This is a genomic window from Synechococcus sp. MEDNS5 (assembly GCF_014279875.1).
In the GTDB taxonomy this organism is placed as follows: domain Bacteria; phylum Cyanobacteriota; class Cyanobacteriia; order PCC-6307; family Cyanobiaceae; genus Synechococcus_C.
Genome location: NZ_CP047952.1, coordinates 676,471 through 734,141, shown reverse-complemented (window position 1 = coordinate 734,141; position 57,671 = coordinate 676,471). Strand labels below are relative to the sequence as shown.

Genomic DNA, 57,671 nt, shown 5'->3' with positions numbered 1-57,671 from the left:
CCGGACAGCTTTCCTCTGCAGGCCGATCAGCGCCGCGAACTGGTCATGATCATCACCAAAGATGACATGAAGCAGAGACTGAAAGAACTCGCTCTGGAGGGGCAGCGTGACGACTGTCTCGCGTTGATGCGCGAACTTGGAGACTGGCAAGGGAGTTCCAGCCCAACTGAAGTGCTTTTCGCCCCCCATCTCTGGAGAACAGAGCGCTAATCGTTGATGCGACTGATCCCCACCGTTCTGGCGACCACGCTGATGCTGGCTCCTTTGCCTGCAAGGTCCTTGGAAATCAATGGCCAGACAAGCTTTGTCGCAGTGCCGACCAAGGCCCGACTGGTGAATTACCGGTGGTATGCCTTTGAAGGGCGCGCGGTTTACTACGTGGTTCTCGACTTTCCAGAAGGAGCCGACGCTGCACTTGGCGGCATCAGCCTCGAACAGATCAGGGGGGTTCAGCCCGCCTTCCTTTACGGGGCTGTCCCGGTGAAAGCATTTATCGGCACTCCGCGCCGAGAAAGCCGAGCCATTCCAACGGTTGCTGAGTTCAGCAATCAGTCACGCACCGTCAACGTCCAATTCAAAGAACCTGTCGCCCCAGGAAACACGGTGACAGTCGCCTTCAAGGCTGGAACCAATCCACCTGCAGACCTTTACACCTTCACACTGGCAGCGATTCCTTTCGGGCCGAGTCCCATTCCACAAGTTGTTGGGGTCGTACAGATGGATATCCTCAACGTCAACTGAGCCAATCCCCCGCATAAGGTGGGTTTGCAGAATTAGGGGGTTTCCTGCAACTTCCTCAATACGACTCCATACCTGATCACGACAGCGACCACGATCTTTTCGAGGTGAGGGTCAACGATCTTCAGCCCACGCAGATGTGTATTGGGCTCTCTGAAGTGTGGAGCAGACAGCAGGATTTCCACACCCAAAGCCCGAAAGACCAACGTCGCTATCTCCGCGGGAAACCAGTACCACTGGTTCGCAACCGTCTGGGGCAGCTCTGGATGGTGGATCGTCACCACAGGCTGAGGGCTCTTCTCGAACTTGACCCGTCCGTCGCCTGCTTCGGCTATGTGATTGCCGAAATTGAAGGCGAATCAAGGGAGTCGGCGCTCGAGGCGCTTCAGAAGCGCGGCTGGCTCTATCTGTTTGACGCTCGGGGAAATGGGCCCAAGCCGGCCATGGAACTTCCCCAGAGCCTCCTCGGTCTTCAGGACGATCCCTACCGGAGCCTGGTGTGGAAACTGAAGAAAGAAGGCGTGATCAAACCACAGCCCCTGATCCCGTATCACGAGTTCCGCTGGGGACGTTGGCTGCGCACCAGACCTCTGCCTCCCTTCAGCTCCGCCCGTTTGGGGCCAGCGTTGCCGGCAGCGCGATGCCTGGCCCGCTCAGAAGCAGCGAGCCATCTCGCCGGTTGGAAAGGACACGCCAATTAACGCTTCCGGCGGGAATCAATCTGTAGAAGATCCTTCACTTTCTGCACCTGACTGGCCAGTTGCGGGTCACTGGACAATTTCTTCTCAATCTGTTCGATGGCATACATCACCGTGGTGTGATCTTTTCCTCCGAAGGTGTCACCGATTCGAGGAAGGCTGAGGCCTGTCCCTTGTCGCATCAGAAACATTCCTACCTGCCGGGCCTGACTGACAGCCCGTCGGCGGCTGCTGCTACGCATGTCATCAACACTGACTCCGAACACCTCGGAGACCTTGTCGATGACCTGTTGCGGAGTCACCTCCACACCTTGTCCGCTGGGATCAAGCATTGGGGCAACCGATTCAACAGTCATCGGCATGCCCGTGATGGACGCGAAAGCGACAGCCCTTGTGAGGGCACCTTCCAGCTCCCGGATGTTGGAGGTGAAACGACCGGAGATGTACTGAATGAGGTCTCTGGGCAGTGCCACGCGCTCCTGTTCAGCTTTCTTCTGCAGAATGGCCATCCGCGTTTCCAAATCCGGTGCCTGGATATCGGCAATCAGACCCATGGAAAACCTGGAGATCAAACGCTCCTGAAGCCTGGGAATTTGACTCGGAGGACGGTCACTGGCAATCACGATCTGACGACCCGCTTCATGAAGAGCGTTGAAGGTGTGAAAGAACTCTTCCTGGGTGTATTCCTTGCCCTCGATGAACTGAATATCATCCACCAAGATCAGATCAGCAGCCCGATACCGATCACGGAAAGCCTGCATTCCGTCTCGTCGGATCGCAACGATCAGATCATTTGTAAAGGTTTCGGTGGAGACATAAAAAACCTTCGCTTCAGGATCGATTTCGAGCCTGTAATGGCCGATGGCTTGCATCAGATGGGTCTTCCCAAGGCCAACACCGCCGCAGATGAACAGTGGATTGAATTCGCGTCCGGGTGCTTCAGCCACGGCCAGAGCCGCTGCATGAGCCATCCGGCTGTTTGGCCCCACAACGAATCGGTTGAACACGTAGCGCAGGTTCAAGCCGGGAAGACGGCGTGGTGCCTTGGCAGCCGTGGTCACCGTCTCGGCCGAGGGCGGCGACGATGCAGACTCTGCGGTCGTTGCAGGCCTCGGGGCGGTGGAGCTGTCCGCCCGGGGCTCAACGTCCCGGGCCTCCACCATCACCAAAACCGGACGACCGACGATCTCACCGGCGACATCAGCGATCGTGCCGGCGTAATTCTTTCGAAGCCAGTTGCTCGCAAAGCTGTTGGGCGCCAACAGGGTGAGCGTTCCGTCCTTGAAAGTGCTGCACTGAGCAGGCCTGATCCAGGTCTCGAACGTGGGTTTGCTGAGGTTGCTCTGAAGGGTCTGCTGAACCTTGCTCCAAAGTTCACTTCCCGTCAGCTCCACACCCCTCCGGCCTTGCGGAGCTGAATCTACGCACTCTGCGTCGAGCGATCCGTCTTTAATGAGGCACTGAGCACAACATCCCCCTCTCATGGCTTCCGCCATCAAGCGTCCCCGACAGCGAATCTTGACCGCGCTGAGCCTTGGCCTCCTGAGCGCGAGTATCAGCAGTTGCGATGGGTCCTGGCGGCAGCGCATCGGCCTTGAGAAGAAACCTGTTGCCGAGCCCCTCCCGGAGGTGAGTGATGGGCCCCGATCAGCGCCGCTGAAGCCCGGAGACAACGTGATCGTGGAAGCGGTGGACCGTGTGGGACCTGCCGTGGTCCGCATCGACACCCTCAAACGGGTGGCAAGCCCGCTCGGCAATCTGTTCGGAGGCCGAGCACCCATCCAGAAGCAGGCTGGACAAGGTTCCGGTTTTATCACCCGATCCGATGGGTTGATCTTCACCAACGCCCACGTGGTGGAAGGCGCTGATCAGGTGTCGGTCACCCTTCCCGATGGACGCAGTTTCAGTGGTCGGGTTCTCGGCGGGGATCCGCTGACGGATGTCGCCGTGGTGCGCGTTGTGGCCGACAAGCTCCCAGTGGCTCCTTTGGGAAATTCCAATGATCTCAAACCTGGGGAGTGGGCGATTGCCATCGGCAACCCCCTTGGACTGAACAACACGGTCACGGCAGGAATCATCAGTGCCGTGGACCGGACCAATGCGGTCGGGGAAGGACAGCGGGTCCCCTACATCCAGACCGATGCAGCCGTGAATCCCGGCAACAGCGGTGGTCCGCTGATCAATGCCTCAGGCCAGGTGATCGGCATCAACACGGCCATCCGGCAGGCACCAGGTGCTGGCTTGAGCTTCGCGATCCCGATCAATCTCGCCAAGAGAATCGCTCAGCAGATCATCAGCACCGGCCAGGCGTCCCATCCCTTCATCGGCGTGAGGCTTCAGAGTCTCACGCCTCAGCTTGCCAAGGAGATCAATTCCACCATCGATCTCTGCAAAGTGCCTGAGCTCAACGGTGTGCTTGTGATCGAAGTGGTGGAGAACAGCCCCGCAGCAAAAGCGGGGATCAAACCTTGCGACCTGATCCGCGACGTGAACGGTACTGAAGTTCAGGACCCCTCCCAGGTCCAGCTGGCTGTTGACCGTGGTCGCGTCGGAGAGGAGATGCCAATCGTGGTGGAGCGAGACGGAGAACGCCTCACGCTCAATGTGATGCCCGAAGAACTACCCCGACAGCAATGAGCCTGGAGGGTGAAGCCGCTGGTCTGCCCGTTCTGGTCGTGATGACCCGCTGGCCTGCCAGCGGGCGCTGCAAGCGGCGCCTTGCCGCAACCCTTGGGGGTGGCTCCGCCGCAAGGATTCAGGCCCGTTTGATCAGTCATACGGTGGCCGTGGCCGCAAGCCTCGCCAAAGCAGGGGTTCTCGAGGCTCGAATCGCTGTGAGCGGAGCAGGCCAGAAAGCCAGTCGGCGTTGGCTTACCTCGCAGCAAGGCGTCTCCATCAATGCCCAGAGTCGCGGTGGCCTGGGCAATCGTCTCTGTCATGAAGTGCTCAGGGCTCGAGCTCACCGCCCCTCCACCCCGGTGATCCTGATCGGCACCGATTTGCCCGATCTGCATCAGCAGGACCTTCTGATCGCCATCGACAAACTGAAACGTTCACCCTTGGTGCTTGGACCGTCGCATGATGGGGGTTACTGGCTTCTGGGGCTAGCTGCAGAGGAGCAGGACCCTCACTGGGCCTTTCACTCCATCCCCTGGGGAACGGATGCTGTCTGCAGGCTGACCGTTGAGAAGGCACGGCATCGGGGGATCACACCGGAGCTACTGAGCTGGCGCAACGACATCGATACGATCAGCGACCTTCAGGGTTGGCTGGCATGACCCAGGCGATCCCGTCCCTGAGTGTGGTGATTCCTTGCCTGAATGAGAGCAAAAGACTGCCGTTGTTGCTGGCGGATCTCCAGCAAGGACCAAACAATCACGAACTGGTGATCGCTGATGGGGGCAGCATCGATGGCAGTCTTGCGATCGCTCGGCTCAGCGGAGCCCACGTGATCACCGTGGAACCGGCCGGCAGAGGACATCAGCTTGCTGCAGGCGCCCGCCAGGCATCCGGGACATGGTTGCTGTTTCTCCATGCTGACAGTCGGCTGCCGAAGACTTGGGCCGAACGCATCCGCTCTGTTCTGCTCTCACCGCAGGCAGCGGCATCCGCCTGGTACTTCGATCTCCAGATCCATCCGGGAACCCCGATGAGGCAACTTCTGGCCAAGGCTGTCGCCCTTCGCAGCCGCTGGCTGCAAAGGCCTTACGGAGACCAGGGGCTTCTCCTTCATCAGACCCTCTACGCGCGCTCTGGTGGGTTCGCCGATGTCCCCTTGATGGAAGACCTCGACCTGGTGGAACGACTGAGCAAGATCACAAGCTTGCGCCCTCTGCACACCGCCTTGATCACCGACGGCCGTCGCTGGGACCGTTCTGGTGTGCTCCAGCGCAGCTTGCAGAACTTCAAACTCAAACGGAGATGGAAACAAGGTGTTTCCCTGGAAACGCTGGCCCGCGACTACTACGGGTCTTAGTTGGCGTACCAAAAGCCACAACGATGACCGCCGGGCTCCAGGTCCCACCCCAGCCGTTGGTAGAACGGCAACACACCTGGATCCGCAAACAGAGTGGCGCGCTCGGTGCCCATCGTGCGCAAGCAATCGAGGATGTAATCCATGAGCTGCTTACCAAGGCCTGCCCCCTGATAGAGGGGATGCACGGCCACATCCCAGATGGTGGCCTCAAGAACCCCATCACCAGTGCAGCGGGCAAATCCAATCAATCGGGGAATCCGCGCGTCATGACGCCACAGACCAACCCGCAGAAGGCTGTGATCAAGGGCCTTGCGAACCCTGCGCACCGGCCGACGGCTCCAACCCACCGCCTCCAGAAGCTGCTCCAGCTCCACCAGATCGAAAGTCCGGTGCTGACTGAATACCAGCGTGAGCTGCTCGTTGGGAGATATGCACAGCTTGGCCTGTTCGCCATACATGGCCTGCAGAGTTTCTGGCGTGAGTGAGGAACCGCTGATCACCTGCAAGTGCTGCTTTGGTGTGATCTTGACGCACCGGAGGCCGAGAAGACGGCAGGCTGGTCTCGCCTTTGACGCTCTGATGAACGACGCTCCCCTGCTCATCGCCGTGCATGGCTGGATGCTGAGCCGACAGGTCTGGGAACCATTTGTGCAGACCTGGGAACAGCGGGGCATCCCTGTCAGCTTGTGGTGTCCGGACCTGCCTGGATTCGGAGACCGCATCCGCTCCAAGGCCCTTCTGCCCACGCTGGCGGCCTACGGACGTTGGTTGGCCGCTCAGGCTCTGGAGCGAGCGGCAGGTCGACCCTTCATCCTCATGGGTCATTCCCTGGGAGGGAGCGTGGTGCTGCATGCGGAAGCCGCACTGCGCAGGGACGCCGAGCCAGGCTTGCGTGGCCTCGTTTGCGTGGCTGCGGGGGGAGGGATTTATCAGCCCAAACCGTTCCGGCAACTGCGCTCGATCGGTCGACGCCTGATTGACCTACGACCGGACGTTCTGAAGAGGCTTCCTCCTCCTTTGGGACGATTGGGTCCGGTGCGGGCCGAGAGTCGCGCTGCCCGTGGGCTGCTTGTGAACAGCACCAGCAGGGGAGCTGTTCGCCAACTGCCTGGAATGGTGGCACGGCTTTCAGTGAACAGCCTCTGGATCAGTGGAGAGCGTGATCAGGTAATGGAGCCGGGCTATGTCCGCCACCTGGCCGGGTACAGCCCAGCTCACGACTACCGCGAAATCGCGAACTGCGGGCATCTGCCGATGCAGGAGCAACCAGAGGAGTTGTGCGCTGTGATCGAAACTTGGTTGGTCGCTCAGAGCCTGGCCAGACCACGTTCCTGAAGATCGGCCAGTTCGGCATACAACCCCCCTTGGGCTCGAAGCTGGAGATGGCTTCCCTGCTCGATCAGGCGACCGCGGCGTAACACCAGAATTCGGTCTGCCGCCTCCACAGTGGCCAGACGGTGCGCGATCACCACAGCCGTTCGTCGTTCCAAAAGCCGATCCAGATCACGTTGCAGGGTGGCTTCGGTGGAAGGGTCGAGAAACGCAGTGGCTTCATCCATCACCAACACGGTGGGATTGCGGATGGCGACCCGTGCAACTGCCAACAGCTGCCTCTCTCCTGAACTGAGATTTCCACCCCTTTCACGCAGTTCTGTGTCGAGTCCATCCGGCAGGCGATTGAGAAGGCCAGTGAGTCCGAGATCCCTGCAGATCTCCTCCAGCTTCTGATCGTCGATGTTCTGATCAAGCCGCAGATTGTCGGCGATGCTGCCACTGAAGAGGAATGTGTCCTGCAGAACCACACCGAGCTGATGACGCAAATCGGAGATGGAGAGGCTCCGGATGTCTTGGCCATCCAGCAGGATCCTCCCCTGCTGAGGTTCATAAAGACGGCAGAGCAAACGGATCACGGTGGTCTTTCCAGAACCGGTCGGACCGACCAACGCCACATGCTCCCCGGGTGCAATGCGGAAACTGAGGTCTTCAAGGATCGGTTCGTCAGGTCGATAAGCGAAATGCACGTTGTCGAAAACCACTTCCCCCCGCGGCGCCTGGATGAGTTGAAGTGGTTTGGTGGTGGTTGATTGCTGAACGCCATCCGCAGCGATGGGTTGCTTCTGGATCTCGAGAGGCTCCTCGAGCAACTCACCGATGCGCTCCACAGCCGTCAGCCCACCCTGGATCTGCGTGAAACGTTCAGCCATCTGGCGAAGGGGATCGAACAGACGCTGTGAGTAGAGGATGAATGTGGTGAGCGTGCCCAGCCCCATCGCCCCAGCTGTGACCATCCATCCACCCAGCGCGAGAACGATCGCGACGGCACCGAGCGACACCCATTCCAGGAAGGCAGAAATGCTGCTGTCGTAAAAGATCGTTCCATTCACAGCCCTTCGGTACGCCAGGCCAGTGGTTTCAAAACGGGCACCATTGAAGGCTTCCCGCCTGAACATCTGCACCACTTCCAGCCCCTGAAGATTTTCCTGAAACTCAGCGTTGAGCTGGGAGAGTTCTTCTCGCACTCTGTAATTCGCCTTTCGGAAGCGACGCTGAAGCCAGAGGATGAAAAGAATGACCGGAACTTGCGTGACGAGGAGAAGCAATCCGAGTCGCCACTCAATCAACAGCATGGAGATGGCGATCACCGTGAGTGACACCAAGTCTCCGAGCACACCCACAGCACCACTGCCGAACACTTCAGCCAGAGCATCGACATCACTTGTCAGCCTGGTGAGAAGATTTCCAACCGGCATGCGGTCATGGAAGCGGAGCGATAGCTCCATGGCATGAGCAAACAAATCACGCCGGATCCGCGCCGTCAGACGCTGCCCCACAGTTTGAATATTGAACGATTGATACCCCTGCAGAGCGAGGCGCAGCAAAACCGACACCAACAGCGTGCCGATGATCAGGCGGATCGCCATCGTGCTGTCCAGAGCTTGAAGAGCCGGAAGAACCGACTCATTCGTGGCACCAGCCACAGTGCGAAGCACTGAAATCGCCTGACCCACGAGGAGAGGCTGGATGGCTCCAGCCAAAGCCAATGGCACCAACAACATCAGTGTGAGCAGGAGCCGGCCACGGTCGCGTCCGAGATAACGGCCCAGCCGGCGGATTCGTTGCAGATCCGATCCCGCCATCAGCTCACACCCACCGCATCTTGCGGAGAGCGCTGCATGATGTCGATGATGCCCTGAAGCTCTCCCTGGTCCAGTCGCAGAGCAAGCGGATGACCGACAAGCCGAGCGGTCGTGTGAAAAAGATCCTCGATGGCCACCAGACCGTTGTCACGCAATGTGCGCCCTGTGGCCACGAGGTCAACGATGGCTTCAGCAATGCCAGTGATCGGGCCTAATTCCACTGAACCCGTGAGATGAACAAGCTCAACGGGAAGATCAATGGAATCAAAGTACTGACGCGCGCATCGGGTGAACTTGCTGGCCACCCTGCAATGCGGAGGGAGATCCGTGGCTCTGGTGTAACCGCTGGTGTCCTTGACAGCCACAGACATCCTGCAGCCTCCGAAGCCCAGATCCACGAGATGAGCCACAGGCATTTGGTGTTCACGCAGCACGTCGTAGCCCACAATTCCAAGCTGGGCTTGCCCGTAAGCCACATAAACAGGCACATCACCATTACGCACGAGCAAAGCTCGGGCCCGTCCGCAGGTGGAGGAAACCATCAACTGACGGTTGTCGGAATCAAGAACCGCGGAAAAGTCCAGACCGGCCATTCGGAATCGTTCAACCGAATCCCGCAAAAGCGCGCCCTTGGCCAGTGCAACGGTGATCATGGACGTGAGCGACATCTCGGACTTTAACGATGAGCATGACGCCGGAGAGGGAAGCCATTCAGCCTCTACCTGTCCTGCAGGACAACATCATCTGGATCTGGTCACGGGGGTCCGAGGCTGTGGTCGTGGATCCCGCCGTTGCCGCGCCAGTGATTCAGACCCTGCAGGAGCAGCAGCTGACACTGATCGCTGTACTTCAGACCCATCACCACGCTGATCACATCGGCGGCACCCCCGGCCTGCTTCAGCATTGGCCAGACGCTGCTGTGATCGCCTCAGAACAGGACAGACGCCGAATTCCCTTCCAGACGCAACCTGTCTCTGCCGGCGCACAAATCCAGTTACTGGGAGTGCCCGTGGACGTCATCGATGTGCGGGCCCATACCAGCGCCCATCTCGCCTTTTTCCTGCCGGACGGCTGTTCGACCACCGAACAAACCCCTGCGCTCTTCTGCGGCGACACCATGTTTAGTGGAGGATGCGGCCGCCTGTTTGAGGGCTCTCCCAACGAGATGCACAGGGCCTTGCAGAAATTCGCCGCACTCCCTGATTCCACGCGTGTGTACTGCGCCCATGAATACACCGAGGGCAATCTCCGCTGGGCGCACGCACTCAAGCCGGATGACCAGGCGATCACGGCGCGACTCAGGGAGGTTGTTGCGCTCAGGAGTCAGAAGCAGCTCACTGTCCCGAGCACAATCGCTGAGGAACGTCGGTCCAACCTTTTCCTCCAAGCGCAATCAGCGACAGAACTCGGTCGTTTGCGGCGGCTCAAAGACGATTGGAAAGGCTTCTGAGAGTCTTGCGTTGCGGATGCAGCAGCACGCTGACACCCGGTTGAAGCTGCAGCTGACAGCGCAATCCCCGACCGTAATCTTCGCTGAGAGGTCTCAGAAGGCGAAGCTGACGCTCTCCGCTCTGCACTCTGTAGAGCCAGGCATGACCAAGGAATTCCCGTCCCATCACGCAGTCCTCACCAGAAGGATCAGGGCGCAGCGCAATGGCTTCTGGAGCAACGAGCACGGTGGCGTTCGCGGGGAGTGATCCTTCGCCAAGGCCTCCGGGATCTTCCAGATCGCCGAGAGGGCAACGCAAACAACCCGCTGAAGACTCAACCCATACCGGCAGCACATTGCTCTGCAACACAAAGCGACCGACAAAGGGAGTGGCCGGTGATTCCACAAGTTCTCTTGGGCTGGCGCACTGATGCAGGGAACCATCGCGCAGAACAGCCACGCGATGACAGATCGCCAATGCCTCTTCAGGGTCGTGGGTGACAAGCACTCCGCTGGCACCACAAGCACTAAGAACAGCTGGGAGTTCACTGCGTAACCGCAACCTGACCTCCACATCAAGATTGGAGAACGGTTCATCCAGAAGCACCACCGATGGGGCGGGTGCCAGAGCACGTGCCAGGGCCAGGCGCTGTCGCTGCCCACCCGACAGTTCATGGGGGTAGCGCTGCTGGAGTCGCTCAAGGCCGAGCAATTCCAAAAGCCAGGTAGCCCGGCTTGTGTCCTGTCCGCGGCGCAGGCCAAAGCAGGTGTTGTCCCAGGCATTGAGATGCGGGAACAGCGCATAGTCCTGAAAAACCATGCCCACTCCACGCCGCTCTGGGGCCAGAGATCGCCCTGGGGTCGCCACATCGCGACCGTGAAGACGCACAACCCCGCGGGTGGGGGTCTCAAAACCAGCAATCAACCGCAACAACGTGGTTTTCCCGCAACCGGACGGCCCCAACAAGCCCACCAACTCCCCGTTGTGAAGCTTGAGATCAATCCCCTGAAGGGTCCAATCATCAGCGGATCCGCCATAGCGATGCCAGAGGCCATCGATCTCAACGGGCAACGCCCCCATCGGCACGAAACGCGAAGATGCAGCTTCATTGTGAAGCTCGACCATGTCCGCAGCACCGCTTCAGGCCGTGATCACCGACCAGGCTCCAGCTCCGGTGGGTCCCTACAACCAGGCGGTTCAAGCCAATGGCTGGCTGTACTGCTCCGGGCAGATTCCCCTCGACCCCGTTAGCGGCGAAATGGTGGGTGGAGGCGATGTGGAAGCAGAAACGCGCCAGGTGCTGAAAAACCTTGATGCTGTGCTTCAAGCAGCAGGCACCGATCCATCCCGAGTCGTCCGCACAACGGTTTACCTGGTGGATCTGAACGATTTCCAAGCGGTCAATGCGATCTATGCCGAACGCTTCGGAGATGGGGTCAGTCCTGCCAGAGCCTGCGTCCAGGTGGCTGCATTGCCCAAGGGGTCACGGGTCGAGATCGATTGCATTGCCTACGTGGGTTGAACCGCGAAGAGCCCCGACCCATCCTGATCTCACCATGAAGTGTCGGGGCCAACGCCAGGGAAACGCCTCCATGCCTTAACTCGCTACCAATCATTCAAGCTGGCTATGGACGCCTTACTCCATCCCTCTGGACAGGCTGATCAACAGGCGTCAGAGAGTCAGGTCCCCTGGCTGAATGCACGAGAGGAAGCGGTGCAGTCGCTTGTGAATCACGGCTGGCAGCGTCTGTATTCAGCGCTCACCCCCCATCGAGCCAGCGTCACCCTGCTTGATCCCAGTGAAAGCCTGCAGATCAGCCTGCAGATTCCCCTCGACAATGGGGAGGGCCTTGGAGCTGACTGGGATCTATGGATCGAAGCCTGCAACCGGCAGCTCAGCGTCCCCTTGAGACTCTGGCTCGAGGAACAGGGCGTCGAGCGGATGACGTTGTGCCGGTTGAGCGGAATTGGCGACCAGCCGATGGCACAACCGCTCGATCTCAAGGTCATGCTTCAGGTGGCTCGCTGGCTGCAGGACCCGATTGAAACCATCGAAGCGATCGCCAAAGCGCACAGCAGCCAATTGGTCCTTCACCTTGCAGGCCTTGGACCCAACAGCTGACCGACGGTTTCATAGGTTGAGAGTTGCACCCGAGCAACCCTCATGCCCCAGGCCAAGCTGACCATCGGCGAACTGGAAGCGGGTTACCCCTTGTATTGCAAGGCTTTACGAAGACTCCTGAAGGAAGGGCGGGAGGTGAAAGAGATCGAGAGGACCGTGTGCTGGGGACACCTCGAGACCCTCAACCGCTGCCTTCCCGGACGCTACAAAGCGCCGTCTTATCTGATGGCATTGATCCGGCGGGACCTCGAGCAGGCCAGCCCCACATGAAACTGCACCTCAAGAAGCGGTCGGGGACTCAGTGAGAGGCAGGGAGGGATCCTCACCCTCCACAACGCCCTGAAACACGCGACTGGACAGAACATCGGCAGCCTCGATTGTGACCAGATCATTGCGTTCCACAGGGCTGTGCATCTGCGAGAACAGGCGATTGGCTTGCCTCAGACGAAGACGATCCACTGCGTTGCGCATGGAGCGAGCATTGGCGAAAAAAGGGAGCTGGCGTCGCCTGGATATATAGGCCTTAAAAGCATCAACGGCATCGGTACTGAATTCATATTGCTGCTGGTGCAACAGCAAGGTGGTAATTTGTAATAGCTCAGATTCACTATAATCCGGAAAATCAATATGATGAGCAACACGCGAGGACAACCCTGGATTGGATTGGTAAAATTCGTTCATTTTGTCCTTATATCCAGCAAAGATCACAACAAGGTCATTTCGCTGAGATTCCATCTCCTGCAATAGTATTTCAATCGCTTCAGCGCCATAATCACGCTCATTACCGGGCTTATAGAGATAATAAGCTTCATCAATAAAAAGAACCCCACCATGGGCTCTCTTGATCATCTCTTTTGTTTTAGGCGCTGTATGGCCAACGTATTGCCCCACCAAATCATCACGCGTAACAGTCACTACATGGCCTTTTCGGAGATAGCCCAAACGATGCAGAATCAGTGATATGCGGAGAGCCACTGATGTTTTCCCAGTACCAGGCTGGCCTGTAAAGGACATGTGAAGACTGGGTGCAGTACTGATCAGATCCAGTTGCCGCCGTGCCTGATCAACCAGCAACAAAGCTGCAATCTCACGAATGCGGGTCTTAACCGGACGCAAACCGATCAACTCCTGATCAAGCTGCTGCAGAACGTCCGCAACACCGGAAGAGTTGAAAGAAGAAGCTAGATCAATCAACGAGCTCATCGATACGTTGGGCGAATGCGTGGTCGTCACTTGTCAACGCTGCATCGTCATCGTCACTCAACGGTCGCAGGGTGACGTTGACGTAAGTCTTGCCAAAGCTGAGGTCGGGGAAGCGACCTTGAGCTTCACTCAAGCATCCAAGGCGATCAAGAAAATCGCGAGTATCACCATAGGTTGAGAATTCGAAGCGCTTCTCGAGACAAACCGGACGCTTGCGCTCGTTCCACTGATCCATTCCTGTTTCAGACCAACTGAAAGAAAGCTAGAGGAGAGCCCCTCGTTGACATCCCATCAGACGTCCAGCCCATGATCCAGCGTAGGCGCGATTCGCCTCCTGTTGAGCAGGATCCGAGCTCTCCAGGGGGTGAGGCATGGTGCCAGCAATGGCAGCGTTCGTAACGCAGAACATTGATTTCTGAAAGCTCACACAGATCTGCACGTGCACATCGGCGTCAGCGCGGCCATGGGACTCGTACCAGGAACTCAGCTCCTCTGGAAGATTCCGGAACATGTCCTGCATGCAGAGACTTGGAGGAATTCCAGCGCCCATGCTGGGCACGGGATCGGCGTACAACGCACCGTATTTAAATTGACTCTGATCAGGCGAGATCTGTCGAGCCTGAGCGTTGTATGACACCGTGCCCAGGAATGGCATCCCACGGAAAAAGACAGCCTCGACGTAAGGAACCGCCACATCCACGAGGAACGTAAGCCCAGCCTCCGGAGGCAGTAGCCACACGGTCTCTTGCCCCAGAGTTACCTCGTAAGTGATCGCGTTTGCAGCTGCAGCAACAAGACCATCACGGATGTGATGCACGACATCGAGAACACAAGCCACCTCACCGATTCGATAGCGACGCGCAAGATCGATAAATAGATCACTCATCACCCGCCAAAACAAGCCAAGGGCGTAGATCGTGGTCATCGAGCGAATCGCTTCCGGTGCGAAGCCTGGATAAAGAGCGTTGACAAGCCGCAGCAGAGGATCGCGACGACTTCGCAAACCAATCACCTGTCGACAGGCAGTTTGGAATTCATCCGAATCGAAATACGCATCCATCCCGCCGGTGCCATGCCAAAACATCGCTTTCTGACAATATTCAGCGTATTCAAAATTGATACGATCTCCGAGAAGATGATTCCAAAGACGTTCAAAGGAAAAGCCTTCGTGAAAAAACCGCAACGCGGGGAAAGGATTGAGAAGTTGAGTTTTACCCTGATGAATCAGGTTGCGACTGTAGGCATCGAGAACGAGGCCATAGCTTTCAAGAACATTGACAACCTGCAACAGGTGGTCAGGGGTATCAGCCAGGAGGGGAGTATCGGACAGCAAACGCCGAACCAGTTCATCCTGATCAGGGAGACCCTGTGCAGGGACCTGGAGCAATGGCTGGGGTGTAGTGATCATGCGAAACCTCCTGATGGAACCAGTGCGGCAAGTTCACTCAGCTGTGTCGTGGCTGCCTGGCTGAGTCCAACCAGAAGATGGGGAGCCAAGCCAAGGATGAGGATCAGCAGAGACATGGACAATGCAGGTATCTGCTGCCCAAGGGGAACCCTACCGAGGATTGACGGGTTGGGAGTGGCACCAGAGACCGTCGCAAGCCGACCAAAAAAGGCGCGGTTTACCAGCAAAAGGAAATACACCGCCGTCAGACCGGAGCCAATCATCGAAAACAAGGTGGCAAGAGGAAAAGGCTCGAAACTCCCCTTGAAGATCAAGAATTCAGAGATGAAGCCTGCCATCCCTGGAATACCCGCACTAGCCATCACGCCAATAATCATGAGTGTTCCTGTAAGAGGCAATCCTCGCTGAGGATTCAACAGTCCTCGAAGAACGTTGAGATCGCGTGTTCCAGTTCGTTCATAGACGATCCCAACTGCCAGGAACAGAACGGCAGAGATCAGGCCATGGCTCACCATCTGAAAGAGAGCACCCGTAATCGCCAATGGCGTTGCAGCAGCTGCAGCGAGCAATACGTACCCCATATGCCCAACCGAACTGTAGGCAACCATCCGTTTCATATCTGATTGCGCGATGGCAGCGAGAGATCCATACAACACCGAAATAGCCGCCCAACCAGCCAGCCATGGCGCGGCAACAGACCAAGCTTCAGGGAAGAGTCCCAGGCAAAAACGCAAGAGTCCGTAAGTACCAAGCTTGAGGAGAACACCTGCAAGCAACACTGACACTGGTGTTGAAGCCTCGGTGTGGGCGTCAGGTAACCAGGTATGGAAGGGGAACAATGGAATTTTGATGCCGAATCCAACCAGAAGAGCACCCATCAAAACCAACTGTGTCAGAAGACTCATCTGACCAACAAGGATTGGACGGATTCCAAAGTCTGCTGAACCAGTGATCAGAGCAATCCCGAGAAATGCACCAAGGATAAGAACTCCGGAGACAGCAGTTATGATCAAAAACTTAGTCGATGCATAGGCCCGATTGGCGCCTCCCCAGATCGCAATCAGCAGCCAAAGAGGAATCAACTCCAGTTCGTAGAAAATGAAGAATAGAAGCAAATTCTGAGCCAGGAAAGCACCATTCACTGCTCCACTGATCACCAGGATCAGCGAAAAATAAAGTCGAGAACGATTATCAGCAGATCGCGAGGCAAACGCAGCAACCAAACAGAGAACAGCATTCATCAGCACCAGCGGAAGGGACAGTCCGTCCACACCAAGGCTGAAATCAAGACCGACCACTGGAAGCCAAGGCACACTATCAACAAGCTGCTGTCCAGCATCCAATGACTGGAAAGGAATTAACAATGCAAAGCTATAAAAACACTGAGCAGCAAGGATGAGAAGTGCGAGTGATCGATTTCTTCCTGAATCATCAGGAGGCAAAACACTGATCACCAGCGCTCCAAGGAAGGGAATTAAAAGAAGGATCGTAAGCATGATGGCAACCTCAGTTCAAAATCCAACTCAATGAGGAAAGAAGGATCACAATCGCCGCAATAACCGTGAGAACATAAGACTGAGTCTGCCCGCTGATACTGAGCTTGAGACCTTCAGCCGACTGGAGAGAAATTCGAGCCAGACCATGAAGCACCCCATCGACGACATTGCGATCAAACCAACCCGCCAATCGCGCAAAACTCGCCACGACATTCACAATCGTAACCCTGTAAAAACGCTCGGTGTAGAAATCGTTTTCAAAAAGATCCTGACACCAACGCAAAGGAGGATTGAGAGATCGAGACCAGGCCTTATTCAGCGGAATCAAAGCACCGACCAATAGACCGGTCATTCCACTGATGACGACAAGTGCTGCTGCCCAAAGAGGGAAAGCCAGTAAGCCATCGAGAGATTCGAGACGAATCAGCAGTAAAGGTGTCAAGAGCACAATCACCGAGAGAGCAACCATGGGCAGTGCCATCAACCAGTTCACCTCAGCAGCACGCCTGGTCTTCGCGAGGGACTCGCCAAGGAAAACCTGCCTGAAGACACGTGTGAGATTCAGAGCTGTAAAGACATTCGTCAGCAGGAATACAGGAACAAAAATCGCCTCCCGTGCACCAATCAGTTCAACTGCCTGAGCGAGGCAAAGGAAGCCACCCAAGGGCAAAAGGCCAACAAGTCCCGCACCACCAATCAGGAAAGAGCCTGTTGTCGCCGGCATGCGACTGGCCAAGCCACCTAGCTCGGTAATGTCTTGGCAATTCGTTGACGCAATGACTCCTCCCACGCTCATCGAGAGGAGTGCTTTCGACACCGCGTGCGCATAAAGAAGAAGCAAGGCCAGCACAGGTACCTGAAGGGAAATTGCGATGAAGACCAGCCCCAGATAAGCGGTTGTTGAATAGGAAAGCGTCCGCTTGATATCCACCTGGGCTATCGAAACCAATGAACCGCCGATTGCACTGATCGAACCAATCACCTGAAGAACGACCAAGGTGACTGGAGCGTTTTGAAGTAGAGGCATCACCTTCAACAGCACGATGGCCCCGCAAGTCACCACCACGGAATTTCGAAGAATGGAAGCTGGATTGGGGCCTTCCATCGCTTCATCCAACCAGAGATGCATGGGAAATTGGGCACACTTTCCTGTGGGGCCAGCGATCAGTCCAAGCCCGAGAAGGGTTGCAGCAAGGGGGAGAAGTGTTTTTTGAGCAGACCAGCTGTACAAATCCTCAAAGCTCGTGACACCTGACCAAGCAGTCACTGCTACAACACTCATCAGCAGCAAAACATCGCCAACCCGCTTGGTCAAAAATGCATCCCGGGCTGCAGTCACAACAAGCGGCTGCGCATACCAAAAGCCGACCAAGAGATAGGTGGACAAGGTCAGCATTTCCAAAAGGAAATAACTCTGGAACAGTGAGTCACTGAGGACAACACCTGACATAGCCCCTTCAAAAAATCCCAATAACGCAAAGAACCGAGCCAGAGCCCATTCTTTGTCCATATATCCAAGGGAATAAATCTGAGACAACAGGCTCAACCCGGTGATCAGCTCTAGCGCGGAGACATTTGTGAGCGAGAGGCTGAAACTGATCTCGAGGTTGAGATCGGCCACAGAGAGCCAGGGCACTCGGATCAGCGCTGGTCCAGTGAGCATCACATCTCTGAGCACTAGGCTGCCGTGGACCACCGCAAGCAGGGTCAGAAGAATGTTGAGATAGGCGGGGGGCTTGTGGGCATCGCGACGAAACCAGCCAAAAGCCCAGGGAAGAGACACGATCATCCCGGCCAATCCGTAGAGGGGGATGAGCCAGGCGGTCTGCATGGGAGCCGAAAGCTCTTGCATCACATCAGAAAGTGAAGGGTGGATTAAGAGCATCCAATAGTTGAAGAAAGACTATAAGACCAAAGCGGTGAAACCGAGCAAAATTCGCGTAAAGGACTAAAGAGTAGAAATTTGATTCAAGTAAAAAAAAGCTACACAAAGGAAAAAATCAAACCCAAATACCAAATTAAGAAACCAACCAAGTGTGCCATTAACACAGGTGTCTCAATATTCGAGAAGAGCAAAAGACACTTGCTAAAGTAACTCGGAAAGTTAATTGAAGATGAAAAAAACCATAAATCTGTTAGCGATGTCATCAATCCTGATGTTCGCAAGTGCTCTAAAAGTCAATGCTGAAACTCCAAGTCTAGAAAATGCAAATAATGCTACGGAAGTTAAATTCACATATTCGAGAGATGATTTAGTACCCATGCCTCTTCCCAAAATACCAATCAACGAAGAGACAAAACTCCAAGAAACACTTACAGTGGAAGATTTAAAAAAGTTAGCATCGATCACCGAAGAGCAGCAATGGCGCGAACTAACCAAAAAGGTCATTAGATATCAAAGACAACTTCTTACAAACAATAAATCAATAAGCTTGAACGAGGCGATTGAGCTAGCAATTGAAAAAAATCCAACAATACAAGAAAATAAATATGATGTACTGGCCAGCATATGGAGAATTAGAGCAGAAACCAGGCGATGGTTACCAACAATTGATTTAGAATTAGACACAGTTGGATATTACAAAGCACAACTATACGTCAACTCAAGAAACCCCAATAATCCCAATGATGGGAATGGATCTGCAGTCAGTTACAGCTCAAATTATTTTCAAGGAGCACCAGTTGCATCCATTTCGTGGGATGCATTCGATCCAGAGAGAGGACCAAGTATAATGATCGAAAAGACAGCTGAACAAAGAGATAAAATTCTACTAAACTATTCATTGAGATCACTGTTAGTAGACGTTTATCAAAGCTTCACAGAAATAGAAATAATCCTAGAACAAATTAATGCATATTCAGAATTAGTTTCATTAGAGATCGCAATTGCAGATGCAATTTTCGATGTTTATGAAAATGGCTTAACATCAATAGCAGAAGTAACCAAATGGAGAGCACAAACTTACTCGACAATTACACAATTAATTGGATATTACCAAAGATTAGATAATGCCTATGCGCGATTCAGTAGAGTCATCGGCTCGGACGAATACTTTCCGGCACAGCCAAGTGACAATGAAGTCTATCTCGAAAAATGGCCGTTATCATTAGATGAATCAATTGCAAAAGCAAAGAAAGAAAATGAAAGAATAAAAAGCGCCTATCTAAATAGCAAGATAAGCGAATTAAAATCGCAAAGATTAATAGATTCTTACTTGCCAACGGTAACATTGACTGCATCTGCTGGCAATTACACGATCAATGGTGTATATGAAGCCCCTCTATACCAGTCTGCACCAATTCTACCAACAACTGATCAAAAAACCCAAAATCCAATTTATCAAATCTACGCAGGCCTAACATTTGAATTTGATGGAGGCATAAATTTAGCCAGAGCAAAAGCTGAGGAAATGAATGCAAAAAGGGAAAAATATTCAGCGGTAAGAATTAGCAATGAAACTGTAGAATCTGTAAGAAATTCCTACAACGGATTAGTGAATCAGACAATTAATTTAGAGGCAACTGAGAGGTCAGTTGAGAATGCAGCAATATCATTAATAGTATACAAACAAAGATTTATAGCCGGAATAAGCGATACAACACCTTTTATACAAGCCTTAAATTTATACACAACATCAATCATATCAAGAAGCACAGTAAAGACTAATTTAATTAGAGACTATGTAAACTTACTGAGGGCGACTGCCACATGGCCGAAAAGTTTTGAGATAAGTCTAAATCAAGCAATAAAGAGGGTTATGAGTAGCAAAAATTAACTCATTACAATTACCTTCTACTTCACCACACATCACAATGACTACTCAAAACACTCCGATTCAAATTTTATCAGCACCAATTGGTATTTTGCTGAAGGTTACGATTGCTGTAAGTGCCGCTGGTGCAGCTTGGGCAATATTTGCAAAGGTTCCATGGCAAGTCGACGGCCTCGCTGCAGTCACACCACCAGGAGGTTTGTCCTCAGTTGTTTCTCCCGGTGATGGGACATTAATTTATGTAAGGAATGAAAAAGGAGAAATTTCTACAAACACTGAAGGAAAAGAAACACTTAAATTTGTGAGTAGATTCTTGGATGAAATCTATGAATTTAATCAAAGCTCGCAAGTATTCATAAATGATCCATCAGTAATAGCAATGGGAGAGTTCGAGACCAAAATTGATAGAATGATTAAAATAACAACACAAACAGTTGTCGACGACAAAAGTATTGGTCAAGGTGGAAGGGCAATCTTTGATTCAAAGTTTCCGTTCTTAGAAAAAAACCAGGTAATTGCTTATATTTATAGCCCAGAGAGAAAAGTAGAAATTGTCAATGACGCTACAGATGCAAGATCTGAACTTCAATCCTTAAAACGAACCATGGCAACCTACTTAGTACAAAAAAAATCGTATAATAAAAGGTTGCAAAAGCTAGAAAGCGCATACAATGATGTAGCTGTGCATTTCGATACAAACAACAACTTCGAGGAAACATTAAGAAAACTCAATAAGGCTGGTTACGTTCCTAATAATACCTATGTAAGCGGAATATCATCAACATCGAATTTCTATTCTTTGGGTGAACAATACCTTCAACAAGCACAACAGCTTACAATTGAACTAAACAACGTTGACAACAGAATCAATGAGGCTGTTAATAATGTTGTAGCATCAGTAACGAAATTAAGAGATTCAGTTAACAAATACATATCCACTTCATACGTATACATGCCTCGAGATGGGTATCTCGTGGAGTATTCATCAGTAAATCACACGTTTATCAAAAAAAATACACCTATTTTTGAATTTACAGACAGACCGCCAAAGTTACCAGAATATACATACGCATTTTTTGGAGCAGAAAAAGCATCTCAGGTGTTTCCCGGGATGAGAGTATTATCAACTCCTCTCGGCATATCAAGATCACAATACGGGGGTATTAGAGGCAAAATCGTGTCAATTGATGAGAACCCCACGTCTCTCGAGGCAATAAACAGTGTTAGCGGCAGTAGTCAAGTCGCAAAATCATTTATTGATAATTTGCAAATTCCTTACCGAGTATTGATAAAATTGGAGAAAAATAAAAACACAAACTTGAGGGAATGTACAAAATCAAATAGAACACAAACGTGCTACATATGGAATTCTGGAGCTATACCTCCTTTTCCGGTCAAAATTGGCAATGTTTTGGCTGTTCAAGCAACCACGACAGAGTATACACCTCTACAACTAATGATACCAAGACTGAGAAGATTTTTTGGGTTGCAAACAGATGCGCCTAGTTTGAAGGGAGGAAAAACAAATGAATAAGTTAATTAATTCCTTCAGATGGATATTTCCAATACTTATAAGGTACAACAAAGGCTTTTTGCTTTTAATACCAATTTCTTTGGCAGTGACTATACCAACACTAATAATTGCTGGCTCTTCGTCACAGTTTATTGATGGATATCTTCTGAATGTAAGAGACAACTTTGCAATACCAATTGCATGGCTTTTACTTATAAGTACACTCGTAATGGTTGCACTACTCGCAATTCAATCAGTAGTACTCGTGAGGATTGAGGCATTCATTATTAAATCTGCTTCAGTGAGAATTTTTAAAAGGATTTTTTCGTTACCTTACAGTTATTTTGCAGTCAATCCTTCGGGGGAAACAGCCGGAAGAATAGGACTTGCACTGCAAGTTGGGCAACAACTAGTAACGCAAGTGACAGGATTTGCAATTGTTCTTGTAAGAGCGTTAATAGTACTAACATTTTCACTCATAATATCTCCACAACTAACCATCTTAAGTACGATAATTCTCGTTACTAATGTAACGCTTTCGTTTTACATAACATCAAAAAGAGAAGCAGCTAACAGGGAGTTGGCAGTTAATAAGGGTCTTGCAGAAGGTGAGGGCTTAAATGCAGTAGCTAACATTGAAAGCATAAAAGCATCAGCACTAGAATCAGAATTCTTTAAAAGCTGGGCATCAATCTTTGGTAAATCTGTCAATCAACAGCAAAATCAAAGCTTCTACAACGCAATAGGTTCAATGATAAGCACGGTATCATCTTTCCTATTACAAACATTAGTTGTTATTTTGGGAGGATTTTTGATACTCGATGGAAAACTATCGCTTGGTTCATTAGTAGCATACCAATTCTTGTTATCAACAATTATAACTCCAATAAATCAAATACCACAACTAGTTTCAGCTTTACAAACATTAAGTGGACTTTCTGGGAGAATATCCTTACTATTTAGTGAAACAACGGAGAGTTACGTAAAAAGCCTTGACGAAGATAAAAGTCGAGAATCAGGCGTAGCAGCCATAAAATTAACAGGTGATTTAAAAATTGATAATATTAGTTTTAGATACGAAGGTGCTAAGAATGATTTATTTGAAGACATCACCATCGAAATACCAGCTGGAAATCATTTAGCAATTGTTGGAGGTAGTGGATCTGGAAAAAGTACACTTATCAAAATAATTGCAGGATTGTACCATCCGACCAATGGAATGATAAGATACGATGGAATTTCATGGGAAGAGCATACAGATTTAACAATGAGACAAACAATAGCTTATGTACCACAAGATATGTTTTTGTTCAGCGATACTCTACACCACAACATCTCATTATGGGATCCACGATTTACTCCCCAGGAATGTTACGAAGCTGCTTCTTTAGCACTCATGCAAAATGAAATCGATTCGTATCCCTTAGGGATCCAAAGAACATTAAATGACAATGGAAGCGATTTGAGCGGTGGTCAAAAACAAAGGATTGAAATAGCGCGGGGATTGGTTAGAAAACCAACCATTATGTTGATTGATGAAGGGACGAGTGCATTAGATGACTATACAGAAAAGGCTGTGATGGAAAACATAAAGTCTGTGAAAACTACTCTAGTGACAGTTGCTCATAGAATGCACTCTGCAGAAATTAGTGACTATGTAATTGTACTTGATAAAGGAAAAATAGTTCAAAAGGGTCCACCTGATCTATTAAGGAATCAACCTGGTAGATATTCAGAACTTTTAAAAGCGGAGGAAGCCTAACATGAAAGATTTTTCAAAAGAAAACCTTCAAAATGTTTTTCAACTCGAATCAAGCGACTACAAAAGTGATATTTTATTAGTGGATGAAAATTCGAGTATTTACTTTAAAGTAATGTCAAAAGTTTATAACATTCTAGAAGACAAAAGCAAATTAAACGAATATGCCACTGATCAACTCAACGAGTTCTTGACGTACAATGATGTATTGTACAGAGAAGTAAGCCCTGAAGAATCACCAAAATTAAGAACGGGCTTAAACACCGTCATTGACTTGGGAGAGGGAAATGCGATCGCGATTATAAAATTAAAGGGTAAAGATTGGCTCTATAATCCAAAAACTGATGAACTTCTCCCATATAAAAATTATAATGAGCTGGAGATTGAATACGAAGTAAGTAAGTGCTATGCGTACGAAATATTCGCAAAACTTTCATATGATACAAGGGGTCCGTTAGATGCCATAAAATTTACATTAGGTTCGTCATGGTATACCTTAATTGCATTTATATTATCAACGATAACTGTCGTATTAATGGGACTAACTGCTCCCATGATAACTAATTACCTCGTTGCTGATGTATTACCGCAATCCAGTTATTCCTTGCTGATAACAGTAGCCATTTTGGTGGGAATAATTGCTATATTTAACTTAACAGTAACGGCATTTAGTCAATTTTTCCAGGTAGAGTTTGAAGCATTAATTGATGTGCGGCTTCAAACTGCCGTGTGGGCAAGGTTGGTTAGATTACCGGTACCATTTTTTCGTGAAAATAGTATCGGTGACATCGCATCAAGAGCAGCTGCAATATCACAAGCTAGATCGGCAATATCGGGAGGGTTTTTAATTGCTGTCATTAATCTAGTTTTTGCATTCAGTTTTTTCATATTAATGTTTCAATATGACCAGACATTAACATGGATATCCCTTGCGGTTACAATAATCAATACATTTATAGTCATCAAATATTCGTTAAAACAAGGTGAATTCTTGGTTCCGCTATTTTCTCAATACGCAGATGTAACAAATTACTCATTACAAGCAATCCAAGGTGTTGCACAAATAAGAACGTCAGGAAGTGAGCCGTTTGTATTTCTTGTATGGATGAAGAAATTAATAAAAACAGCTTACACTAACAGTCAAATGGGTTATACAGCTGCTGTGGTAAACACTGGTGCAATTTCTGTTAATCCAATTGGAACATTAACAGTAATCGTTTCAATAATATTACTGAATCCCAGAGAAATTACAGGATTCACAGCAGCGCAGATAGCCAGTTGGATTGGATTTCTAGCAGCATTTTCAGGATTTAATTCAATACTATCTGCATCTGCTGTAACGATATCAGTGAGTCTCGCAACCCTGAGAAGTCTTTGGGCAAGAGCAAGCCTAATTGTTTACGCAGAGCCAGAAAAGGGTTACAGCGATCAGGCCATAAGGAAAGATCTGAATGGTGATTACAGAGGTGAAAATTTGGTGTTTAGTTACAAGGGCATGAACAGACCAGTACTTAATGAGTTAAGCTTTGAGATTAAACCTAATAAATATACTGCAATAACGGGATATAGTGGGTGCGGTAAATCAACTCTACTAAGACTTCTTATGGGATTTGACGAACAACAATCAGGACTTTTGACTATCGATAAACTAGCACTTGAGCAATGGTCAATTCATCATTACAGAAAACAATTAGGCGTAGTAATGCAAAACACCCCTCTCCAGCCTGGAACCATTAGAAAAATTTTAACGGCAGGAAGAAATATTGATGACAGTAAAATATGGGAGGCACTCGAAAAAGCAGCATTAGCTGATTTGGTAAATGAAATGCCTGATAAATTAGAAACATTCATTGAAGAAGGCTCATCGAATATATCAGGTGGACAAAGACAAAGAATCGCTTTGGCACGAGCTCTTGTTGGCAATCCCAAAGTACTGATTTTGGATGAAGCAACCAGTGCATTGGACGCACCAACTCAAAAAGTTGTCACAGACACGTTGAACAATTTGCAAATAACAAGAATTGCTGTAGCACACAGATTGAGTACAATTGAATCGGCAGATAATATTTTAATTATGAAGGAGGGTAGAATTGTTGAAAGTGGAAAATACGAGCAATTAAAGGAAAATCCAGAAGGATACTTGAATCGACATAATGCATAATCACATATAAAGTGAATTAAAAGTCATATTTTCTAAAAAAATTATCATTTACTGGGTGTCCAGCATTAAGAGATACATTTAAGAATTTAGAAGCAATCTGGACATCATTAGAATAAGGAGAGACTACAGAATCAACGCTGATCCATCTAAGTACAAAACCACATGTATCAACATTATTGGAAGGTAACGAATGTAAAGTCAATCCATTAAATACTATAATATCACCAGAGGAGGTTGGAACGGAAACGATATCATAACAATCATTAGTTTCTAAATCAGGGGGTATTGGCACAAAATGACGCTGATAATCGGGAGAATCAGAATAGTGAAATTCGCGGTAAAAAGATTCCATAGCGTTTACTTCATCATTTGAAGAGTCGGTTTGAAAAAAAGATGAGGGTAGGTATCGAAGGCCAGTCTTGTGAGAACCACGCACAAAACGTAGAGATGAGCCAAAAGGTATATCAGTAAGGGAAATCCAGACGGAAAAGAAAGGTCCCTCAATGGACTGGTCATGATGCCAAGGGATAGAAACAGTACATGAGGAAGTACGACGAAACCATGTATCCTGAAGGAGGATAACTGAAGGACAGCGCATCAAAGTGGAAATTAAAAAAGGGACTTGGTCGGGTATATAGTCAACAGGAAATTTTGAAACAAAAAATGATGACCAAATATCAGATAAAAAAGATCCATCTTGATCATCACTTAAGTCACGAAAGAAAGGCGAACAGCGAGTCTCAATGGCAATATCAACAGAATGTTGCAAAAGTGAAACAAACGAAGATGAAACAAAGGATGGAATTTTTACAAAACCATCTCGGTCAAGAGATGTTTGAAAATTGAGCATAGTCACCACCCCAAACGATTCATGATATCAGTAGTATCAGAAGAAAGCAAAGCTTTTTGATCATCAATGAGAGACTGGAGATAGAATAGAAAACGTTGTACTATTTCAGATAATACAGCATCATTATCATAATACAACTTTAAACTGATATTGGATGAGCTAATAGTTGATTCAATCATAAACGGGCTCCATGCAAGTGGATAAGATTCTGACGACGAAAGAGAATGATCAATAATAGAAACACCAGTTGAAGTTTCACAATTGAAATTATCAATACAATTAATAGAGCAGATAGGTAACTTTGAGACCGAGTCGGGGTTCGAAGCGAGGTAAGAGAATAGGTTAGCTGAATTCTCCTGAATATCACGGAGACGTGAGGAAATAGAGTCAATATCAGATTGAGGAAAGAAGCAAGGTAAATGAATCGAGAAATAACCCAACGAATTTGACAAATTTGTATCTTTGTAATCACGTGATGCAAACTCAAGATCTAAAAGCGGAAAATTCACTGAATGATCAGCGAACGATAAAGATACAGCTTTGATCAAAAAAGGAAGAAAACGGGAAGACTGTAAAGCAAAAGGAAGAGTAACAATTTCTTCATGGAGCAAAAACGAAGTTGGTAAGAATGAAGATCGAAAATCAGAAGTGGCAACAAGTAAAGTTTCGCAATCCTGAATAGCTTGGAGGTGAAAAGGAAAATCTATGGGTGTTTTAAAAGTTGGAGAAAATCCCAAAGGATAAATTACGTCTATTGCAGAAGAAGAAACGGAATCTAAAAGCAATTGCAAAGAAAGAAAGTCAATTAGATAATGAGGAAAAGCACACAAGCAAAGAGTCGATTCGTCGTCTTGTAAAAAGATACGAGTAATTGAAACATTGGCAGAAATCTTAGAGTTAAGATTCAAGATACAGGTGTCGGCTAAGCAACGTAATTGACTATCAAATGAATCAAAAGAGGTAAAAATATGGTCAGATATAAGTATTGGACAAGAATCAAAAAGATCAAGAGAGCCAGATGAAGATAATGAAAAGGAGTTAAAATTAGAAAGAGATAAAAGACTGGACAAATCGTCAGCAAAATTAGAACAACTAGTGCAATCAATTAAAACAGTAAAAAACCAATTGGAAATATCAAAGTAGTGTTGAGTATAACATTGGGATGGAGTAAGATGATAATGAGTAGAAGGTTGTAGCAAGGAAGGCGATGAAGGCGATGCAGCAAGAAAAGCTTGATAAAGATCTTTAAAATCTGGAGTTAAGAGAATAGTGTCTGCAGAAACATTGATATCAGAACGAAGAAATGAGGCACTGAGTCGGATAGCAAGCAGAGAATCACCACCAAGCTGATAGAAATTACAGTCTAATGAAATGTCTAAACCAGGGAATAAAGGTTGAAAATGTGAAAGAAAAAATGAGAATGAAGGATCTGATACAGAATAAGGATCTAAATTGGAAGAATCAGACGAATAATTATCTGTGTTTAATAATTCAGTGAGAGCAGATATATCAAGCTTGCCATTAGTTGTTAAGGGAAATTCATTAAGAGAAATAATACGCGATGGGCAAAAATAGGATGGTAAAGACTCATGTAATGTCTGATATATTAGATTAGTGACAACAGTGGAGTCGACATAGAATAAAACAAAATTATCACCACGATGTGAGCCTGATACTAAATCTAATAAGGGCAAAAGATGAAAAGATAAATCAGGAAAAAGAAGTGAAATACGATTACTTATATCAGAAAGAAAGACTCGATACCCATTAATTTTTAAAAAACCTGAAATACGACCTAGGACAGTCAGATCACCATCTTCAACAAAACCTATATCACCAGTACTATATGAATAACAGTTATCAGATAAGTGAAATGGTTCTACCGTGCCGTCAAAATATTTACCATAAGTGTTATTAGTATGTATGATAATAAGACCGATATTTTGACTAATGTTTGAAGTTAAATCTCGGGAGAAAGAATCAGATGATATAGCTTCGATTGATACTTCATAACCCGCTAGACATTGACCAACAGGTACTATACCAGAAGTAGAACAATCTCGAGGAACTAAAAATGTAGAACAACCGATACAAGTTTCTGTAGGACCGTAGTGTGTAAATATCCTAAGACGATCTGACGCTGAATAACAACGAAGAGCAAGTTGGTTTTGCAAGGCATCACCACCAAATAATAAAATATCTGATGGTATTAGCTTTTGAATAGGAACAAATTCGAGAAGAGCCGTAAAGTAAGGTGGTAGAATTTTCAAAAAAGAAAAGAAAGAATCATCGATATTTAGCCAAAACTGAGGAGACTTGACAGCGTTATAATCAGCAAGAAAAATTTCACCACCAGTCCTTAACCAGAGCAAAATTGTAGTAAAAGGAAAATCAAAATTTAGAGACGAAATGACACCAAATCGGTAAGAATTATGATCTTGAGAAATGGTAAGCCTGTCAACAATAGCATCTTGATAAGATGACAAATGATCAATAGAAACAGGTACAGCTTTAGGATTGCCAGTAGAACCGGAGGTAAAGATTAAATGCGCTAGATTTTTAAAAGATTTAGGAAAAAAGATATCGTGAGAATCAAAAGGTAAAAGATCAACGCATAAGCTATCATTTTTAAGACTAATAACAGACCTCACACCGCAAGTAGATAACCGCGAGAAGTTAATTTCATCAGACTCGAGCGGGTTCCAAAGAATATAAGGCCGACCTACATTCCAACAGGTAAGAATGAGAAGAAGTTGAAAGACAATATCGTCCGACCGTATACAAAATATTGGATCTTGATAACGTGAAAGATCTTGGGAATATTCATTAATAAAAGTATGGAGTTCTCTACAAGAAATAGAAGAAGAGCAAGAACGTATAGAATGATTTGAAAAATCGGAGGTTAATGATGCAAGATAGTAATGAGGTGAAAATTTATCGGGCAAATTTGAGTAAGTATGACTAGGGGCTGTACAAACTTGAAGAAATGGACTGAACTCTGGAGGGAATGCAGGAAAAAGATCAAGCACTCTATAAAAATGGGATATGACATCATCAATAGCTGATGCACTAAACAAAGAAGGGTTATAATCAATAGATAAAATAAGAGAATCTGAGTTATCGGTGACGTTTAAAAAACAATTCCACCGACAAACAGATGGTGGATAATCGTTAAATGAAACATCTATATCAGAATTAGAAAAAACAGGTGAAACCCTATCAAAGTTAAAAGCAAAGGAAGACAGTGGATAGTGAAGAGTGGAAGAATGAATATCAAAGTGCTTTGCTAAAGAGCTAGAATCTACAGATGAATTAAAAACAAGCTTTGATAAAGAATTTTGAAGTGATGAAAAATCATCGTCATTGAAATCAATAAACGAGCTAATAATTAGAGGTAGTGGAGAAACAAAAGAATTATAAAGGTAAGCATCAGAGGGTACCAATGTCTGAGTACCAAAAATAGTGATAATAAGGCATTTAATGTTAAGAGAAAATTGTAAAGCATTGATATAGAAAGCAAGAATCAAAGAAGGCAAAGAGATGTTGTATTTCTCAGAGATATAAACAAGCTGATCGCGAATTACAGATGATAAAGGAAATTGTTTCCGAATAATGGAAGAACCACGTTGCAAATTATTGAAATGTTCTTTTCTCAACAGCGGTAAGAGTTGATCTGTAATGTCGACAGTAGGACTCGATAGTGAAAGAGAAATAGGTTGAGTGTCAACACCATTAAAAATACGAAGAAAAAGATCGTTAATTCCCTTGCCATCTATTGCATAATGTGCGAAACAAAAATGTACTTGACAAATTTGATTATTTTTAACTATAACGTTACATTGAACATGGCAGGAGTTTGAAGGATTAAACTTCTGGATAATCGATGAATCATCAGCATAGTATCTTACCCAATCAGAATCAGAAGAGTCTATGGGGGAAAATCTTGCAGATATCAAATCATAAATGCCAAACAAAGAAGTTTCTAAACTAATTTGCGAAAGCGCTTTCCCAAGAAAGACAGGAAAATCAATGCAAGTAAAATTAGATAAAGTCACAGTTTGATTAAAAGACTGCGCCTCGATAGGGAGCTTCATATAGGCTGCACAAAGAGATAATTGATTAGTATCTAATAGATACGAAATGGGGGCCTGGAAAGAAGATGAATCTAAAACACCGGCTAGAAGTAATGAATTAACAGAAGACTCAACTGATTCTATAAAAAAATCAATATCCGAAACAGTGTGAGATGCAGATAAAAAGAGCGTTCGTCCTTCCCAAATATAAATGTCACGAGATAGAAGCTCAAAGTAAAAAGCTAAGGGTGCACCAACAAAACGAAATACCGAAGATGCATAGGAAACACGAATATTAACATCTCTGGCAACAAAAAACTGATTAAGACGAGTACACAAACGACGAGTAAGGTTGTTCAGCTTAACCTGAATATATCCCTTGTCGCTTAAAAAATATGAAAGAACTTCATGACAACTAATCATAGTTAACGGATTTTTATTAAATGTGCCTGCAAAAAATACTCGTTGACTTGACGGATCGTTATTTGATTGATACCAGGAACCTCCGTCAATAAGATTAAGAAGCCTTGAATCACCTGCGACAGCACCTATGGGCAAACCTCCACCAATAATTTTGCCATATGTACTAAGATCCGACTTAACACCAAAGTAGCCATAAGTAGATTGATAGTGGCAACGAAATCCAATCAGTACCTCATCATATATAAGAATAATTTTAAATTGATCACAAAGCTTTCGCAATAATAATAGAGTCTTTACAACATCTACGCTGGGTTTTCGAGATTGAATAGGTTCGACAATTATCGCAGCTAAGTCAGAATGATGTTGATGGACTATTCGATGAATTGAATCTAAATCGTGATAATCAACAATTAATGTGTCAGTAAGGAAAGAAGAAGGCGTACCGAAGGAAGAGGGAGAAGTCCTTCCGTCAACGTCCGACTGAGCTGCAAGGGTAAAATCATTGTGCCCATGATAAGAGCCATTAAAAATAAGAATTTTATCTCGACTTGTATAAGCACGAGAAAGTCTCGCTGCAGTCATAACTGCTTCAGTGCCGGTATTACAAAACACAGATCGTTCATGACAGGTAAGCTCACAAAGAAGCTTTGAGTTAACTGAAGCCAAAGAAGATTGCGGACCTATGAATAAAGAGTTATTTTCAAAAGCGGACAGAAGTGATCCCTTTAAGAAAGGAGGATTGTGTCCGAACAGCTGGACACCAAAACCCATTGTAAAGTCAAGAAATTGATGACCATCCTTGGTAAAAATATGTGAGCCTGATGCACTGTTAGCAACAACAGGAACTTGGATATCCCGGTAGAGTGGTGAATATCCAGCGGAATAACGAGGATCGGCAAGGGAAGAAAAACTATTACGAACAGAACTCGATTCTTTTAACTTATCAACAAGCCTGGATTTGAGCTCAACACTATGAACAATCTCCGCACGGCTATATTTTAGGTTCAGATCTTTAGATTCAGGCTTTGCAACCGCAGAATGATTTGATTCGTCCAGAGATAGTATTAGATCTGGGGAAGTGGAATTTGCAACAACATCACGACCAAGATTCGAAATTGATGATGATCGACGCAAAGCCTCACAAATAGCATCATTAATAACATGAAAATCACCAACCAACTCTTCAAGAGAGAAATGAACCGAATAAATCGAAGATAACTTAGATACAAGCTGAGCAAGCTCAAGAGAATCAAGCCCACATCTTGTGAAAGTTTTAGAGAGATCAATAGAAGATTCAGCTAAACCGGAACATTGTGAAATAAAGGAAATAATAAATAATGAGATCGAATTTGAATCATCAACTGGTGAACTCACTTTAAAGTTAGGAGGCTGAACACTTGAAATAGCAGTGGCAATACTAATTGAAGAATACTTGAAATTATCATTAAGATTTTGAGAAACAATCCGTTTTAGAGTCGGCTTAGTTGATATTTCAACAAAAGAAAGAGATGAGGAAAAGCTGGAAAGCCTGGAAAGCAAATCATTGAAGTGGATGGGATTAAGAAAATGGGTAGACCAACTAGTATCACAAGGAGAAGAAACAATACTCCAAGAAGGTAAGAAATTGGTATGAGATAAATCTAGCTTTATATCGCAAAAAGAATCAGAAAGACAAGAATGGTCAACTAAAATTGAAGAATGATAGCAGTAATCAACACCAACATACTTTATAACAGCAGAATCCAAGGACGAGACTTGCTCAAAAAAGGATGATGAAATAGCATAAATAGAGCTAGATGAACTGCATCTGATGACCTCTTTCGGCAGGTATTTACTTATAAGATCAGATGTCAGATTTGATTTAAGTATATAATAAAGATGAAAGAGACCACGATTAGTTGCAACAATTTTTTCTCGCTCATATAAAGCAAGAACGCAAGCATCAAAGGTCAAGGCAGAACCAGCAACAGATGCTGGATACTCGCCAAAAGAATAACCAATCAAATAATCATAAACTGCCCCTGAAGAAATACTTATGTCGTATAAAGAAAGCATATGAACAAGATATAGGTATTGTTGATCAAGGGGAGAAAGTGAGGAGGAACGATCACAAAATTGCAATGGCAAATCTACTGGGTAATCTTCCAAAACAGAAATCAGTTGCGACCAATAAGAATCTACAATCTGTTGATATGTAATCGATGCATGATAGTCTTGAAGTCCAATCTCCTTGTCAAACAGACCCTGGCCAGGAAACAAAGCAACCTTGAGATCTGATCGAGATTGATGAACTGAAGTTGGTGACAGTATTAAAGAGGCATTAGTACCACTAAAACCAAAAGAGCTCACAAGCATTGATTGATCAGATGTCGGCTTGGCAAAATATAAAGAGCTATCGTTTGAGTGTTTGAGATGGGAGTCACTAAACGAAAATTTATTGGTTGCAGGGGAAGAGTCAACACGAACCAGTTGATGATCTTGAAGAGCGGAAAGACAATTAAGCACACCAGCAGCGCCTGCGGCAGCTTCTAGGTGACCAAATTTAGATTTTATGGAACCGACAAGAACAGGATTATTATTAAAAACGTTATTGAGCGCTTTGAGCTCAATAGGATCACCAAGAGGAGTACCAGTACCATGACACTCGATATAACCAATATTAGAACAATGTAAACCTGACGCACTTAACGAGCGTTCGAGAAGTGAAATCTGGCTTTCTAGAGAAGGAGCTGTAATACCAGCACTAAGACCATCATGATTCACAAAACATCCATTAACCTGCGCTAAAGGAACAAGTCTATATTTAGAAAGGCAGTTTTCTGAAGCCAACAAGAAAAGAATACCACCTTCACTACGAACATAACCGTTTGCGTTATGCTTAAAAGTGAAGCACATATGGTCGGGACTTAACATTTTCATTCGCCGCAGTTGCAAAAATTTAAAAGGATCATTAAAAAGATTCACTCCACCACAGATAGAAAAGTCGCATTCTCCAGATGAGATCGCCTCAAAAGCTTCAGACATTGCTACAAGCGACGAAGAACAGCTGGTATCAATGGTTTTCGATTTACCAGTAAAATCAAAATGATATGAAATACGCGCACTAGTCATTGACAAGTGACTACCTGCAAGTAGATACCGATTGTCGGACTCAAGAGTATTACAGAAGGACCAACCTGTATCTGAAGCACCAATAAAAACGGACGTATCCTGAGGAAGTGTGATGTCAGTCGTAATTTCTTGAGCTAATGACAAGCACAAACGCTGTTGAGGATCTAGACAGGACCATTCATTAAGACCAATACCTAAATCTGATAGATCAGCAAAAAAAGGATTCTGCACGACGCCACCATATATATTATCATCAGAATCTGGTGTGATTATATTGCGTGACAACCAAAAATCAGAATCAATTTTAGATATTGGGGTATCTGAACTAGTCTTAATACGGGAAAGATCTTGCCAGTTTGAAGCAGAAGGAAGTCTAAAGCTGGCTTTAACGATATACACGGGAGTAGACATCTTAAATACCCTCTAGTTGGAGAAAGTCGACAAGTTTTTCAACGGTATCGTATTCCCATATAAAGGTATCATCAAGCATGATACCGGTGGATGATTTAATGAAATTCTTTAGTTCAGAGGATCCGACAGAATCAAGGGTTATAAAGAACTGACCGCGGACTGAACGGAGCACAGGATCACCGTTTTCATTTTCATAATCCTTCAACCAACGAATCAGCTTCTCAGCCGTAAAAGCTTCACACGGTAATGAATGTGTTTTAGTCTGAATATCATAAAACGAATAAAGAACTTTTATTTGATGCTTTAAGTAAAGATCACGGGCTTTAAGCCGTTGCAATTTGCCTGAGGTAGTTTTTGGAATTTGGGCTTTTTGAACAAAAAGAATATCATGGCAAGAACGTCCAGACAGATCTATTATCAACTTATTAATTTGGTCAAATAAAGATAATGGACTGGAGATGCTTACATGGCGATCTAGTTCGGCAATAAAAACAATGGTATCCATTCCGTCATCATTGTCGACGCAGAAACAGACTGAGGTTGAATTGGCAAAGAGTTTAAAGTTAGACTTAACAGCAGACTCTATATCCTCTGGATAAATATTCTTGCCATTAATAATAATAAGCTCCTTTTTGCGGCCTGTGATGAATAGGTGACCGTTATAGAAAAAGCCTAAATCACCAGTATAAAGTTTTAAAAGTTGAGAGTGATTAGAGTCACCTAGATAGCCATGCATAACCGTAGGCCCTTCAACAACAACCTCTCCAATACGGCCAGGGGGAAGAACTTTGTCTTGATCTTCAATTGAAATCCTCGTATCAGGAAGAGGGTAACCACATGAGACAAGCAAACGCCCATTTGAAGATGGATGGGCAAAACCTGAATTCAAGCCCGATTGGTCGAAAGCAAGTGTTAAAAGGGAATCTGAAATACGATCAGCGGTGACAGCTAAAGTTGATTCAGCTAATCCGTAGGCAGCGCTCAATGCTTTCGAAGACAAGCCAAATGGAATTGCAATATCAAGAAAATTAGAGACAACAGTAGAACTAATGTGTTCGGCAGCAATCATGCAAAATTCGCAAGCTTTTAAAGACAAAGACTCGTAGTATGTTTGCCTAGTTGCCATTGCATATCCACTGGTGGAACCTGCGGTATGCGTGATCTCTAAGGAAGACAGATTAGACAACCAGACCGAAGGTTTTTTCGCGAAATCGGCAGAAGAAATGATATATGAACGACATCCATACATTAAAGGCAAAAGAATGCCAAATACGAAGCCCAAATCATGATACAAAGGAAGCCAAGAATAAAAAGATGATGAGCTGGTAATATTCCATGCATCAGACATTAATTCGAGAGAAGCAGATATATTAGAAGCGGTAATAAGAACTCCCTTAGGAGAACCTGTTGAGCCAGAGGAATATTGAATAACTGCAGTGGATTTGGGGAAAAGGGGCTTTGGTGGAATTGAATAAGAAGAAAGAACTGAAGCGGAAATATTAGATGTATCAGAGGTTACTTCGGCTAAATTAGACAATAATGAAGAAGAACGAGAACGTAAATTGAAGACTTGGCTATGATTATTATCTATTGTATAGATCAAAGAACCTGTTTGCTCTACAATTGTATCAATGAAATCAACTCTCTTCTTAGAGGGGAGGCAAAGTGGAACAACAGGACGATTAGATATCCAGCAAGCAAGAAGATTGACAATAAATTCACTACTATTCTGATTCAAAAGCAGAACAGGACGTCTATCAGGATCTATAGTGTCAAAAAGCTGAGAACGCTCAAACACCCTATTTTTTGACTCTGGATACACAAAAGTAGAGTTACCGAGATCATACGACAAAAAAGAATTTCTCGAGGTCGAGAAATTATGAGAAAACTTAGAGACAAGATCCGCTGAATAAAACATCAAGCAAATGAATCAAGAAGATCATTAATATATTTATCAATTATAACGGACTTGAGAATACTATAGTGATCAGCATGAACATTTATAACTCGAAGGTCATTACAATAAGTATGCCATGACTCTAGTGCAGACGACATGTAGTTTGAAGTATTAGCACATACATATGAAGTCCGACAATCTAGGGGTCTTAAGTGACAATCTCGAAAAATTTGAAATTGGGCAATCGAGGAGTCAATCCAACAGAGTAGATCATCTACTGCAGTAGAATAAGAAATAGCTCCAACTGCAATCAACTGATATCGAATAGAAATGACAAGTTCGGGGAAAGAGAGTGAAGACGATTCGATAAAAGAGATTATCTTATTAATTGAAAATTCATCGCAATCCACACTTTTCAAAAGTCGCCGACAAACTTGAGAAAGCCAATAAATGGAACTATTGAAAGATAATTTCTCCAATTCATGCTGTAACAATTGCGGATTTGGCGTATCGATAATAACAACTTGATCGTCAGACGATGAATAATACGAGCCCAAAAGATTAGCAATCAAGCCAGAGTATGAGTAGCCAATAAAAATACAAGGAATGGTAGAGTCAATGGAATCTAAGATACGCTGTGCTTGTTGCTCAAGCGTATCTATAGAAGGACGATTAAGCAGCCCGTATGTAAGTGCTTGAACGGAATAGCCTTTTCGAACAAATGCTTTTGCTAAAGGTAGAACAGGAGACAAATCATCAGCAATAGGCGAGATGATAACAATCAATGGATGATCATTATCAACTCCTTTGCTAAACCAAGAACTAGGTGGAGATCTGAAACTTAAGATATGAGAGTCTTCATGAGAAGGAGATTGGTATACAAGTGAGACATCATCTAAAAACCACGAAAGTTGTGTTGAAGAAAGTGAGCCGAAAATAACTCTTGAAGATAGCTTAGAGGGCAAGGATAAATTAGTATTATTTATTGTAGTTATAAAGAAAATAGTGTCGGATGCTCCAGGGGTTGAATTAAAAGGAAGAAACCTACCATTATTAATTTCGAATAGAGATGCATTGATATAAGTAGAGGATGGGCATGGTAAGAGCACAAGAACTTTTTCATTATGGGAAAAATCAAAAATATTGAGAGCACTATATATTGATGCCAACAAAGAAGAAATGCTTATTGAGCTATGTCGCAACAAAAAAGGGTTAGAGAGAGAACTGATAAAACTTTTAAGTTTAGAAAGACGAGAAAAGGGAGTGCCTTTAAAAGTAAGATAATCACTACAAGATTGAACTACTTCGTGGAAAGCAAAAATAGAAAAGTAAGATGAATTACTATAAAGATTAATGGTAACCACGTCATCGCCTGAATAAGTGCAATAGATAGGAAATGCTGCATTATGATCTAAACTACAAATAGCATCTGAAGGATTAACTGGAGGTATGACGCGATCTATCAGATGAAAAGGTTCATCCATATCGTAATTAAAGACTTCAAAAAGCGTAGTAAGATAGCACAACAATGCGACTTGATCGAAGAGGTTACATTCAATTTGGAAAGAAGAAGATATTAAACATTGATTTAAAAGCGAATGTGATGAAAGTTGAGACAGCTCAGGAAACTCAGATTGAATATTGATAAATAGTTTTGAAAGATCAGATGTATCTCTACAACGGCTTAAGGCCTGAATATCAGCTTCGAAACCAAGATCGCACAAGCGCGAATAAAGACCAACTAACGCAAGTGAATCGTGAGTAAGGTGAGATATATCACGAATAAAATCACCATGGAAAAGAGGGGCTGACGAAACCAATTCGTCAGCTGTAATTTGGGGCAATCCAACTCTCTCGCTATTATAATATATACTTCTGAGAAAATTTTTATCAACCTTACCGTTAGGCGTACATGGAATATCTTCTACAAGAATGATGTCTTTAGGAATAAGATAATGAGGCACTGAACGCCTCATAGAATCCAAGACATTTCTAAGATAAAGCTGATTCACCACCCGATTTGATTGTACAAATGCTACACATATAGAACTACTATCTGCATCAATTTTAAGAACGAAAACATCAGTACGTGGAAGATATGAAGAGAGAATGAAACGGATTTGTTCAAGCGAAACGCGATATCCAGAAATTTTTAGCAGGTCATCAGCACGACCAATAAAACGATACGACGAATTTGATATTCTTTGAAAAAAATCACCAGTTCGATATGACAAAGATTGAAATTGGTCGGAGAAAAAGCCAGATTCAGAACGAGTGCCGAAATAGCCGTTAGCAACACCATCACCAGAAACAATTAGTTCACCAATACCTCCTAAAGGAGTCTCTTGACCTAAGAAACTCTGGAGTAGAACCTGAGTACCTGGCAATAAAGATGACATAATACCCTCTTGATTAGCGTAGGTTGAAGGATCTATCTTGTCTAAGAAAATAAAAGTAGTTGATTCTGTGGGACCATAACCATTAAACAACTGATTACCGCACTCAAAAAAACCACAGGATTCAATAGTGGAGACTAGAGAATAAGGAACATGCTCGCCACCGGTGCAAATTACTTTTGCCTTAAGAATATTCCGTGTACATCTTAATAGTTGTGTGAACATAGAAACAGAAAGCCACGCACAGTCAACATCAACAATGATTCCTCTTTGCATCAAGACAAAATGATCAATACAAGTTATTTTTCCGCCTGACAGTAAAGGAATCCATAATTCAAACAAAGATGCATCAAAACCTACATCGGAATGCATTAAAAAATTCAATTGATTCCATGAACGCTCATCGCCGAGTCGATGCAGACGATAAATCCCTTCAGACGTAATTCTGACCCCCTTAGGAGAGCCAGTGCTACCACTAGTAAACATAATACAGATGTCATTACTCTCGTTTTCGAAATCAATCGTGCCAATATTTGAAATAAATGAGGAAATAACAGGATTACCAGTATAGAGATCATATGACAATTCATAATGGCAAATTGATTCCATTAGATGAACACGATTGATATCGTTGCTGCGTCTTTCGTCCAAAGGGACAATAACATTATTTGTAAGCACCAGGGCTAACATAGAGGCAATATATTCAAAAGGGTTAGAGCATTTGATAAGAACACGACAGGAGGATATTTTAAGGTCATTAAGAGACTGAGAATAAGTTTCAACTCGACAACGTAAGTCATTATAAGTATGAAGAACATCTTTTTCATCGGAAATCCAATGAAGACAATGATATGGGCCCTTCGTTATGAGGATAGTCTTAATTAGACCGATTAGATCACTTTTAATCCTTGGAGAAGTAACAGGCGGGGCTTTTAATTCTTGCTGAGAAGTAAGGTAATGACCTAGCAATGCAAGCTGCTCGGCTTGTAAAGAAGATGAGTTTGATCTCAAAAAAAACTTAAGTTGATCATTCGCTTGATTGACTCGACAATCAAGCGTCAGGGGTACATTCGCACCACGTTCATCATTATAATCATCGACAGTAATAAACGAAGCACTAGCAGATGCATCTGATTCAACAATAAGATTGAACAAAACATCTACATTAGTAGTCGGAGTAACAAGTGATAACGCATCAGATTCTAAGGACGAGGCAAATATAAAGTCTGATAAATAAGGTGAGGTTGAAGGAATATTGAGGTTCCGGATATTAAATGCACCTTTTTTAAGCAAAACCAACGGACCAACAAGCTTGGGTAAATTCAAAAAGTTACGTGAGTCAAGTGCCAAACCCACATGAAGTATTGGCTGATTCAAAAAAATACCAAGCTTTGAAATTAGTTGCTGAAACAAGCGGCCAACAAGAGTTAGATGATCGTTGGATGAAGTAAGAGACAGAACTGTGTTTAGAGCAAGACGTTCAGAAAACCAAGTACTCGAATATTCACATTGTGAATCTAAGCCAATACTTAGTACAGGTGAATCACAAGAGAAAATATCATCCTGTTGCGAATTAGAAACATTTTTCTGTTCAATAGCATCAAGCTGCTCAGTCAAATCTGCAAATTGAAATTCATATATATCCTGAGGCAATTGGTTGTTCTCCAGAAAGAAACAAATTTCGGAACTCAGCAAATTAATCGATAAACCATCAATGATGGTATGGCTGGCAACAGCAAAGATAGAATCAACAGCATGCATATCGTCATGAGCAATAATAAAAGAGATTCCGAACGATGTATCCGCTAAACTCTTAAAAAAATTAGCATTACGGGTGACAGAAGAAGCACTTATAAAAATAACTTGACTTTGAGATGGTTCTTGAGCAATTTTCTGTACAATAGAATCTCCTTGAATGATTATTGAAGTTCTAAGTATTTCATATTTTTCAATGAGTTGCAGTAAGCATGTAGTGATTATATGTACAGGAACATCATGGCGAAAGCGCCAAGACCAGACAAGCTCAAACTTGCCATTTAGTGATGTTACGTCAGATAGAAATATTTCTTTCTGAAACGTTGAGGCGGGAAGATATGCATATTTCATCATTGAAACTCTCTCTTTTTTTGTCTTATTTTGGTTGAGGTGGATTGATTGTTTTGAACAGTAGAAAGCGATGGTAGATGATCAAGAAAATCACTCCAAGTACTAGAAGAAAGCAACGACACAACAGACAAATTACATGAATATTTTGAGTTTACAGAAGAAATCAAGCGAATTGCTGTTAATGAATCAACGTCAAGTGATGGTTTACTATTTAACTGAAGTGTACGTCCAGCTACTGATTCTAGAAAAGAATGATCATTGGACTTTTCAGAGTGACCTGGATCAGCAAAACTTAAGTGTGGGATAGTACGTCGTAACTTTTGCAAATCAACCTTACCCGAATCCGTTTTTGGCATGTCCTCAAGATAAATGCAATCACAAATGAGTCCGAACTTAACTTTAATTGCTTCCTTCAAGGAAACATTATTAATCAAGGTTTTATCGTTGCATGTAAAAAAGATGTAAATTACTGAATCCGACCAGATACTCTTACACTCGTTAACCCCTAAACGTTGGATTTCGTTATCAATAGATTCTGTACTAAAGATTTTGCCATTGGCCTTGAATTGATTATCAATTCTACCCAACCATTGAAGATTTCCGTGATTGTCATACCTGCCAACATCGCCAGTTCGATACCATAGGTGACCTTGGTCGTAGAAAAAGCAACTTTGATTCTTTATTTGTTCAGACAAATAGCCTAATCCGACATAATTACCAGAAATACAAATTTCATCCATTGAATCTTTGAAGTTGAAAAGCTTTATAATACATCCAGGGATTGGGGATCCAATTGTTGGATTATCCAATACTGGTTTTAAAACTTGCAAACGTGTAGTTAAAATAGTACATTCACTGGGTCCGTATTCATTAAGGAGTTGGATTGAATCATCATTCAATATCATATTTACTAGATCAGCAGTAAGCTCTTCACCAGCACTTGTTATTCTACGAATTGGTGTGTTGCTTAAACCACCGTCGGCCAACAAATGCAAAAGGGAAGGAACCATATTAACTTCATAGATGCTATGATGTTTTATGAAATCAAGAAAAGCATTGACGCTAGTATAGTGAGTAATCAAGGGTGAGATAAATAGAAAACCATTATTAACCATCGTGGAAAATAAAACTGTCAATGACGCATCAAAAGACCATGAAGACGTATGAGCTACACGAGAATTATAAGTATTTTCAGAGACTCTGTATTCTAAGTGATTAATAAGGTTATTAACATGAATCAGAATGGTTTTAGGATTCCCCGTAGATCCAGATGATCTGATCAAGTAAGCAGTATTTAGCGGTAAATTAGTCTCAAGTTTAGCAACGCTTAAATCGTCAGCTAGCTGCTTTACATCTGATCCAATTTCATTGGCGTCGATAAGCAAAAAGGGGAGACCGACGTTGATAGCAGAAAGAATATTAACAACACAGTCTACTGATCTCGAGGGTTTGATTTGGAGCACTAAATTTGTTGTTAACTGTATAGAAGATTGAAGAAAGCATGATTTAGCAATAACTTGGTTGTAAAGATCTAATCCAGAAAGTTGAGTGTTGCTATCGGCTAGAACGGGGGTTTGGTTTTGACGCCAAGATCTCCACATGAGATCAATTAAATATTGTCGAGATGATTGTTGATAGCGATTGATATACTCAGTATCGTCTGAAAGTAAAAGTCGCAAGATCGAAGTATTTAAGGAAACTAATTCCTCTGAGAGGAAAGAGCTAGCTTGACTTACAAGATGGATTGATAGCTTACTATCAAACAAAGATACTCTGCAAAAGACTTTGAGACGAACACTAATCCCCGCATCATTTTCAACTGTAGAAAGAGATTGCGTATCGGGGTCATCTTCAAATAAAAAGCCGTACTGTGTTTGACTGCCATGCTTAACGCGTAAATTTGAATTTCGTTGGCGAAGAACAGATTTAAAGACAAAATCTCGGTGATCACCAATAGTAACAAACTGATTTTGATCTTGCCGAATTAAGCTTTCTTTGATGAAAGGACCAATACAATTTTTGAAAGATACGGGACGGTCTGTTTCAACGTAACCTACTGTAAAGCAATCGGACGATAATTTTTCTGCAAGTGCGATACAAAACGCTGAAAGAGCAAAACTAGCCAGGGTAACGTTACTAGCCTTTTGTAAATATAGTACCTGCTGTAATTCATTGGACTGAAGAGTGTAGGAATGTTCAGTACGTTGACCACCTTGTAAATAAAGATAATCATGGTAAGTAGGGGCATCCAGTTGCTGCGATGCCTTCAGAAGAGCGAAATCACTAAATGCCTGCGTATTAGGAAGTGAAACACCAGGTTTGTTGTAAAAATGCCACAATTCGTCCCAGAATATTTTTATTGATTCCTGATCAGTGATGGCATGATGACGCGACCATAACAAATATGATTTCTCATAACATTCAACTAAAGCAATACGCATTAAGGGCGGTTTATTCAAATTGATTAAATTTGCCTCGAAAGTTTTTATATCTTTGATAGAGTTAATATCCTTAACCGAATATTGATTGATGTAATCTGCTGTGGGAAGTTTGTCCGCAACGACTGCAGTAATGCCTTTATGATTTTGCCAATCAAATGCAGTTCGCAATGCTTCATGTCGTTCATACATCATCTGAATTGAACGATTCAAAGAATCAAGATTTATCTCTGATATGGGAATCGTGACTTGTCCTATATAGTCCGACTGATCACTTGCAAGGTAACCTGCAATGATTGCAGATTGAATATTTGTTGCAGTATAGATTTTGTCAATCTGCATAAAAAAAGCCGTACTTAAATATACGGCTTATTATAGCTTTAAAATTAAGAAGGATCAGAGGCCTTCGATATAAAAGCCTTCGCCCTTTACTTCACCATCGCAAAGAGCCTTGAGCTTTTCTACAAACGGACCACCAGTAGGAGCAGCGGGGTTTGCAGCCATTTTGTCGAAAGCAGCTTCAGACTGCCAAACAGTGCAAATACCATACATGTTAGGGTCAGATTTGGCTTTCATCACGCCGAATCCGACAAGTCCTTCTACGACGTCGGAAGGCTTCTTGCCATCACCGGGATTAAAGTTCTTAGCAAGCAGTTCCTTGGCGGAAGCTTCATTGCCAGCTTTAAGGCTAGCACGTGTGATAGTCAGAAACATTGAATGTAGGAATAAAGCACTACTAGATCACTTTAGCTTCAAAAAAGCTCAATGGATTAAGATCTGGATAATATCAGCGTTTCCTAGCAAAGGTCAAGTTTGAATCATAACCGCTTTCGAGATTACAAACCTACCAAAATGAATCAATTCAACTTCAAATCTCTGCTTATAAAAGAAAGCCTTTCCGTGGTTAGCACATTGCATTTTAATCGACACATTTTTGAGACCACCCCATAAACCATAACCATTAGCTTTAAGAACGGCTTCTTTAATGGTCCAAAGTTCTAACAAAGTGTGAGTTTTCAAGGCCAACAAAGCCTCATCTTTAGACATAAATATTTCAGAATAAATAAATTCTTCATTAATATCGATTCTGCGGTCTTCAGCTTCAATATCAATGCCGATCGGTTGGCTATGGGTGATTCCCACAGTCAAGCACTCGGAATGCGAAATATTGAAATATATTGGAATGTTAGAATTACGTAACTGTGGCTTGCCATATATTGTGCGTCCTATTTCAATCGGAAATTTCAACCCAGAATGGCCAAGCAGATGTTGCACGAAATTATGGCTTATTTTTCTTTGTTCAACAAAGGAAGGCTCAAAGCTCATTGCGCCTATGAGAAGTCGAGTAGGACGATTTAAAAATGGGGAATGATATGAATAAAGCAATTCTACTACCAGGCCTCCTTAGCGAACAACCTTATCAGAATGTACAGTGGTCAAGGATACCACCTGAATGGAAAAGTTTATATCAAAATAAATTCGCAACATCCTTACATCACGACTATTACCAGGGAGACAGCTTCAGGGCAAGGATCTTCAGACATATTATATATATTATTTCCTACTTAAAGTCACTCAAAGAATCAAGAGTTGACTATTACGCTTTCAGCTTATCGATACTAGCAAGTGCAATACACGAAGACATCCTGAGCTTCAGCAATATGATCGATATTTTTTTTGAACTGGAGAGCAAAATATATGAGTCAAAAAATAAGTACAAGTTATGCCTGATAGTCACAGACAAGAATAATCTACATACCAACTACCCATTGTTGAAACCTTGCTTTATCGGCGCTCAAAATCAATTACACCATATCCTGTGCTCTGATGAACACATATTCACAAAAACTATGGAAGAGTTGTCCATCAATTATATATTGCATGATTTAGATTTTCCTTTTCACTCAAGAGCATGCCCTCTTCATGTCAATCCAATCAAACAAAGCAGTGTAAATATCAACCCAGCTAATTCTTCATCTAAAATATTTGGCCTCGATGGTGAAAACATCCAAAATATAATTTTTGACATCAACCAGATATTCACTTCGGAAATACAATTCACTCCATCACTCAAGACGTATGATTACATTGGAGAGCTCGCCTCAAGAGCTCAGCTATTATCACTATTAAAAGATAGTTTCCCAGGGATTGAAGATAAGATCTCTTTTGACGTATTAGAAAGTGATAATTGATGATAGAAGAGACGCTCTATACATCGTTGCGATCTATCGTGCGATCGCATATACTGGATAAAATCATTTGTTGGTATGGATGAGGCATAAACATCAATAGCGTTTTCTTTTTTCATGACATCATGCTTGGGGATGTAAACATCAAGTAAATTTAAAAATTGACGACAATGATTAGGTGAATTTCTTAACGTTTTTTGGAACACATAAGGGCAATCTTCATAATAGAGAAGCTGTTTATAAGCAAGTTGTTCACCAACAAGACGAGTAATCTCATGATCAACATGTCCGCCGATAGACAATGGAGAGAGAACAAGATCAAAAGGGCTCAAGCAGACGAAAGATAATATTTTTGATGTAATTAGGGAAATAAGCTGAAAATCGCATGCATGGATCTTTGTAAAGATATCAACTGGATCTAAATATAAAGGCTTGTTAGTAAGGGGATGAATACGATATATCGCATCAAGAGCATCGACATATAATATTTTTACATTATAAGAATTAAAAGCAATGGTATCTAGCGAGCGTCTATATGCAACAGGATCATCATGACTAAATTTTTCATGAAAACGAGAAGCCTGAGGTGGTAACTCAAAATCAAGTGGAGGTGTAGCTGAAAACACATTAATAATATAAATTTGCTCAAAGTGACTTGAAAATAAACTAATCAGTCCTCCAACTGAGAAAATCGCATCATCGAAATGAGGAGATAAGACAAAAAGACGCTTAATCATGGACATATTCTACAAATCAAACCTTTATCGAGCAAGGACTTAATGTTGGCGTAATAATTCATCTCTGTTAAAGAGGAGGACGAATCACCAATCAACGTGAGTAACTTAAAGTCCATATCGGTCAATTGATAATTTTGATGATCAGCAAAAACATAATTATGCTGTGAACAAAGAGAACGGACCAAAGGTGAGAGTTTATAAATATCTTGATTGTCAGACGTAAGTCTTTTGGGCTCGTAAATTTTTTTGATCTCAACCGGCCATATGGCTACTGCCTTTAAGACATCCCTGAAACCCTTTTTGTATTCGCGGATATTATATTTCGAAACTATGTATGAACGACCTTGATGAATTTCATGCTTCAGCATTGGATCATCAAGCTTGCAGAGGATTTGCTTGCACAAGCTTGCCAAATCATCATGATTATAGTTATATAAACCGTAAGGTTCATTGATATAATGCCCGTGAAATGATGGGAGAGAATGCCTCATGTTTCCAGCGCCATTGCTAAATATAGGACATCCGCTTAAAATGCTTTCTAAAATATACATTCCGAAAGACTCTGGTACTTCATTATAGCAAATTCCAAACCTTGAAAGTGAAAATAATTGATGTAAATCCGTCTGAGGTAGACGGTCAGTAAAAATAATGCTTGTTTGAATATCACAGGCACTGATGTTTGAGAAATTATTGAACCAGCTCGAATTTGTCAAATGCATTAATTCATGTTGAATATCTGCGGCATTTGACTTGCTTACAAAAACCTTAAAAAGCTGTTTTCTTTGTTTGAAAGATGAAACTAAAAACGCAACAATGCCAACAAAAGCCGGGATGGATGCTTTTTGCGGCTGAATTGAATGAGCAAAAATAACTTCTTGCTGAAGATCGTCTAAATTATATTTACTCAAAAAATTTGTGTTGCTCTCTGAATCATACGTAGCCACTTGAATTGGAGGTGTCAAAGGGTAAATAATTGGTTGTTTGGTGCCGATTTTCGATGCATATAACTCTCTCAATTGGTAACTGTTAGAGACAATATTTCCTCCCAGAAGTAGTTGGATCACTTCTGCCCAATACAAAGATGTTGTTAAAATTATGTCAAGACAATCAAGATTATTTATTAGATTAAAGTTATAATACAATCCATGCAAAAGCAGTATATTCACCTTAGATGATTCTCGAGATGGTGGGCTACTTTCAATGCCACGATCACAATAAATAGAAATATCTGAAAAATGTGAATTGAATGATTTATTAAATTGCAAACAATCCCACGGGATAAACATCTGGGATTTTGACGAAATCCGATCTGGAGAAATGGTGAGCAAATCATGGCCCATCTCAACAATCACTTCTTCAAGGTATTGATTGCAACGCATTGCAGCACCACTTCTCACTTCAGGGGAATATCTTTCATAAAAGAGAGTTTTGATAAGCATAATCAATCAAAACAGGCTCAAGAAACTCCACTTTACATAAAACATTTGCAATGTCTCAGAAAAAATGATTACAACCAAATTCTAGATATACGAGAATTTGCCGCACGGATCGAGAAGCCGGTTCACAAAGTCTTATTATTGTCCCAGTTAAGAACTGGTTCTACTTCCTGATGCGGCCTGGCGATGATGTGAGCCGCAACGAGACCGTCTCCAACCCGCTCACAGGCGTCAGCCCCGGCACGCACTGCAGCATTCACAGCACCAGTCTCTCCGCGCACCATCACGGTCACGTAGCCGCCACCGACGTACTCACGACTGATGAGGTAAACCTCCGCGGCCTTGGTCATGGCATCAGCAGCCTCGATCGCAGGCACCATTCCCCGCGTCTCAATCATGCCCAGAGCGATCCCCTGGATGGGCTGAGCAGCAGGTGAAGGGGATGTCGGCGCAGGCTTTGCCACACTCCCTCGCCCTCCAGACCCTGTGGATGCACTTCTACGGGTCGTGGAGCGACGCGTCGTCCCCGTTGTGGATCGACTGGGGGTTGAGCCAGCGGCTGTCGAACCAGTGGATGCCGCTGGGGAGGAGCTGGCGACGGGAGCTGAAGAGGTGGAAGCAGGAGTCGCCACAGGCTTCACATCAACAGTCTTGTTCGCAGCAGCACTGCTGCGAGTAGTGCGGCGACGAGGGGAAGGAGAAGGGGTGGCCATGGAGTTAACGGTGTGGAAGCGGAACGGAAACGGAGGAGAGAGGGGAAAACTCCCTATCCGTCCGGATTCCAGTGATCGATGATGCCGCCGATCGTGAGATCGGTGAGGACCTTATTGTCCGGGCAGGCATGTCGGGCAGCGGAGCCACTGGCGGTGAACACCCAGTTGCCCTCACGAGCACCCACAGGATCCACTGCCACCAGTTGTTTGCCCCTGGAATTGCGCAAGACGCGCAAGTGCATATGGTCCAATCCCGCCACGCGGAAGGTGCACACCAGAGTTCCCATCACCTGCATGATCTCCATCAGGAGCTCGCGCCTCCCGAAGGATTCGCAGGCGGTGGTGCAGCCGCAGACGGTGGTGCCGGCGCAGACGGTGGTGCCGGAGGCTTGGGAGGGTCAGGTTCCCAGTGGTCAATGATTCCCACAATCGTGAGATCGCTGGGGTAAGACTTGCTCCCTGCAGCTTCGCGGGCAGCCGAACTGCTGACGCAGATCACCCAGTCGCCTGGTTTGGCGCCCACAGCATCCACCGCAACCTTCTTCGTACTGCCGTCTTGCACAACCTGAAGATGTTTGTGCTCGAAATCAGGAATCCGGTTAGTGGAAACGAGCGGCTTGATGACCTTGACGATCAACATGATCAGTGAGCCTCCTGTTGAACTGGATCAAGGGTTGAACCAACGACAACAGCGGGATGGGGCTGGTCGCGGTCGCGAATGGTGAGCAGCGTATGAAGAAGCCCCTCACTCAGCAAAGGGGCATAACGATCGTTGATTGCCAACTGGATGCGATGGCAATCAGCAATCGCGCGATCACGAGCACCGGGAACTTTTCCTGAGTAGTCAAAACGCACAACGACGGGGATAGGAAGATCGCGGGATACATTCAGGCCCTTGAAGATTTTCACTCCCACATCCAGATCTGGGGCTCCCTGCTCAACCGTGTCGAGATGGGCGAAATAAGTGAGATTGCGGAGGTGTACTTCCTTAAAGCCAATGCCAACACCAATGAATCGTTCGGCATGTCCAGCATCGGGGTAAGGTCCTCCATGCTGGGCAAGGACATAATCCTGCTGGGAGAAATTATTCATCAGCAGACGTGAAATAAAGCGCACCATTCCAGGTTCGGGAGCCGATGCAACATGGGTACTTACAGCAGCTTCGACGGCTTCATGCGCCTGCTGTGGTGTCAAGGACACTGTGCTTTCGTACAGAGCTTTTCCACACAGCCATTGATCAAGACGGATATCTCCCTTCTGATCGGGAACATGAACACGAATGGCATCCGTATCAGTGTCAAGACCGATCAGAAGCAGATCAACAGATGCTCCGCAACAGAAGCTGTTCTCAACGGCCTCCCTGAAATCAAGCAAGCGGCGAAGCCCGGAGGATGCTGCCAGGGAATCGTCGCTTGCATGGGCTGCACAACCATGATGCAGAGGGTCAACTGAACTGAAGTGGTAAGCCACCACTTTCAGATAACGCGTAGCGGCGTGAGCTTCATTGGGGATCTGCTCGCGAAAGCGCCGATGTTCGGTTTTAACCCAGCGATTGACGGTGTTTTCAACGTCAAACATCGCACCAGCGTGGGAACGCCGGCGAACTGCGCTGAAAGGAATGCGCAGTGCGTAGGCAATGGTGTGAGCCAACCGACCGTCAGCACAGGGCGTGACATCCAGCAAATGGAATCCGCACTCCAGCAGAAAAGCTTCAAAGACCTCTGAATCTGCACTCCCGTCTGCACCCTGAAGCGGATCTTCATGGAAGAAGTGATCACTGAACTTTTGATGGGATTGAAAAACGCACCACGCAAACAGTGCTCTCATATCCAGGGGACGAACCCAGGACTGTTCGAGGATGTGATCCGGCAAGTCGAATCCCAGTTCCGCCCGAGCCAGACGTTGAGCCTGCGCGATGAAATCGGGCTCATGCTGCAAGACCGACACTTGCTTAAGCACAGGAACGATTCGATCAAACCGGCCTTTCACCTCGCTTTCGTAAGCCTGGAGATGAGTGTTTTGTTGTTGATCGGTGAGTGGATGAAAATCCACAGCCCATGGGAGAGAGGAGCGGCTGAGATTGACAGTCGACTTAGATGGCTGAGAGGACTTCTTAACCCATCCGGGCTGTTGGCTCGATCGACGAGGACGATCTTGCTGGGTACGAACACGTCCGGCGGTAACGGATCCAGAATTGACAACTGCTGCTTTACCTGCAGTTGTCAACGCTTGGCGGCGTTGAAGCGCCGATGATCGCGTAGCAGATCGGGTTAAAGGAATTGAAGCCCCAGATGACGTCGACGGTTGACCGTCCTGGGCAGACAGCTGACGCCGGGTAGGGGCCGTGGGCGCCTGAGGTCGCCCGCCACGAAAAGGCATGGAGCGAACCATCAGGCCATCAGCCCCGTGCGCCGCCGGAGACGGTGATCAGCGAGCCCTTTTCGGTGTTGCCGCTGGAACCGGTCACGCGGCTAACAGGCCATTCGATTGCATCATTTCGCTTGCTCTCGAAGGGAGACATGGCACTCATCGGGCCAGTACGGCTTGGATTGCGCCGACGGGCCGAAGCACCCTCCGTACCGGTGACGTGCTCACCACGGTCCCAGTCGTCACCGGTGACTTTCCTCGCCGAACCTTCGCCGGTCACGCGGGAAACAGGATGTTGATCCTCATCCATGGTGACCGGAGCATCAGCCACAGGGGGTGTGTCTTGAAAATGACGACGCTGGAATTCGCGGTTATCGAAACGGAACTGCTCTGTGCCGGTGACCTTGCCACCGGCCATATCAAAAGGGCCGGTGATGCGATTTCCCTGCTCATAGGAAGTACCAGTGACAGAACCCTGGGCATCACGTTGCTGTTGAGCAGCACGAGCTGGAGACATCACACTGAACCGTGTCCAGGCAGCACCATCAGGGGCTTGGCCATGGGTGTCGGTTCCAGCTGGCGCCCTTTCACCACAGGCCTGAGCGAGCTGGTCTGCCCCCACATAGGGAGTACCAGTGATCGCTTCGCAAGCACCGCGCTGATCACCGGTCATGACACCACCCACGCCGGGTTGGATTCCAGTCATGGCGGCGGAAGGAGTGCCAGGGCGAACGGGGGTGCGCTCGCGGATGGCCTGCACAGCAGAAGTACCGCAGTGCTGACCCGCCTGTTCGAGACCTGCATAGGGCGTACCGGTCACGGCCTGACAACTGCCGGGCTCGTCGCCGGTGACACGCTCCGAGCGACCGGTGCGTGTTCCGCTCACCACCTGGTTGCGATTGGTGACGCTGAAGCCGACCTTGGCAGCTTCGGGCTCGGGCTTGCCGCCGCAGAAGGAATTCACCTGTTCTGCACTGATGTATTGATCGCCGGTAACGCGATGGCATGAGCCGAACTCATCGCCTGTCACCTGGGAAGACCGGCCCACCATGGTGCCGGTGACACCCGTACCGGAGAGGGTTCCCGACAGGCCGACTTTGGGAGCAGGACGACCTTCGGGCAGGGGATCAGAGCCAAGATATTGATCACCGGTGAGACTGCGGCCAGCACCGGCTTCATCACCGGTAACGCTGGACGAACGGCCAACCATCACGCCACTGACGGGGCGACCCTGCTGCGTATGGCTGTGACCAACCTTGCGAGGGGAGACCTGCCCACCACCGCAATGGGCAGCGGACTGATTAGCAGAGATGTATTCAGTTCCCGTTACGTTTTTGCATGTACCGGGCTCATCTCCGGTGACTTTGTCGGAGCGACCCACCTCGTTGCCAGTGACCCGGTTGCCATGGCTAGTGGCGGTCACGCGCACCTTGGCGGGGGTGGTGGGCTCAGGCGCCTGCTGGCAGAACGTCTGGAACACCTCAGCGCCTAGATATTCGGTGCCAGTGATGGAGCGGCAGGTGCTGGCCTCATTGCCAGTGGTCTTCACTGAACGGTTGGCTTGCGTGCCTGTCACGGTTTGGCCGGAAGTGGTCGTGCTTTCACCCACCTTCCAATGGGCATCTGCAGCAGCAGCCTGCTTGGCGCCGTGGCGGTTAGGGCCGGAGGGACGGGTCACACCTGCGCTCTGCTTGTTGCGGGCACCGGCTTTCGCCCGGAGCTCACGCACTTGCTGAGCCAGCTCACGGCTGGTGAGATCTGGATTCGCCTGGCGAGCCACAGCGGCTGCGCTAGTGGGTTGCTTGCCGGCGGTCTTGCCATGCTTCGACATGGCATCACGGCGAGCCAACACCAGGGCACGGCTCGGATTCTCGAGGGCGCGACGCTTGGGGGTCGCACTGCGGCGCTCGGAGCGAGGCTTAAAAGTTACGGGTGGAGCACTCAGCTGCGCCTGTTCAACAGGTGTCGCCGCTGGAACAGAAACCTGGGACTGACTGACAACGTCGGCGCGATTCCGATCGCGGCTGGTATCAGCAATCTTTCCGCGGCGGGACAGTGCTTCGCGGCGAGCCAGCACCAGATCCCGGCTGGGATGACGTTGGGGCTTCACCTGAGAACTGCGGGACGGGGAAGCAGATGTAAGCGAACCCGTGGGTTTCACGGGAGCAGCAACGGCTGGAGCAGTTGGCTCAACAGCGGCAGCAGCATCCGTTCGAGTTGGACGTGCGTCGGCGGCGGTGCGCACACGATTGGCACCATCTCCTGCAGCCACAGAGGACTTCTTACCGGAAGTGGTCAGCGCCTTGCGGCGCTCGAGTGCGAGTTCGCGACTGGAAAGTCTTGCCATGTCCGCCCGAGGGTGTCGTCGTGAAGTGGAGGGGCACCTGCCCCTCCGGAAAAAGCTGGAGCCCTGAACAGCTCAGGGCTCGGAACCAATGGTCCGAAGGATCAGCGTCCTTCGAAAACCACGAAGCAGGCACCCTGGCTCTGGGTGTAAGCGTCGTAACCGACGATGCGCACGTGGTGGTCGGGGTAGGCGCGATGGCAGGCCTCGAGCTCACTCACAACAACGTTGAGGTCCTTCTCACCGAAGAAAGGAAGCTTCCAATAGGACCAGTACGTGGCCATGGAATTGCTGGGATGGACGTGCTCGACGAGCGGGCTCCAACCCTGGGCAATGATGTACGCGATCTGGTCGTAGATCTCGTCCTGGGTCATCGGCGGAAGAAAGCCGAAGGTCTCCAGGGTGGCGACTGTTTGATAGTCACCCACGGTGCTCTGGAAAGGCATGGGGATCCTGGTAGTTAGAAAAATGTTGGGCCGGTTGCATCAACCGGCCGAAGAGACGATCAGCTCTGAACGTCGAGCTTGTCGACGGTGTCGAACTCGAACTTGATCTCCTTCCAGGTCTCGAGGGCGATGGCCAGCTCGGGGCTGTGCTTGCCGGCTTCCATGAGGATGTCGCGGCTCTCTTTCTCGAGATGACGGCCGGCGTTGCGGGCCTTGACGCAGGCCTCGAGGGCCACGCGGTTGGCAGCAGCACCTGCAGCGGAACCCCAGGGGTGACCGTGGGTACCACCACCGAACTGCAGGACGGAGTCGTCGCCAAAGATGGTGACCAGTGCAGGCATGTGCCACACGTGGATACCGCCGGAAGCGACGGCGAACACGCCAGGCATGGAACCCCAGTCCTGATCGAAGAAGTTGCCGCGGCTGCGGTCTTCGGGCACGAAAGATTCGCGCAGCTGGTCGATGTAGCCGAGGGTGGTCTGACGATCACCTTCCAGCTTTCCAACCACGGTGCCGGTGTGGAGCTGGTCACCACCGGACAGACGCAGGCACTTGGCGAGAACGCGGAAGTGGATGCCGTGCTTGGGGTGACGGTCGATCACCGCGTGCATGGCGCGGTGGATGTGCAGGAGCATGCCGTTCTTGCGGCACCACTTCGACAGACCGGTGTTGGCGGTGAAGCCACCGGTGATGAAGTCGTGCATGATGATCGGCATTCCGAGTTCCTTGGCGAACTCAGCCCGCTCATACATCTCCTCGGGAGTGTTGGCGGTCACGTTGAGGTAGTGACCCTTGCGCTCGCCGGTCTCCTGCTCGGACAGCTTGATAGCTTCCGCAACGAATTCGAAGCGGTTCTGCCAACGCTGGAAAGGCTGGGAGTTGATGTTCTCGTCGTCCTTGGTGAAGTCCAGACCACCACGCAGGCACTCATAGACGACACGGCCGTAGTTCTTACCGCTCAGGCCGAGCTTCGGCTTGATGGTGCAACCCAGCAGAGGACGGCCGTACTTGTTCATCCGGTCGCGCTCAACCTGGATGCCGTTAGGCGGGCCGTAGCAGCTCTTGATGAACGCCATCGGGAAGCGGATGTCTTCCAGACGCAGGTGGCGAAGAGCCTTGAAACCGAACACGTTGCCGACCAGGGAGGTCAGAACGTTGGTGATCGAACCCTCTTCGAACAGGTCGAGGGGGTAGGCGATGAAGGCATAGAACGCCTCCTTGTCACCAGGGACGTCTTCAATGCGATAGCAACGGCCCTTGTAGAAGTCGAGATCGGTGAGGAGCTCGGACCACACAGTGGACCAGGTGCCGGTGGAGGATTCAGCAGCCACAGCAGCGGCAACTTCTTCCTTGGGCACACCTTCTTGGCCTGTGCACTTGAAGCAGGCCAGCAGGTCGGTGTCGAGGGGAACGTAATCAGGAGTCCAGTAAGTGTCTCTGTACTCCTTGACCCCGGCGTCGTACTTCTTGCTCATGAGAAAACTCCGTTAAGTCGGTGAAGGGGGTGATGAACAGTCGAACCTCTATTCAGAGGATCAGCTGATCTCAGTCCTTCTGACCAAGGAAGTTGCCGTTGCCCAGTGCAGGCTCCACTTCGCGGTGGGGGCGAGCAATGATGTGAGCAGCAACGAGGCCGTCGCCCACGCGCTCACAGGCATCGGCGCCAGCGCGCACTGCAGCGTTCACTGCACCGGTCTCGCCGCGCACGAGCACGGTGACGTAACCGCCGCCGACGAACTCACGACCGATCAGGCGCACTTCGGCGGCCTTGGTCATGGCGTCAGCAGCTTCGATCGCGGGGACGAGGCCGCGGGTCTCGATCATGCCGAGAGCGATGCCCATGGTTTCGTTAGCCATTGCCTACCGGGAAAGGGGGAGGATGTTCGCCGCTGAGACTGCTCTGCCACAGGCCTGGCCGTCAAGCGATCCAGAGAACTCTCGAGATCACTGTCCATAGTGAACTTCATAAGCTCAGCTGATGAGCCTGTCCACGACTGATGTGAACCACTGCTGGCCTTCCGGTGAGCGCCCGAACACATTGGGTTGCCAACTCCGGCCAAAGCCTTTGTTTACAAAAAGACATGCCCCCCGTCGTCGGTTGGCGGCGCCGTTGATCCCACACAATGGAGCCCTTCTAGGGAGGTGCCTTGCGCAGGCTGATCATCGCCAGCGGGAATCCACACAAGGTTGCTGAGATTGAAGCCATGCTCGGCCCAATCAATGTGGACGTCTGTCGCCAGCCTTCAGATCTCGATGTGGAGGAAACAGGCAGCACCTACCTTGAGAACGCTCGACTGAAAGCAGTTGCTGCAGCGTGCCGAACAGGGTGCTGGGCCCTTGCTGATGATTCAGGCCTGGAAGTTGACGCTCTTGATGGTGCTCCGGGGCTCTTCACGGCAAGATTCGCCGCGTCGGACCACGACAAGTTGGAACGCCTTCAAGCTGCCATGGCCGACATTCCTTACCGCAGCGCATGCTTTCGCAGCGCCATGGTGCTCTGCTCTCCGGAGGGAAGCTGTGAAGAGGAGTCCGAGGGGTTCTGCTGGGGTGAACTGCTCCACATCCCTGCTTATCCGGGCGGAGGGATTGAATCCCTGTTCTGGGTGCGTGAGGCAGGCTGCAGTTATGGCCAACTCAACGCCTCCCAGCTGTCGAGGCTGGGCAGTCGCGGGAAAGCAGCACGGATTCTGGCTCCAGGACTGCGAAGACGCCTTCAGTTGGACTGATTCCGCAGAACTGAATCAGCGCAGGGTTGAACGCCGATTCACCAAGTCGATGGCTCGCATGGCAGCGGCGGCAGCCTCTTCAACATCACCTTCTTTTCCGGCAAGGGTGAGACGCCCGAAGGCACCCACCGCTTTCACATCCACCAATGTGATGTTGGAGGCCTTCTCGGCTTCGTTTGCAGCAATCAGCACATAACCAGCCGGTTCCGTCTCGAGGATGAACATGCTCATTCCCGCCTCGATCATCGAACCCCGCCGGTTCTGCCGATTGATCAGCACCGCATGGTCCGGTGTGATCGCGCGGATCACCTCAGTCCAACTCACCTCGGCAGGGCTGCGCTGGTCGATCGAGCTGCCGATCGCCTCGAGAACCACATCTCCCGAGTGAAGCACCGTGCTCTGATCACGGTGGTAGAGAGCCATCGAGCCGAACGCCCGCTCCACCACCATCTGGCCGAGCCGCACATTGCTGGCCTTTAAGGCGATATCAGTGACACGGTGCACGGCCATTCCAGGAGACACTTCCATCCAGAGACAGGCATCGCCTGGGATCGGAAGAAAGCCCTGGCTGACAGACCCCATATACGCCGCAAGCTGGGGCTGCAGAGAGTCGATGAACACATGCGTGCGCAGTTCAATCGACTGCACATGACTGTTTCGCCGGGTGAAGCGCGACGATTCTGAGTCGGTGGTAACGACACAGCTCGCTCCGCTGGCGGAGGACTGAACCTCCGTACCGGTGACGAGGGCGCTGCCGCCAACGCGCCGCTCCCTGGCATCGAAGCCGGCGAAACGATTCATGGCGCGGATCTTACCGGAAGCCGATTGTGAGCAAGGACCGTGCGCTTGCGTCACTGATGCCAGCCGATACCTTCAACACACATGCACCAAGATCGATGACCTCGACACAGGAGCCCCGCCTGAACGAAGGAAATCCAGCCACTGAACTGAATGCTGAACAGGCACTCGGACTGGTGAGCTACGGCCTAATGCAGCGCTTGGCTGGAGAGGGTCACGTCGAACTTCCTTGGTTGCCATCCCAAAACGAAGACAAAGCCCAGAACCTGCATCAATTGCGGCAACGACTGGAACTCACAGCACTGGCTCTTGAGACAGGTGCACCGCTGAGCACGGCCGAAGTGGGTTTTCTGCTCGGTGCAAGGCCTGGAACAGAGCAGGTTGAGCGCGGCGGCCTGTCCGCCAAGCGTGTGAGCCGCAATGTCTGGCGTCTCACCAAGATCGATGATTCTGAAGGGAGATCGGGCGGAAGCTTTGCAGATGAGCGCTTCCGCCGTCGCCTCTGAGCCACTGTCAGCGCTTAGGAGGGATCCTGATCGGCACCATCCTTCATGGAGTCATCCTTCATGGAGTCATCCTTCATGGAGTCATCCTCCACAGCCACGCAAACGGTGGTCGCAGCCAACTGTTCGCGAGCGGCCACCACGGGTGCAGCCTTGCCTTTCAGCTGTTCAGCGGCTTCGGCAAGAGTGAGATTTTTGTTCTTGCTGACTTCATCAACCGCTTGACGGAAGATCTCCACTTGATCGCGGTATTCCTTCACTTCCGCCTTCGTTAACTGATCTTCAGCTTTGTT

At 47.0% G+C, this 57,671-nt stretch carries 46 protein-coding genes (2 of these 46 only partly in view); 17 read left to right on the top strand and 29 right to left on the bottom strand.

Translation table 11 applies throughout. The annotated features are described in order from the left end of the window. The 3 genes in view from SynMEDNS5_RS03585 to SynMEDNS5_RS03575 are tightly spaced (at most 44 nt apart) and all read left to right on the top strand, a layout consistent with a single transcriptional unit that may run on beyond the window. A protein-coding gene (locus SynMEDNS5_RS03585; RefSeq protein WP_186584545.1) for a hypothetical protein crosses the window boundary here: on the top strand, positions 1-210 show its 3' portion. The gene continues 33 nt to the left of window position 1, outside the view; the window shows 210 of its 243 coding nt (coding positions 34-243); its start codon lies off the left edge, out of view; its stop codon occupies positions 208-210. Positions 211-216: 6 nt separating this feature from the next. Further along, the gene (locus SynMEDNS5_RS03580; RefSeq protein WP_186584537.1) at positions 217-741 is read left to right on the top strand and encodes a DUF2808 domain-containing protein; all 525 of its coding nucleotides are present in this window, start codon (positions 217-219) and stop codon (positions 739-741) included. Positions 742-785: 44 nt separating this feature from the next. Further along, positions 786-1,439, top strand: coding sequence for a ParB-like protein (locus SynMEDNS5_RS03575; protein ID WP_186585818.1), 654 nt, complete (start codon positions 786-788; stop codon positions 1,437-1,439). Here the strand turns inward: SynMEDNS5_RS03575 and dnaA are convergent. Beyond that, entirely contained in the window at positions 1,436-2,830 is a 1,395-nt protein-coding gene (dnaA, locus tag SynMEDNS5_RS03570; RefSeq protein WP_186584535.1) for a chromosomal replication initiator protein DnaA, read from the bottom strand. The genes SynMEDNS5_RS03575 and dnaA overlap by 4 nt on opposite strands. An 88-nt stretch (positions 2,831-2,918) precedes the next feature. On the opposite strand from dnaA, the gene SynMEDNS5_RS03565 reads away from it, so the two are divergent. From SynMEDNS5_RS03565 to SynMEDNS5_RS03555, 3 genes are read left to right on the top strand one after another with little or no spacing between them, the layout of a single operon-like run. Further along, positions 2,919-4,073 carry a trypsin-like peptidase domain-containing protein gene (locus SynMEDNS5_RS03565; protein ID WP_186584533.1) on the top strand — a complete coding sequence of 385 codons (1,155 nt, stop codon included), beginning with the start codon at positions 2,919-2,921 and terminating at the stop codon, positions 4,071-4,073. Continuing rightward, positions 4,070-4,714, top strand: coding sequence for a TIGR04282 family arsenosugar biosynthesis glycosyltransferase (locus SynMEDNS5_RS03560; RefSeq protein WP_186584531.1), 645 nt, complete (start codon positions 4,070-4,072; stop codon positions 4,712-4,714). The genes SynMEDNS5_RS03565 and SynMEDNS5_RS03560 overlap by 4 nt, the downstream gene beginning before the upstream one ends. Beyond that, positions 4,711-5,412, top strand: coding sequence for a TIGR04283 family arsenosugar biosynthesis glycosyltransferase (locus SynMEDNS5_RS03555; protein WP_186584522.1), 702 nt, complete (start codon positions 4,711-4,713; stop codon positions 5,410-5,412). The genes SynMEDNS5_RS03560 and SynMEDNS5_RS03555 overlap by 4 nt, the downstream gene beginning before the upstream one ends. On the opposite strand, the gene SynMEDNS5_RS03550 is transcribed toward SynMEDNS5_RS03555, so the two are convergent. Next, positions 5,409-5,912 carry a GNAT family N-acetyltransferase gene (locus SynMEDNS5_RS03550; RefSeq protein ID WP_186584512.1) on the bottom strand — a complete coding sequence of 168 codons (504 nt, stop codon included), beginning with the start codon at positions 5,910-5,912 and terminating at the stop codon, positions 5,409-5,411. The genes SynMEDNS5_RS03555 and SynMEDNS5_RS03550 overlap by 4 nt on opposite strands. A 79-nt stretch (positions 5,913-5,991) precedes the next feature. Between SynMEDNS5_RS03550 and SynMEDNS5_RS03545 the strand changes: the two genes are divergently transcribed. Beyond that, the gene (locus SynMEDNS5_RS03545; protein WP_186584510.1) at positions 5,992-6,747 is read left to right on the top strand and encodes an alpha/beta fold hydrolase; all 756 of its coding nucleotides are present in this window, start codon (positions 5,992-5,994) and stop codon (positions 6,745-6,747) included. Here the strand turns inward: SynMEDNS5_RS03545 and SynMEDNS5_RS03540 are convergent. Beyond that, entirely contained in the window at positions 6,720-8,549 is a 1,830-nt protein-coding gene (locus SynMEDNS5_RS03540; RefSeq protein WP_186584508.1) for an ABC transporter ATP-binding protein, read from the bottom strand. The genes SynMEDNS5_RS03545 and SynMEDNS5_RS03540 overlap by 28 nt on opposite strands. Continuing rightward, positions 8,549-9,202, bottom strand: coding sequence for an ATP phosphoribosyltransferase (hisG, locus tag SynMEDNS5_RS03535; RefSeq protein ID WP_186585817.1), 654 nt, complete (start codon positions 9,200-9,202; stop codon positions 8,549-8,551). The genes SynMEDNS5_RS03540 and hisG overlap by 1 nt, the downstream gene beginning before the upstream one ends. Before the next feature lie 29 nt (positions 9,203-9,231). On the opposite strand from hisG, the gene gloB reads away from it, so the two are divergent. Next, complete coding sequence (gene gloB / locus SynMEDNS5_RS03530) at positions 9,232-9,999, top strand: hydroxyacylglutathione hydrolase (protein WP_186584506.1); 768 nt, start codon at positions 9,232-9,234, stop codon at positions 9,997-9,999. On the opposite strand, the gene SynMEDNS5_RS03525 is transcribed toward gloB, so the two are convergent. After that, positions 9,974-11,104: an ABC transporter ATP-binding protein gene (locus SynMEDNS5_RS03525; protein ID WP_186584497.1), complete on the bottom strand. Its 1,131-nt coding sequence runs from the start codon at positions 11,102-11,104 to the stop codon at positions 9,974-9,976. The two genes, gloB and SynMEDNS5_RS03525, sit on opposite strands and share 26 nt — an antisense overlap. On the opposite strand from SynMEDNS5_RS03525, the gene SynMEDNS5_RS03520 reads away from it, so the two are divergent. From SynMEDNS5_RS03520 to SynMEDNS5_RS03510, 3 genes are all read left to right on the top strand, one after another. Further along, positions 11,103-11,501 carry a RidA family protein gene (locus SynMEDNS5_RS03520; RefSeq protein WP_186584495.1) on the top strand — a complete coding sequence of 133 codons (399 nt, stop codon included), beginning with the start codon at positions 11,103-11,105 and terminating at the stop codon, positions 11,499-11,501. The genes SynMEDNS5_RS03525 and SynMEDNS5_RS03520 overlap by 2 nt on opposite strands. Before the next feature lie 105 nt (positions 11,502-11,606). Continuing rightward, positions 11,607-12,101, top strand: a complete 495-nt coding sequence (locus tag SynMEDNS5_RS03515) for a hypothetical protein (RefSeq protein WP_186584493.1) — start codon at positions 11,607-11,609, stop codon at positions 12,099-12,101. 42 nt (positions 12,102-12,143) lie between these two features. Then, positions 12,144-12,371 (top strand): DUF3136 domain-containing protein, encoded by a 228-nt coding sequence (locus tag SynMEDNS5_RS03510; RefSeq protein WP_186584491.1) that lies wholly within the window; start codon positions 12,144-12,146, stop codon positions 12,369-12,371. A 9-nt stretch (positions 12,372-12,380) separates the two neighbouring features. Here SynMEDNS5_RS03510 and cbbX read toward each other — a convergent pair whose 3' ends face one another. From cbbX to SynMEDNS5_RS03485, 5 genes are read right to left on the bottom strand one after another with little or no spacing between them, the layout of a single operon-like run. Continuing rightward, on the bottom strand, positions 12,381-13,304 hold the full coding sequence (cbbX, locus tag SynMEDNS5_RS03505; RefSeq protein ID WP_186584489.1) for a CbbX protein: 924 nt from the start codon (positions 13,302-13,304) through the stop codon (positions 12,381-12,383). Next, positions 13,288-13,539, bottom strand: a complete 252-nt coding sequence (locus tag SynMEDNS5_RS03500; RefSeq protein WP_186584487.1) for a 4a-hydroxytetrahydrobiopterin dehydratase — start codon at positions 13,537-13,539, stop codon at positions 13,288-13,290. Before SynMEDNS5_RS03500 ends, cbbX begins: the two co-directional genes overlap by 17 nt. A 27-nt stretch (positions 13,540-13,566) precedes the next feature. After that, on the bottom strand, positions 13,567-14,712 hold the full coding sequence (locus SynMEDNS5_RS03495) for a CO2 hydration protein (protein WP_186584478.1): 1,146 nt from the start codon (positions 14,710-14,712) through the stop codon (positions 13,567-13,569). Then, positions 14,709-16,211, bottom strand: a complete 1,503-nt coding sequence (locus SynMEDNS5_RS03490) for an NADH-quinone oxidoreductase subunit M (protein ID WP_186585816.1) — start codon at positions 16,209-16,211, stop codon at positions 14,709-14,711. Before SynMEDNS5_RS03490 ends, SynMEDNS5_RS03495 begins: the two co-directional genes overlap by 4 nt. 7 nt (positions 16,212-16,218) lie before the next feature. Next, positions 16,219-18,060 carry an NAD(P)H-quinone oxidoreductase subunit F gene (locus SynMEDNS5_RS03485; RefSeq protein ID WP_370593565.1) on the bottom strand — a complete coding sequence of 614 codons (1,842 nt, stop codon included), beginning with the start codon at positions 18,058-18,060 and terminating at the stop codon, positions 16,219-16,221. 304 nt (positions 18,061-18,364) lie between these two features. Between SynMEDNS5_RS03485 and SynMEDNS5_RS03480 the strand changes: the two genes are divergently transcribed. Genes SynMEDNS5_RS03480 through SynMEDNS5_RS03465 form a run of 4 tightly spaced genes read left to right on the top strand, consistent with a single transcriptional unit; the run spans position 18,365 to position 25,414 of the window. Further along, on the top strand, positions 18,365-19,984 hold the full coding sequence (locus tag SynMEDNS5_RS03480) for a TolC family protein (RefSeq protein WP_186584476.1): 1,620 nt from the start codon (positions 18,365-18,367) through the stop codon (positions 19,982-19,984). Between the two features lie 37 nt (positions 19,985-20,021). Further along, positions 20,022-21,515 carry a hypothetical protein gene (locus SynMEDNS5_RS03475; protein WP_186584474.1) on the top strand — a complete coding sequence of 498 codons (1,494 nt, stop codon included), beginning with the start codon at positions 20,022-20,024 and terminating at the stop codon, positions 21,513-21,515. Next, positions 21,508-23,256, top strand: coding sequence for a peptidase domain-containing ABC transporter (locus tag SynMEDNS5_RS03470; protein ID WP_186584472.1), 1,749 nt, complete (start codon positions 21,508-21,510; stop codon positions 23,254-23,256). The genes SynMEDNS5_RS03475 and SynMEDNS5_RS03470 overlap by 8 nt, the downstream gene beginning before the upstream one ends. A 1-nt stretch (position 23,257) precedes the next feature. Then, positions 23,258-25,414, top strand: a complete 2,157-nt coding sequence (locus SynMEDNS5_RS03465; protein ID WP_186584462.1) for a peptidase domain-containing ABC transporter — start codon at positions 23,258-23,260, stop codon at positions 25,412-25,414. 16 nt (positions 25,415-25,430) lie between these two features. On the opposite strand, the gene SynMEDNS5_RS03460 is transcribed toward SynMEDNS5_RS03465, so the two are convergent. From SynMEDNS5_RS03460 to SynMEDNS5_RS03375, 17 genes are all read right to left on the bottom strand, one after another. Next, positions 25,431-26,264 (bottom strand): phytanoyl-CoA dioxygenase family protein, encoded by an 834-nt coding sequence (locus tag SynMEDNS5_RS03460; protein ID WP_255440366.1) that lies wholly within the window; start codon positions 26,262-26,264, stop codon positions 25,431-25,433. Positions 26,265-26,266: 2 nt separating this feature from the next. After that, positions 26,267-34,282 carry an aminotransferase class III-fold pyridoxal phosphate-dependent enzyme gene (locus SynMEDNS5_RS03455; protein ID WP_186584442.1) on the bottom strand — a complete coding sequence of 2,672 codons (8,016 nt, stop codon included), beginning with the start codon at positions 34,280-34,282 and terminating at the stop codon, positions 26,267-26,269. Position 34,283: 1 nt separating this feature from the next. Continuing rightward, a complete protein-coding gene (locus SynMEDNS5_RS03450) occupies positions 34,284-36,080 on the bottom strand; it encodes an AMP-binding protein (protein WP_186584431.1) in 1,797 nt (598 codons plus the stop codon). Positions 36,081-36,199: 119 nt separating this feature from the next. Next, entirely contained in the window at positions 36,200-40,681 is a 4,482-nt protein-coding gene (locus tag SynMEDNS5_RS03445; RefSeq protein ID WP_186584421.1) for an AMP-binding protein, read from the bottom strand. Beyond that, on the bottom strand, positions 40,681-43,461 hold the full coding sequence (locus tag SynMEDNS5_RS03440; protein WP_186584411.1) for an AMP-binding protein: 2,781 nt from the start codon (positions 43,459-43,461) through the stop codon (positions 40,681-40,683). The genes SynMEDNS5_RS03445 and SynMEDNS5_RS03440 overlap by 1 nt, the downstream gene beginning before the upstream one ends. 54 nt (positions 43,462-43,515) lie before the next feature. Further along, positions 43,516-43,833, bottom strand: coding sequence for a putative quinol monooxygenase (locus tag SynMEDNS5_RS03435; protein WP_222929780.1), 318 nt, complete (start codon positions 43,831-43,833; stop codon positions 43,516-43,518). Positions 43,834-43,926: 93 nt separating this feature from the next. Continuing rightward, the gene (locus tag SynMEDNS5_RS03430) at positions 43,927-44,445 is read right to left on the bottom strand and encodes a 4'-phosphopantetheinyl transferase superfamily protein (protein ID WP_186584401.1); all 519 of its coding nucleotides are present in this window, start codon (positions 44,443-44,445) and stop codon (positions 43,927-43,929) included. Positions 44,446-45,229: 784 nt separating this feature from the next. Then, entirely contained in the window at positions 45,230-46,045 is an 816-nt protein-coding gene (locus tag SynMEDNS5_RS03425) for a hypothetical protein (protein WP_186584390.1), read from the bottom strand. Then, on the bottom strand, positions 46,042-47,484 hold the full coding sequence (locus tag SynMEDNS5_RS03420) for a glycosyltransferase (RefSeq protein ID WP_186584388.1): 1,443 nt from the start codon (positions 47,482-47,484) through the stop codon (positions 46,042-46,044). The genes SynMEDNS5_RS03425 and SynMEDNS5_RS03420 overlap by 4 nt, the downstream gene beginning before the upstream one ends. Before the next feature lie 122 nt (positions 47,485-47,606). Further along, positions 47,607-48,194 carry a BMC domain-containing protein gene (locus tag SynMEDNS5_RS13230; RefSeq protein WP_304623113.1) on the bottom strand — a complete coding sequence of 196 codons (588 nt, stop codon included), beginning with the start codon at positions 48,192-48,194 and terminating at the stop codon, positions 47,607-47,609. A gap of 53 nt (positions 48,195-48,247) precedes the next feature. Further along, positions 48,248-48,499 (bottom strand): carboxysome peptide B, encoded by a 252-nt coding sequence (locus SynMEDNS5_RS03405; RefSeq protein WP_186584383.1) that lies wholly within the window; start codon positions 48,497-48,499, stop codon positions 48,248-48,250. Then, the gene (locus SynMEDNS5_RS03400; protein ID WP_186584381.1) at positions 48,499-48,834 is read right to left on the bottom strand and encodes a carboxysome peptide A; all 336 of its coding nucleotides are present in this window, start codon (positions 48,832-48,834) and stop codon (positions 48,499-48,501) included. The genes SynMEDNS5_RS03405 and SynMEDNS5_RS03400 overlap by 1 nt, the downstream gene beginning before the upstream one ends. A gap of 2 nt (positions 48,835-48,836) precedes the next feature. After that, on the bottom strand, positions 48,837-50,585 hold the full coding sequence (locus SynMEDNS5_RS03395) for a carboxysome shell carbonic anhydrase (RefSeq protein ID WP_186584379.1): 1,749 nt from the start codon (positions 50,583-50,585) through the stop codon (positions 48,837-48,839). A gap of 7 nt (positions 50,586-50,592) precedes the next feature. Then, positions 50,593-52,908: a CsoS2 family carboxysome shell protein gene (locus SynMEDNS5_RS03390; RefSeq protein ID WP_186584377.1), complete on the bottom strand. Its 2,316-nt coding sequence runs from the start codon at positions 52,906-52,908 to the stop codon at positions 50,593-50,595. Between the two features lie 101 nt (positions 52,909-53,009). Next, positions 53,010-53,351 (bottom strand): ribulose bisphosphate carboxylase small subunit, encoded by a 342-nt coding sequence (locus SynMEDNS5_RS03385; RefSeq protein WP_006043651.1) that lies wholly within the window; start codon positions 53,349-53,351, stop codon positions 53,010-53,012. A 59-nt stretch (positions 53,352-53,410) separates the two neighbouring features. After that, positions 53,411-54,826, bottom strand: coding sequence for a form I ribulose bisphosphate carboxylase large subunit (locus SynMEDNS5_RS03380; RefSeq protein ID WP_186584375.1), 1,416 nt, complete (start codon positions 54,824-54,826; stop codon positions 53,411-53,413). Positions 54,827-54,896: 70 nt separating this feature from the next. Further along, a complete protein-coding gene (locus SynMEDNS5_RS03375) occupies positions 54,897-55,208 on the bottom strand; it encodes a BMC domain-containing protein (protein WP_006169870.1) in 312 nt (103 codons plus the stop codon). A 290-nt stretch (positions 55,209-55,498) separates the two neighbouring features. Between SynMEDNS5_RS03375 and SynMEDNS5_RS03370 the strand changes: the two genes are divergently transcribed. Further along, positions 55,499-56,077 (top strand): non-canonical purine NTP pyrophosphatase, encoded by a 579-nt coding sequence (locus SynMEDNS5_RS03370; protein WP_186584373.1) that lies wholly within the window; start codon positions 55,499-55,501, stop codon positions 56,075-56,077. A 15-nt stretch (positions 56,078-56,092) separates the two neighbouring features. On the opposite strand, the gene SynMEDNS5_RS03365 is transcribed toward SynMEDNS5_RS03370, so the two are convergent. Then, positions 56,093-56,878: a BMC domain-containing protein gene (locus tag SynMEDNS5_RS03365; RefSeq protein WP_186584371.1), complete on the bottom strand. Its 786-nt coding sequence runs from the start codon at positions 56,876-56,878 to the stop codon at positions 56,093-56,095. A gap of 95 nt (positions 56,879-56,973) precedes the next feature. Between SynMEDNS5_RS03365 and SynMEDNS5_RS03360 the strand changes: the two genes are divergently transcribed. Next, positions 56,974-57,381, top strand: a complete 408-nt coding sequence (locus tag SynMEDNS5_RS03360) for a hypothetical protein (protein ID WP_186584369.1) — start codon at positions 56,974-56,976, stop codon at positions 57,379-57,381. Positions 57,382-57,395: 14 nt separating this feature from the next. Here the strand turns inward: SynMEDNS5_RS03360 and SynMEDNS5_RS03355 are convergent, their stop codons facing one another. Then, positions 57,396-57,671, bottom strand: the 3' portion of a protein-coding gene (locus tag SynMEDNS5_RS03355) for a hypothetical protein (RefSeq protein WP_186584367.1). Its footprint extends 243 nt past the window's final position; 276 of the gene's 519 nt are visible here — the last part of the coding sequence; its start codon lies beyond the right edge, outside the window — the gene reads right to left on this strand; its stop codon occupies positions 57,396-57,398.

What these genes read in the sequence shown, in the direction of transcription:
- SynMEDNS5_RS03580 (WP_186584537.1), top strand. Translation starts at nt 217, where the DNA reads ATGCGACTGATCCCCACCGTTCTGGCGACCACGCTGATGCTGGCTCCT.
- SynMEDNS5_RS03565 (WP_186584533.1), top strand. Translation starts at nt 2,919, where the DNA reads ATGGCTTCCGCCATCAAGCGTCCCCGACAGCGAATCTTGACCGCGCTG.
- SynMEDNS5_RS03560 (WP_186584531.1), top strand. Translation starts at nt 4,070, where the DNA reads ATGAGCCTGGAGGGTGAAGCCGCTGGTCTGCCCGTTCTGGTCGTGATG.
- SynMEDNS5_RS03555 (WP_186584522.1), top strand. Translation starts at nt 4,711, where the DNA reads ATGACCCAGGCGATCCCGTCCCTGAGTGTGGTGATTCCTTGCCTGAAT.
- SynMEDNS5_RS03545 (WP_186584510.1), top strand. Translation starts at nt 5,992, where the DNA reads ATGAACGACGCTCCCCTGCTCATCGCCGTGCATGGCTGGATGCTGAGC.
- SynMEDNS5_RS03540 (WP_186584508.1), bottom strand. Translation starts at nt 8,549, where the DNA reads ATGGCGGGATCGGATCTGCAACGAATCCGCCGGCTGGGCCGTTATCTC.
- hisG (WP_186585817.1), bottom strand. Translation starts at nt 9,202, where the DNA reads ATGATCACCGTTGCACTGGCCAAGGGCGCGCTTTTGCGGGATTCGGTT.
- gloB (WP_186584506.1), top strand. Translation starts at nt 9,232, where the DNA reads ATGAGCATGACGCCGGAGAGGGAAGCCATTCAGCCTCTACCTGTCCTG.
- SynMEDNS5_RS03520 (WP_186584495.1), top strand. Translation starts at nt 11,103, where the DNA reads ATGTCCGCAGCACCGCTTCAGGCCGTGATCACCGACCAGGCTCCAGCT.
- SynMEDNS5_RS03525 (WP_186584497.1), bottom strand. Translation starts at nt 11,104, where the DNA reads ATGGTCGAGCTTCACAATGAAGCTGCATCTTCGCGTTTCGTGCCGATG.
- SynMEDNS5_RS03515 (WP_186584493.1), top strand. Translation starts at nt 11,607, where the DNA reads ATGGACGCCTTACTCCATCCCTCTGGACAGGCTGATCAACAGGCGTCA.
- SynMEDNS5_RS03510 (WP_186584491.1), top strand. Translation starts at nt 12,144, where the DNA reads ATGCCCCAGGCCAAGCTGACCATCGGCGAACTGGAAGCGGGTTACCCC.
- cbbX (WP_186584489.1), bottom strand. Translation starts at nt 13,304, where the DNA reads ATGAGCTCGTTGATTGATCTAGCTTCTTCTTTCAACTCTTCCGGTGTT.
- SynMEDNS5_RS03500 (WP_186584487.1), bottom strand. Translation starts at nt 13,539, where the DNA reads ATGGATCAGTGGAACGAGCGCAAGCGTCCGGTTTGTCTCGAGAAGCGC.
- SynMEDNS5_RS03495 (WP_186584478.1), bottom strand. Translation starts at nt 14,712, where the DNA reads ATGATCACTACACCCCAGCCATTGCTCCAGGTCCCTGCACAGGGTCTC.
- SynMEDNS5_RS03485 (WP_370593565.1), bottom strand. Translation starts at nt 18,060, where the DNA reads ATGCAAGAGCTTTCGGCTCCCATGCAGACCGCCTGGCTCATCCCCCTC.
- SynMEDNS5_RS03480 (WP_186584476.1), top strand. Translation starts at nt 18,365, where the DNA reads ATGTTCGCAAGTGCTCTAAAAGTCAATGCTGAAACTCCAAGTCTAGAA.
- SynMEDNS5_RS03475 (WP_186584474.1), top strand. Translation starts at nt 20,022, where the DNA reads ATGACTACTCAAAACACTCCGATTCAAATTTTATCAGCACCAATTGGT.
- SynMEDNS5_RS03470 (WP_186584472.1), top strand. Translation starts at nt 21,508, where the DNA reads ATGAATAAGTTAATTAATTCCTTCAGATGGATATTTCCAATACTTATA.
- SynMEDNS5_RS03465 (WP_186584462.1), top strand. Translation starts at nt 23,258, where the DNA reads ATGAAAGATTTTTCAAAAGAAAACCTTCAAAATGTTTTTCAACTCGAA.
- SynMEDNS5_RS03460 (WP_255440366.1), bottom strand. Translation starts at nt 26,264, where the DNA reads ATGCTCAATTTTCAAACATCTCTTGACCGAGATGGTTTTGTAAAAATT.
- SynMEDNS5_RS03455 (WP_186584442.1), bottom strand. Translation starts at nt 34,282, where the DNA reads ATGTCTACTCCCGTGTATATCGTTAAAGCCAGCTTTAGACTTCCTTCT.
- SynMEDNS5_RS03445 (WP_186584421.1), bottom strand. Translation starts at nt 40,681, where the DNA reads ATGAAATATGCATATCTTCCCGCCTCAACGTTTCAGAAAGAAATATTT.
- SynMEDNS5_RS03440 (WP_186584411.1), bottom strand. Translation starts at nt 43,461, where the DNA reads ATGCAGATTGACAAAATCTATACTGCAACAAATATTCAATCTGCAATC.
- SynMEDNS5_RS03435 (WP_222929780.1), bottom strand. Translation starts at nt 43,833, where the DNA reads ATGTTTCTGACTATCACACGTGCTAGCCTTAAAGCTGGCAATGAAGCT.
- SynMEDNS5_RS03430 (WP_186584401.1), bottom strand. Translation starts at nt 44,445, where the DNA reads ATGAGCTTTGAGCCTTCCTTTGTTGAACAAAGAAAAATAAGCCATAAT.
- SynMEDNS5_RS03425 (WP_186584390.1), bottom strand. Translation starts at nt 46,045, where the DNA reads ATGATTAAGCGTCTTTTTGTCTTATCTCCTCATTTCGATGATGCGATT.
- SynMEDNS5_RS03420 (WP_186584388.1), bottom strand. Translation starts at nt 47,484, where the DNA reads ATGCTTATCAAAACTCTCTTTTATGAAAGATATTCCCCTGAAGTGAGA.
- SynMEDNS5_RS13230 (WP_304623113.1), bottom strand. Translation starts at nt 48,194, where the DNA reads ATGGCCACCCCTTCTCCTTCCCCTCGTCGCCGCACTACTCGCAGCAGT.
- SynMEDNS5_RS03405 (WP_186584383.1), bottom strand. Translation starts at nt 48,499, where the DNA reads ATGGAGATCATGCAGGTGATGGGAACTCTGGTGTGCACCTTCCGCGTG.
- SynMEDNS5_RS03400 (WP_186584381.1), bottom strand. Translation starts at nt 48,834, where the DNA reads ATGTTGATCGTCAAGGTCATCAAGCCGCTCGTTTCCACTAACCGGATT.
- SynMEDNS5_RS03395 (WP_186584379.1), bottom strand. Translation starts at nt 50,585, where the DNA reads ATGGTTCGCTCCATGCCTTTTCGTGGCGGGCGACCTCAGGCGCCCACG.
- SynMEDNS5_RS03390 (WP_186584377.1), bottom strand. Translation starts at nt 52,908, where the DNA reads ATGGCAAGACTTTCCAGTCGCGAACTCGCACTCGAGCGCCGCAAGGCG.
- SynMEDNS5_RS03385 (WP_006043651.1), bottom strand. Translation starts at nt 53,351, where the DNA reads ATGCCTTTCCAGAGCACCGTGGGTGACTATCAAACAGTCGCCACCCTG.
- SynMEDNS5_RS03380 (WP_186584375.1), bottom strand. Translation starts at nt 54,826, where the DNA reads ATGAGCAAGAAGTACGACGCCGGGGTCAAGGAGTACAGAGACACTTAC.
- SynMEDNS5_RS03375 (WP_006169870.1), bottom strand. Translation starts at nt 55,208, where the DNA reads ATGGCTAACGAAACCATGGGCATCGCTCTCGGCATGATCGAGACCCGC.
- SynMEDNS5_RS03365 (WP_186584371.1), bottom strand. Translation starts at nt 56,878, where the DNA reads ATGAATCGTTTCGCCGGCTTCGATGCCAGGGAGCGGCGCGTTGGCGGC.
- SynMEDNS5_RS03360 (WP_186584369.1), top strand. Translation starts at nt 56,974, where the DNA reads ATGACCTCGACACAGGAGCCCCGCCTGAACGAAGGAAATCCAGCCACT.